Annotated in this window: 43 protein-coding genes; 18 read left to right on the forward strand and 25 right to left on the reverse strand. The window is 50.8% G+C overall.

Annotated elements, in window-relative coordinates:
- Positions 1–221 precede the first annotated feature (221 nt).
- The 5 genes from B0F88_RS17005 (at position 222) to B0F88_RS17025 (ending at position 2,979) form a co-directional block, all read left to right on the forward strand.
- Complete coding sequence (locus tag B0F88_RS17005) at positions 222–683, forward strand: hypothetical protein (RefSeq protein ID WP_104425141.1); 462 nt, start codon at positions 222–224, stop codon at positions 681–683.
- 134 nt (positions 684–817) lie between these two features.
- Complete coding sequence (locus tag B0F88_RS17010; RefSeq protein WP_104425142.1) at positions 818–1,888, forward strand: DUF3800 domain-containing protein; 1,071 nt, start codon at positions 818–820, stop codon at positions 1,886–1,888.
- Between the two features lie 63 nt (positions 1,889–1,951).
- A complete protein-coding gene (locus tag B0F88_RS17015) occupies positions 1,952–2,161 on the forward strand; it encodes a type II toxin-antitoxin system HicB family antitoxin (protein ID WP_104425143.1) in 210 nt (69 codons plus the stop codon).
- A 2-nt stretch (positions 2,162–2,163) separates the two neighbouring features.
- Entirely contained in the window at positions 2,164–2,391 is a 228-nt protein-coding gene (locus tag B0F88_RS17020) for a type II toxin-antitoxin system HicA family toxin (RefSeq protein WP_104425144.1), read from the forward strand.
- 45 nt (positions 2,392–2,436) lie between these two features.
- A complete protein-coding gene (locus tag B0F88_RS17025; protein WP_104425145.1) occupies positions 2,437–2,979 on the forward strand; it encodes a hypothetical protein in 543 nt (180 codons plus the stop codon).
- Positions 2,980–3,121: 142 nt separating this feature from the next.
- Here the strand turns inward: B0F88_RS17025 and B0F88_RS17030 are convergent, their stop codons facing one another.
- The 7 genes from B0F88_RS17030 to B0F88_RS17060 all read right to left on the reverse strand — a co-directional run bounded on the left by B0F88_RS17030 (position 3,122) and on the right by B0F88_RS17060 (position 13,519).
- Positions 3,122–4,300 carry a BaiN/RdsA family NAD(P)/FAD-dependent oxidoreductase gene (locus B0F88_RS17030; RefSeq protein ID WP_104425146.1) on the reverse strand — a complete coding sequence of 393 codons (1,179 nt, stop codon included), beginning with the start codon at positions 4,298–4,300 and terminating at the stop codon, positions 3,122–3,124.
- Between the two features lie 109 nt (positions 4,301–4,409).
- On the reverse strand, positions 4,410–7,352 hold the full coding sequence (locus B0F88_RS17035; RefSeq protein WP_104425147.1) for a DUF748 domain-containing protein: 2,943 nt from the start codon (positions 7,350–7,352) through the stop codon (positions 4,410–4,412).
- Between the two features lie 372 nt (positions 7,353–7,724).
- Positions 7,725–9,020 carry an ammonium transporter gene (locus B0F88_RS17040; RefSeq protein WP_104425148.1) on the reverse strand — a complete coding sequence of 432 codons (1,296 nt, stop codon included), beginning with the start codon at positions 9,018–9,020 and terminating at the stop codon, positions 7,725–7,727.
- A 29-nt stretch (positions 9,021–9,049) separates the two neighbouring features.
- Positions 9,050–9,388 (reverse strand): P-II family nitrogen regulator, encoded by a 339-nt coding sequence (locus B0F88_RS17045; RefSeq protein ID WP_104425149.1) that lies wholly within the window; start codon positions 9,386–9,388, stop codon positions 9,050–9,052.
- A 208-nt stretch (positions 9,389–9,596) separates the two neighbouring features.
- Entirely contained in the window at positions 9,597–10,994 is a 1,398-nt protein-coding gene (locus tag B0F88_RS17050) for an ammonium transporter (protein WP_104425150.1), read from the reverse strand.
- Between the two features lie 14 nt (positions 10,995–11,008).
- Positions 11,009–11,347, reverse strand: a complete 339-nt coding sequence (gene glnK / locus B0F88_RS17055) for a P-II family nitrogen regulator (RefSeq protein WP_104425151.1) — start codon at positions 11,345–11,347, stop codon at positions 11,009–11,011.
- A gap of 810 nt (positions 11,348–12,157) precedes the next feature.
- Positions 12,158–13,519, reverse strand: a complete 1,362-nt coding sequence (locus B0F88_RS17060) for a porin (RefSeq protein WP_104425152.1) — start codon at positions 13,517–13,519, stop codon at positions 12,158–12,160.
- A 321-nt stretch (positions 13,520–13,840) separates the two neighbouring features.
- Here B0F88_RS17060 and glnA point away from each other — a divergent pair, with 321 nt between their 5' ends.
- Positions 13,841–15,250, forward strand: coding sequence for a glutamate--ammonia ligase (gene glnA, locus B0F88_RS17065; RefSeq protein ID WP_104425153.1), 1,410 nt, complete (start codon positions 13,841–13,843; stop codon positions 15,248–15,250).
- Between the two features lie 304 nt (positions 15,251–15,554).
- Positions 15,555–18,650: a bifunctional proline dehydrogenase/L-glutamate gamma-semialdehyde dehydrogenase PutA gene (putA, locus tag B0F88_RS17070; RefSeq protein WP_104425154.1), complete on the forward strand. Its 3,096-nt coding sequence runs from the start codon at positions 15,555–15,557 to the stop codon at positions 18,648–18,650.
- A 13-nt stretch (positions 18,651–18,663) separates the two neighbouring features.
- Here the strand turns inward: putA and B0F88_RS17075 are convergent, their stop codons facing one another.
- Genes B0F88_RS17075 through B0F88_RS17085 form a run of 3 tightly spaced genes read right to left on the reverse strand, consistent with a single transcriptional unit; the run spans position 18,664 to position 21,186 of the window.
- Positions 18,664–19,902: a (Fe-S)-binding protein gene (locus tag B0F88_RS17075; RefSeq protein ID WP_104425155.1), complete on the reverse strand. Its 1,239-nt coding sequence runs from the start codon at positions 19,900–19,902 to the stop codon at positions 18,664–18,666.
- Positions 19,903–19,909: 7 nt separating this feature from the next.
- On the reverse strand, positions 19,910–20,347 hold the full coding sequence (locus tag B0F88_RS17080) for a hypothetical protein (RefSeq protein WP_104425156.1): 438 nt from the start codon (positions 20,345–20,347) through the stop codon (positions 19,910–19,912).
- Positions 20,347–21,186 carry an SIR2 family protein gene (locus tag B0F88_RS17085; RefSeq protein ID WP_104425157.1) on the reverse strand — a complete coding sequence of 280 codons (840 nt, stop codon included), beginning with the start codon at positions 21,184–21,186 and terminating at the stop codon, positions 20,347–20,349. The genes B0F88_RS17080 and B0F88_RS17085 overlap by 1 nt, the downstream gene beginning before the upstream one ends.
- 547 nt (positions 21,187–21,733) lie before the next feature.
- Between B0F88_RS17085 and nifH the strand changes: the two genes are divergently transcribed.
- The 10 genes from nifH (at position 21,734) to B0F88_RS17135 (ending at position 29,697) form a co-directional block, all read left to right on the forward strand.
- Positions 21,734–22,615, forward strand: a complete 882-nt coding sequence (nifH, locus tag B0F88_RS17090; RefSeq protein ID WP_104425158.1) for a nitrogenase iron protein — start codon at positions 21,734–21,736, stop codon at positions 22,613–22,615.
- 101 nt (positions 22,616–22,716) lie between these two features.
- Positions 22,717–24,198 (forward strand): nitrogenase molybdenum-iron protein alpha chain, encoded by a 1,482-nt coding sequence (nifD, locus tag B0F88_RS17095; RefSeq protein WP_104425159.1) that lies wholly within the window; start codon positions 22,717–22,719, stop codon positions 24,196–24,198.
- Between the two features lie 211 nt (positions 24,199–24,409).
- Positions 24,410–25,981: a nitrogenase molybdenum-iron protein subunit beta gene (nifK, locus tag B0F88_RS17100; protein ID WP_104425160.1), complete on the forward strand. Its 1,572-nt coding sequence runs from the start codon at positions 24,410–24,412 to the stop codon at positions 25,979–25,981.
- Between the two features lie 291 nt (positions 25,982–26,272).
- Positions 26,273–26,497 (forward strand): putative nitrogen fixation protein NifT, encoded by a 225-nt coding sequence (nifT, locus tag B0F88_RS17105; protein ID WP_104425161.1) that lies wholly within the window; start codon positions 26,273–26,275, stop codon positions 26,495–26,497.
- 2 nt (positions 26,498–26,499) lie between these two features.
- Entirely contained in the window at positions 26,500–26,700 is a 201-nt protein-coding gene (locus B0F88_RS17110; RefSeq protein WP_104425162.1) for a 4Fe-4S dicluster domain-containing protein, read from the forward strand.
- A gap of 4 nt (positions 26,701–26,704) precedes the next feature.
- Positions 26,705–27,400 carry a nitrogen fixation protein NifX gene (gene nifX, locus B0F88_RS17115; RefSeq protein WP_104425163.1) on the forward strand — a complete coding sequence of 232 codons (696 nt, stop codon included), beginning with the start codon at positions 26,705–26,707 and terminating at the stop codon, positions 27,398–27,400.
- A complete protein-coding gene (locus B0F88_RS17120) occupies positions 27,397–27,663 on the forward strand; it encodes a DUF6129 family protein (protein WP_104425164.1) in 267 nt (88 codons plus the stop codon). Before nifX ends, B0F88_RS17120 begins: the two co-directional genes overlap by 4 nt.
- Before the next feature lie 14 nt (positions 27,664–27,677).
- Positions 27,678–28,445 carry a 4Fe4S-binding leucine-rich repeat protein gene (locus B0F88_RS17125; protein ID WP_104425165.1) on the forward strand — a complete coding sequence of 256 codons (768 nt, stop codon included), beginning with the start codon at positions 27,678–27,680 and terminating at the stop codon, positions 28,443–28,445.
- 10 nt (positions 28,446–28,455) lie between these two features.
- On the forward strand, positions 28,456–29,418 hold the full coding sequence (locus B0F88_RS17130) for a hypothetical protein (protein ID WP_104425166.1): 963 nt from the start codon (positions 28,456–28,458) through the stop codon (positions 29,416–29,418).
- A 60-nt stretch (positions 29,419–29,478) separates the two neighbouring features.
- Positions 29,479–29,697, forward strand: coding sequence for a Nif11-like leader peptide family natural product precursor (locus B0F88_RS17135; RefSeq protein ID WP_104425167.1), 219 nt, complete (start codon positions 29,479–29,481; stop codon positions 29,695–29,697).
- A gap of 368 nt (positions 29,698–30,065) precedes the next feature.
- Here the strand turns inward: B0F88_RS17135 and B0F88_RS17140 are convergent, their stop codons facing one another.
- From B0F88_RS17140 to B0F88_RS17185, 10 genes are all read right to left on the reverse strand, one after another.
- Positions 30,066–30,539, reverse strand: a complete 474-nt coding sequence (locus B0F88_RS17140; protein ID WP_104425168.1) for a VOC family protein — start codon at positions 30,537–30,539, stop codon at positions 30,066–30,068.
- A 41-nt stretch (positions 30,540–30,580) separates the two neighbouring features.
- The gene (locus B0F88_RS17145; RefSeq protein WP_104425169.1) at positions 30,581–30,964 is read right to left on the reverse strand and encodes a YciI family protein; all 384 of its coding nucleotides are present in this window, start codon (positions 30,962–30,964) and stop codon (positions 30,581–30,583) included.
- Positions 30,965–30,997: 33 nt separating this feature from the next.
- Positions 30,998–31,525 carry an SRPBCC family protein gene (locus B0F88_RS17150; protein WP_104425170.1) on the reverse strand — a complete coding sequence of 176 codons (528 nt, stop codon included), beginning with the start codon at positions 31,523–31,525 and terminating at the stop codon, positions 30,998–31,000.
- A gap of 19 nt (positions 31,526–31,544) precedes the next feature.
- Positions 31,545–31,898, reverse strand: coding sequence for a YciI family protein (locus tag B0F88_RS17155; protein WP_104425171.1), 354 nt, complete (start codon positions 31,896–31,898; stop codon positions 31,545–31,547).
- A gap of 22 nt (positions 31,899–31,920) precedes the next feature.
- On the reverse strand, positions 31,921–32,409 hold the full coding sequence (locus B0F88_RS17160) for a VOC family protein (protein ID WP_258076709.1): 489 nt from the start codon (positions 32,407–32,409) through the stop codon (positions 31,921–31,923).
- Positions 32,390–32,866 (reverse strand): VOC family protein, encoded by a 477-nt coding sequence (locus B0F88_RS17165; protein WP_104425173.1) that lies wholly within the window; start codon positions 32,864–32,866, stop codon positions 32,390–32,392. Before B0F88_RS17165 ends, B0F88_RS17160 begins: the two co-directional genes overlap by 20 nt.
- A 130-nt stretch (positions 32,867–32,996) precedes the next feature.
- Positions 32,997–33,383, reverse strand: a complete 387-nt coding sequence (locus tag B0F88_RS17170) for a YciI family protein (RefSeq protein ID WP_104425174.1) — start codon at positions 33,381–33,383, stop codon at positions 32,997–32,999.
- 138 nt (positions 33,384–33,521) lie between these two features.
- Entirely contained in the window at positions 33,522–33,875 is a 354-nt protein-coding gene (locus B0F88_RS17175; protein ID WP_104425175.1) for a TfoX/Sxy family protein, read from the reverse strand.
- 90 nt (positions 33,876–33,965) lie between these two features.
- Complete coding sequence (locus B0F88_RS17180) at positions 33,966–34,454, reverse strand: nuclear transport factor 2 family protein (protein ID WP_104425176.1); 489 nt, start codon at positions 34,452–34,454, stop codon at positions 33,966–33,968.
- A 127-nt stretch (positions 34,455–34,581) separates the two neighbouring features.
- Positions 34,582–35,496 (reverse strand): haloalkane dehalogenase, encoded by a 915-nt coding sequence (locus B0F88_RS17185; protein WP_104425177.1) that lies wholly within the window; start codon positions 35,494–35,496, stop codon positions 34,582–34,584.
- Positions 35,497–35,681: 185 nt separating this feature from the next.
- Between B0F88_RS17185 and pdxR the strand changes: the two genes are divergently transcribed.
- Positions 35,682–37,139, forward strand: coding sequence for a MocR-like pyridoxine biosynthesis transcription factor PdxR (gene pdxR / locus B0F88_RS17190; RefSeq protein ID WP_104425178.1), 1,458 nt, complete (start codon positions 35,682–35,684; stop codon positions 37,137–37,139).
- Between the two features lie 46 nt (positions 37,140–37,185).
- Here the strand turns inward: pdxR and B0F88_RS17195 are convergent, their stop codons facing one another.
- The 5 genes from B0F88_RS17195 to B0F88_RS17215 all read right to left on the reverse strand — a co-directional run bounded on the left by B0F88_RS17195 (position 37,186) and on the right by B0F88_RS17215 (position 40,616).
- Entirely contained in the window at positions 37,186–38,463 is a 1,278-nt protein-coding gene (locus tag B0F88_RS17195) for an RNA polymerase sigma factor (RefSeq protein WP_258076710.1), read from the reverse strand.
- 122 nt (positions 38,464–38,585) lie between these two features.
- Positions 38,586–39,236, reverse strand: coding sequence for a uracil-DNA glycosylase family protein (locus B0F88_RS17200; RefSeq protein ID WP_258076711.1), 651 nt, complete (start codon positions 39,234–39,236; stop codon positions 38,586–38,588).
- Between the two features lie 3 nt (positions 39,237–39,239).
- On the reverse strand, positions 39,240–40,004 hold the full coding sequence (locus tag B0F88_RS17205; RefSeq protein WP_104425179.1) for an exodeoxyribonuclease III: 765 nt from the start codon (positions 40,002–40,004) through the stop codon (positions 39,240–39,242).
- Between the two features lie 127 nt (positions 40,005–40,131).
- Positions 40,132–40,335 (reverse strand): hypothetical protein, encoded by a 204-nt coding sequence (locus tag B0F88_RS17210; protein WP_104425180.1) that lies wholly within the window; start codon positions 40,333–40,335, stop codon positions 40,132–40,134.
- Positions 40,332–40,616, reverse strand: a complete 285-nt coding sequence (locus B0F88_RS17215; RefSeq protein ID WP_104425181.1) for a BrnT family toxin — start codon at positions 40,614–40,616, stop codon at positions 40,332–40,334. The genes B0F88_RS17210 and B0F88_RS17215 overlap by 4 nt, the downstream gene beginning before the upstream one ends.
- Between the last annotated feature and the right edge of the window lie 120 nt (positions 40,617–40,736).

Raw genomic sequence — 40,736 nt, forward strand, 5'->3', positions numbered from 1 at the left:
AACGATCCCTCTGATGAGGGCTTGAGGTTAAATTTTAATTGTTTTATCGGGGGCTGTTCAGCGGGGTGTTCTCCGCGGTAGCGGCTTCGTCCAACACAGCGGTCAAAGGGACGCGCCGCCCGTTGGCGGTTTTGAAGTTCAGTTTTTTATCAAGGTTCGGCGGCTTCGTTTCGCGTTCGTTAGCGGCGCGCCCCTTACCGTCACGTTAGGATGCACTTCTTATGCTGAAAGATGATGGTGACATTGTGAGAGGGTTGGGCTTCGTATCTATGTATTCGGCGTGGGTAGAAGAAGACATTGATGACATCCTTAGACTCCTTGATCCAGTCGAGCCTTTCGAGGTAAAACAGCAACGCTGGCCAATTAGCCGAAAGTTAGACCATGCAGCGAAGATTGTGCACAGCCTTGAAAGTAATGAATTAAAGAACTTACCAGATGCGTTGAAAAATGCGGTAACGTTATTTGATAGAAGAAATGAAGTTATTCATGGACGAATTTATGCGAGTTTTGAAAAAGTAGACTATGTGCAATCGGGCCGCCCTAACGTACCTACTCGCCAAATCACCTCAGCGGAGTTATATGAACTCGCCAATGATTTTTGGAATTACCGAGGAAATTTTATTGGGCCACAGATTTTCCGTTTGCCGCGTGCTATTCAGAAGTATGTAGTCAAATGCTCCTAACATGGCGGTCAAAGGGACGCGCCGCCCTGATGCGGTTATGAAGTTTTGTAATAAATTCGGGTTCGTCAGCTTCGTTTAACGTCCGTGAGCGGCGCCCCCTTACCTTTACGTTAGACGACAAGGCGTAATTCTTCATGACAATATCAACCATTTTCTTCGATGAGTCAGATAATACGGGAGCGTATTTATTAGACGCTAATCAACCGATCTTTACGCTTGCCTCAGTAGATTACAATCCAGATGAATGCTCGGGGCTTTTATTCTTGGTTTCATCCCATCAAGCTTCCGAAGCTAAATTCCGTAGCCTCCAAGGCAGTGAAGCAGGACGTAGAAAAATATTGGATTTTGTTAGCTCGCCAATACACTCTGAAAAACGTGTCAAAACGATGATTGTGCATAAGCGTTTTAATGCAGTCACTCAGCTTGTTGACATCATAAAAGAAACGCTTATGCGTAGGGATGGAATCGATATTTATAAGAATGGCGGCAATATTGTATTAGCGAATTTGCATTGGTATTTAACGCCGCATTTTTGTGGAGAACAGCAATTTAATGATTTTCTGGGCTGTTTTGTTGAAATGGTCAGAAGCCAGTCCAATGAATCTAAAAGCAAGTTTTTCACTAGCGCCAAAGTGCTATACGATAATTGCACAGATGAGGACCATAAATCTATGCTTGCTCCTTACATTTATGCGGAGCATTTTATAGATGACATTCTCAATGGTATTGACAAAACATATCATATCGATCCTGCTATCAGTTCGTTCTTTTGCCATCTAACTGAATGGGGAAAACAGTTAAATGAACCGCCTATCGTTATCTATGACGAATCAAAACCTATTACTGCGTCGCAACCTATTTTTATGAAAATGATGGATAGTTCGATTCCACCTGAGATAATTGGTTACGGTCAAAGAAAATTTGAATTTCCTTTAAAGATTAAAGAAATCCGACCAGGGATCTCAAAACAATATCCAGCCCTCCAAGTTGCCGACCTAATAGCAGGGGCAACAAGATATTATTATTCGGCATTCTTTCGTAATGAAGACGATCCGTTTGCGATTAAGCTTAAAGATGCCGGAATTGAGCGCTTCGTATTTGGAGCTATTGGTCCGCGAGATTTAGAACATTTTGTACCAGACGATTTGAAAACCAGTGATAATGATATAAATCCGGCTGACTATATGACCAAATTCTGTTCATAAAAAATCGCAGCAAGGAGAAATATGATTTAGTTTCTAATAACCAGTTGAAGAGGTTAGGTTAATATGAAAGTTTACACGGCGATTATTGAAAAATGTCACGACACTGGTTTATATGTGGGTTTCATTCCTGGATTTACTGGAGCACATAGCCAAGCGGAATCATTGGATGAGCTTAATCAAAATCTTCGGGAAGTCATTGAAATGTTGCTTGAGGATGGTGAGCCGATACTGGAAGCCGAGTTTGTTGGCACTCAAAATGTAGTCGTCGCTTAAGCATGGGAAACATACCTGTTCTTAAACCTCGCGAAATTGTCGCTTTGCTTGAAATACTAGGATTTACAGAAATCCGGCAACGCGGTTCACATAAACAATTTCGTCATCCTGATGGTAGATGCACAACAGTGCCATTTCATGCAGGGCGTGATATTTCACCAATTTTGCTTCGGCAAATCGCTAAAGATATTGGCTTGACAGTTGGAGAGTTACTTAAATTTCAAGCCTAACGCTACTCGGCTGAGCTTTACGTTAACCCATAAGCGGAGATAAAAATGTCCGATGCAAATTCATTGATATATCAGAACGCCAATACTTATCGTCTGCACGCAGATAATCTGCGCTGGGTGCTGTTAGGCGGATACGCTACATTTTTAGTAGGTATGTTATCCACTCAAAACAATATATTAGAGTCCCCAGTTGTGGCTATTGGACTCGCGGCAATTTCTTTTTTATACCTGCTAATACTTGCCGTTCAAAACTGGTTCTATAATTTATTTGCTCGTTTCGTTGATGAATGCGAGTCACGCCTTGCGAGCAAAGAAAATCTTAGACCGCTGCAAGAGTTTGCAAAAGAAAAGGGCAAGGATATAACGCCGTTTCATCCCGCATTCTATTTTGCGTTGGTGATACAGCCCCTTGGCATTACAATCTTTCTTTACAAGGGATTTGCAGCCATTTGCAAAACCGAAATGCCATTATTGTTATGGTCAGCAGTATTCTTTGCAATTTTATTGGTAATGCATTTTTTATTTAAAGGATGGAATAAATTTATTTACAAAGGTTTGATAGTAAAATTATCAAATCTTTATGCTTAACTCCTGCCGGACGAGGCATGTTGCCCGTCCGAAACGTTTGGCGTTGGTTAAGTATCGCCATGTAGCCCGGACATCGCAGAAACATTATGACCGGGGTTGCAAACCCCGTCCCGCTTGGAGGCATACCCTATACGAGACTAAATTAACAATATTGCCCCGCACACCAAGCCGATGACCATGCCCATTGAAAATTATAGCCGCCCAGCCAACCGGTCACATCCAGCACCTCTCCGATAAAATAAAGCCCCGGCACCTGCTTGCTTTCCATGGTTTTGGACGAAACCGCATCGCAGTCAATCCCACCGACAGTCACTTCGGCGGTGCGGTAGCCTTCCGTGCCGTTGGGCTTGATCGTCCAGTTATTAAGCTGACTTGCAACCTGCATGATCTGCTTGTCCGACACATCCTGAATCGACAAATCCAGCAAATTTTCATCCAGAAAAGCGCTGATCAGGCGCTTGGGCAAATAGCCTTCCAAAATCGTTTTTAACTTGTTTTTGATTTTTTGCTGGCGTTTTGCTTTCAGCTCCGCGTCCAGATTGACTTGCGGCAGCAAGTTAATCGAAATCTCTTCCCCGGCGCGCCAATAGGATGAAATCTGCAAAATCGCGGGACCGCTCAGGCCGCGATGCGTAAACAACACATTCCCGCTAAAACTCTGCCTTTTGTTGCTGACCGCTGAAGGCACGGCGATACCCGATAATGCCGAGAATTTTTCTTTATCTTCCGGCTGCAAGGTAAACGGAACCAGCCCGGCGCCGGTAGGCAATACATTAATGCCGAATTTCCCGGCAATTTTGTAGCCCAATGGCGTCGCGCCCATTTTGGGTATCGACAAGCCGCCTGTCGCAACCACTAAGGACCGGCAACTAAAATTGCCCTTGCTGGTTTTAAGATGGAACCGGTCGGCCGGCCGTTCGACTGAATCAATCCGGGTATTAAGCTGCACAACTACGTCGGCCTTGTCGCATTCCGCCAGCAACATATCGAGAATATCCCTTGCGCTTTCGTTGCAAAACAACTGCCCGTGATCTCTTTCATGAAAAGGTATCCGGTATTGGCCGATTAACGCCAGAAAATCCCACTGGGTATAGCGGCTCAGCGCCGACTTGCAAAAATGCGGATTACTGGAAATATAGTTGCTCGGTTCAATCGAATAATTGGTGAAATTGCAGCGCCCGCCGCCGGACATCAGGATTTTTTTTCCGGCCTTGTTGGCATGATCCAGAACCAGCACTTTGCGGCCGCGCTTGCCCGCCTCAATCGCGCACATCAACCCCGATGCGCCTGCGCCTATGATGATGACATCGGTTTCAATCATGGTTTTCGATTAGAATGAAGTTATCGGCGATGCGAAAAATAAAAGGAAAAACAAGATCATTTTTAACTGGTGGTTGATGATTGGCGTATTGCGCCGTATGTTTGAGGAATCAATCCGCTCTCAAAGACAACAAGCTGACAATCCCGTTGCCCTCCCTTTGAGGATCGATCGCCGTATCCAGTATAAATATCCGTTCGTTGGCGATGCCGCCTTTTTGCACGATATAGTTGGCAATCGCCTGCGCCCTTTCTGCGGCCAAGCTTTTCAGCCGTTGCTCTTCCGGTTTAATGATGGCCGACAGCTTCTGCTTGGCGACCGCATAAAACTCGTCTGTACTGGTGTCGGCCTTGCTGCCGACCAGACGCGTTGCGCCCAGCAAGGATTTTTCCACCATCAGCGGAAATTTTTCCACAAACAGCTGCTCCATCAATCGCCTGTAATCCTGGTCGGAAATCACAACATGTTCCGCGCGTATTTTTCTGCCGCCCTGTTTGTTAATCTCGGCGGCTTTTATTCTTTTCAGCTGGTCATATAATGCGTCGTCGCTGACCTCGGGCCAATCCTGCTCCTGAAAAGCAGCGCCTTTAATTTCCAAGTCTAGGACAGAACGCGTTTTTAACGCCTTGGCTAAATCATCCAGCTTGCCGATTTGTTGCTTGGATAATACCGCATCGCCCGCAGCAAAGCTGATCGTGCTTAAATCCTGCTCGCTGCCTATCAGCGAAGCCAGCGCACGAAAGGGCGAGCTAATCACTTTGCCGATTGAATTAACCAACGCATCGACAACGATATGGCTCACGCTGAACTTGGGGTCGTCCAGGCTGCCGGTAATGGGGACGTGCAGTTTTATTTTACCGTCGGCATCTTTCATCAACGCCACCGCCAGCTCCAGCGGCAATGACACGGCGTTGGGGTTTTCAACTTTTTCGCCCAACTCGAACTTGTCAATCAATATATTATTGGATGCCGTCAGTTCTCTGTTGGCAACCTTGTAATTCAGCTCCAGCGTCATTTTGCCTTTTTCGACTTTGTAACCGGCAAATTGCACCATATACGATGAAATCAACGGCATCGGCATGCCGGTAAATTTCACCGTCACATCGTAATCGCCAAGATAGGGACTGATTTCGCCTTTGACGTCGACCGGCGCCAGATCATAGGCAGTCCCCTTCAAATCGACTTTGACCGTTGATTTTTGATCCGAGGAAATGTGGCTTGCGCCGCCGTCCAGGCTTTTGATTTGCGCGGAGAACGGCAAGATCAGCGACAGGTCGGAAAAATCGGAAGAGCCGTCTACGATTTGAATCTTGCCCAGTTTAAATTCGGGCTTGCTGATTTTTGCCTGAGCGCTTTTAGCGGCTTGAACGTTAGCGTTATGCTTGCCTTTCCGAACGCTTTTATCGGCTATCAGAATGTCGCCGAAATTAACCGTCTTATCCTGTTTAATGATGACTCTGGCATATGGTTTATTAATCGTCAGCGTTTCGGCGCTGTATTGATTGGCCGTCAAATCAACATCAATGCCGCTCAGCGTCAAGTTCTCCCATTTTACAAAATCCTTGTTCTTTAACTGATCGCGGGTTAATAACCTGGCAATTTGGCTATTGCCGGTAAACTTAATATCCAGTTTATCCTCGGCTGATTTGGCGACAGCGACCTTGCCGTCAACGGCCAGCGTCCCGTCGATCACATCCAGTCTGGCGAATTTATCGACATAAGCCTGGAAATTTTCCAGCGCAATGTCTTTGACATCAACGGCCAGCTGCGCGGACAAGGGTTCGATAACGGCGTTGCCGTCCAGCTTTATAGATCCGGTTTCATTAACCTGGGCGTTGAGCTGAAAAGGCAGACTTGCACCGGCTGTATTGCTGAAATTTTCCAGTTTAAGATTGATCGGCTTGGCGGTCAGGGTAACCGGTTTTTTTAGCGTCCGGTCCTCAAAGCTAAGCCCGAAATTATCCAGCACAATGTTGCCGACCTTGATATTCCACGGCGTCTGTTCCGGTTCGGTAGGTGTTGCGCCTGCTTTAGCAACCGGCAATAAAGCCTGATAATTTAAAACACCTTCAGCATTCAGCCACGCCTTAACATCGGCATCATTGGCCGAAACGGATTCGATCGTCAGCTCGTGCTTTTCCAGATTGAAACCGATTCCGGTTACAGCGAACTTAAGCATTTTAACCAGTGCTTTATCCTGGGCCGTTTCTGAAACCTGAAAATCGCGCAGTTCAAATTTGCCCTGATTGACGCTAACGTTAAATTTATCATCAACATAATCGGCCTTGTAATCGGCTTCGAGCAGCTCATAACCCTGTAAATCCTGTTGCACCACATCCTGCAAGGCCAGCGCCCGGATTCTCGGCAACGGCACGTTATCCAGCTTGATACGCCCTGATGAAGACAGCGGATTAAGGCCGATAACACCTTGCCAATCGAGCTTGCCGCCTGAATTCAATTCCAGTGTTAAGCCGAAATTGGATGAGTTGTCCGCCGCCTGGGTCGTGAAATTTTCAATATTGAGATTGATAGGATAGACAGTCTCCTTTTCGGGACTGTTAAAATGGACATCTTCCCAGTCCAGTTTGCCTTCGGTTATCGACAGTTTTGCGATGTTTAGCGGGAAAACCGCAGTATCCTCCCGCTCGGCTTCGTTGTTGCTCTTAAACAGGTCTTTAAAATTGAACGCCCCACCCTTGTCTCTGGCGATACGGACAACCGGCTTGTTCAGGGACACTTTATCAATAACCAGAGCCGACTGGCTGATCGATTGCAGCGCATCGATGTCGATATAAAAATCATCGAAGAGGGTAAACGGCTGCCCGTCCGGCTCTTGGAGCTCAAATCCCTGTAAACTTAATTGCAGCGAAAAAGGATCGAAACTAACCGCTGCCAGCGATGCTTTTCTGCCGGTTTCCTGCTCGACAAATGCCGGTAGTTTCGATTTGACCAGCATCGGCAACACATAAAAGCCCAGCGCCGCATAAATCCCCAGAAGACCGGCGACTATAAAAACAGCTATTTTGATTTTAGATACTGTATGTCGAATTTTCATAAAACCCGGTGGCCCGCTTTAACTGAGCACCATTATATACGGGTGCTGACTCCAAAAAATGTCATTTATTTTTACCATGAAGAGCATGAAGGACTTGAAGATATGACTGTATTGGCTTCATGTGTGATATTGAGACGGTTCATAAAACACTCGGCCAATTCCAGCAATCCAAAACCAAGTGTATTCCGCACTTCAATTACGCAGGCAATCACCTTAGTCGACAAACCACTCAATTCTCCTCCCTTCATTATCTTCATGTCCTTCATGGTAATAAAAATAAGTTATAAGCATTATGTAGCATCAACCCTCTTATAAACAGAAAAGGCGGCTCTCAGATACTGAGGAGCCGCCTTTGGATGCTATTGACCAAACTTATAAATCGAGATACCCGGTCTCTTCGTGCAGAACGGTATCCAGACCCTGCACTTCCTCATCGGAAGTTACCCGCAGGCCTATCAATTTATCCAGGCATTTCAAAATCAGGTAACTGAATAATCCGCTCCAGGCCGCAGTAACGACTATTGCCAAGGCCTGAACGCCGACCTGGTCCATGATTGAAACGCCCTCGGCCAGACCAAGACCGCCCAAGCCGCTTGCCGCAAAAACGCCGGTCAATAATGAGCCGGTCACGCCGCCTACGCCGTGGACGGAAAACACGTCCAGCGAATCATCGATTTTCAAGACGCGTTTTACATACTGGGTCGCGTAAAAACATACGGCGCCGGCGGTAATGCCGATCACCAAGGCTCCTGCGGGACCGACAAAGCCGGAAGCGGGCGTGATGGTGCCCAGTCCTGCGACCATGCCGGTCACAATGCCCAATACGCTGGGTTTGCTGAACCGTTTCCATTCGATAAACATCCAGGTCAAAGCGCCGGAAGCCGCACCGATATGCGTCACCAGCATCGCCATCCCGGCGCGGCCGTCTGCGGTCAACGCGCTGCCCGCATTAAATCCGAACCAACCGACCCACAACATGCCCGCGCCGGTAACCACCATGGTCATGTTATGCGGCGGCATGGCCGTGTTGGGGAAACCTCTTCTTTTGCCCAATACCAGCGCGGATACCAAAGCCGCAACACCGGCATTAACGTGAATGACGATACCGCCGGCAAAATCCATTGCACCCAAATCGGCCAACCAGCCGCCGCCCCACATCCAGTGACAGATCGGCAGATAAACCATGATTAACCATAAGCCGCTAAACCACAGCATCGCCGAGAACTTCATCCGCTCGGCGAAACCGCCAACGATCAGCGCTGGGGTGATAATCGCAAAGGTCATCTGAAACATGAAGAAAACTGTTTCGGGAATATCGCCTTTCAATGAGGCTACGGCTATGTCCGGCAGAAACGCTTTTGAAGCGCCGCCGATCAGCTTTTGCCAGTCTCCGCCGTCGGCGAATATAAAACTGTAAACCCCGGCCAGCCAAAGCATCGAAACCAGACAGGCAATCGCAAAGCACTGCATTAATACCGACAGCACGTTTTTACTTCTAACCAATCCGGCATAAAACAGCGACAATCCCGGTAGGGTCATAAACAAAACCAGAGCTGTCGATGTTAAAACCCAAGCCGTATTGGCCTGGTTTAATTGATCCGCAAAAGCCAGATCGGGTAACAGCATGAGGCCTAAAAACAGCCTTCTATTTATTATTCTCAACAACATTTTTTTCCCTTGCGCCTTTTATAAGGCGTCTATATGGCATCTTCTCCGGTTTCACCCGTTCTGATGCGAATGACTTGTTCCAAATTAGATACAAATATTTTTCCGTCACCGATTTTTCCGGTATTGGCTGCGTTAACGATGGTCTCGACGGCTTTATCAACCACATCGTCGGCGACAGCAATTTCCAGCTTAACTTTGGGCAAAAAATCGACCACATATTCGGCACCCCGGTACAACTCGGTGTGGCCTTTCTGGCGGCCGAAACCTTTTACTTCGGTTGCAGTAACGCCGGCAACGCCAATTTCAGATAATGCTTCTCGGACATCATCCATTTTGAACGGTTTAATGATCGCTGTTATTAATTTCATGTTCTCTCTCAATTAGATAGCAAAAAGTATGGTAATCGGCTGCAATCATAGTGAATTATCAATCAACATACAATTGATAGACCGGATAAAAACGCCAACCTAACGTGTTTTTTCTATCCTACCGGCGTTTTTTAAACGCAAAAACGGGCGCATTAAGCGCCCGTCTTTTCTCGAAAGACTTATTTTTTAAGTACAGCTCATCATTAAACTAAAGGTGATACGCTGTTTCTCCATGCTCGGAAATATCAAGCCCTTCACGCTCAACTTCTTCGCTAACGCGAAGCCCGATCGACATATCCACGATCTTGTAAGCGATAAAGGATACTACCGCGGACCAGACGATACAGACGCCCACGCCCCAAGCCTGGCTCGTGATTTGACCGATCATGCTGTATTCGGCCACGCCGTTGGCAACATAATCCCAAACGCCGGTGCCGCCCAGTGCCGGACTGGCGACAATGCCGGTACCCAACGCACCGATAATGCCGCCGATACCGTGAACACCGAAAGCGTCCAGAGAGTCGTCATAACCCAGCGCGCTTTTCAGGCTGGTTACCGCCCAGAAACAAATTGCGCCGGCGACTAAGCCTAACAAAATAGCACCCATCGGGCCTGACCAGCCGCAAGCCGGCGTAATGGCGACAAGACCTGCAACCGCGCCGGAAGCTCCGCCCAACATGCTGGGTTTGCCGCGCAACAGCCATTCCGCCCCTACCCAGGCAAGAGTCGCGGCCGCGCTGGCCAGTAGCGTGTTTATGAAAACCAAGCCGGCAAGACCGTTGGCTTCCAGACCGGAACCAACGTTAAAGCCAAACCAGCCGATCCACAATAAAGAAGCGCCAATCATGGTCATGGTTACACTGTGCGGCGCCAACGATTCCTTTTTGTAACCGATGCGTTTGCCTATCATCAAACAACCTATCAATCCGGCGATACCGGCGTTGATATGCACGACCGTGCCGCCGGCGAAATCCAGCGCACCTTTTTGGAACAAAAATCCCGCCGTTGCGCCGGCCGCTTCAGCAGCCGCAGCGTCAGTATAAGCATCGGGACCGGTCCAATACCAAACCATATGCGCCATCGGCAGGTAGGAGAACGTGAACCAGATGAACATAAACAACAACACCGCCGAAAACTTAACCCGCTCGGCAAAAGCGCCAACGATCAGCGCCGGCGTAATGGCCGAGAACGTCAACTGGAACGCAACGTAAATATACTCAGGGACATAGACGCCTTTACTGAAAGTCGCCGCAAGCGAATCCGGCGTTATGCCTTTAAGAAACATCTTGCTAAAGCCGCCAAAGAAGGCGGTACCTTCGGTAAATGCGATGCTGTAACCGTAAATCGCCCACAAGATGGCCATCATCGAGAAGATTACAAACACTTGCATCAACATGGACAGCATGTTCTTGGCCCGCACCATGCCGCCGTAGAACAGTGCCAAGCCAGGTATGACCATCAGAGTAACCAGCACGGTCGCGACGATCATCCACGCCGTATCGCCTTTATTGGCGGCAGGTGGAACCGGAACAGCAGCATCGGCAAAAGAAAATCCTGCATAACCGAGCAAAGCAAACAGGATGAAGGTAGTTAAAAGTTGTTTCATAGTTCCCCCTAATATTAAAGCGCTTCTTCGCCTGTTTCCCCGGTACGAATCCGGACAACCTGCTCTAAATCGGTTACAAAAATTTTACCGTCACCTATTTTGCTGGTATTGGCCGCTTTGGTGATAGCCTCTACGGCCTGCTCAAGCATATTGTCAGCCACAGCCACTTCAATTTTGGCTTTGGGTAGAAAATCAACTACATACTCTGCACCCCGATACAACTCAGTATGTCCTTTTTGGCGACCAAATCCCTTTACTTCAGTTACAGTGACACCTGAAACCCCTATATCTGAAAGCGCCTCGCGGACATCGTCCAGCTTAAAAGGTTTAACAACTGCGGTTATCAGTTTCATATACAACACCTCTAGTTAAGTTACTTGTCGATTTTTATAAAGCATAGACTGTGCCAAGCCTGAGCTGCCGGAAATAGCCTTGCCTGCATGGCCCACACTCGCGTTATTCAAGCCAAATACGCACCATAATGGCTCTTGGAATAATTTCTTGAACCGAAGTAGTGCGCGCAGATTTAATTTTTAATCGATACTATATATAAGGTATGACCGCCTCTCTCTTCGGCCGCCGCTTTAGTCCTCCGACAGGCTCAGCACGAAACGTTAAAGTATTGATTACGCTCGCGGCGAGCTCTTCGGCTTCGCCTCCCGGTGATCCTTGCCGAACCCATCAACGAAAGCGATTTGTTCCGCGCCCCGTTGACCTGAGAACGCCCTCTTTAGAGAAACCGCGTCAATAAAAAACAACACCTTCAAATTGCCCAAATATGAGCAGCTGAAATCAATCCGGCAAACATGGCTTTTTAAATTCTACTTTGTCATATTTAATGAACACACATATCCAGGATCGTCATTCCGGCAGGGATTCATGTCAGGCTATCCTGCCTGACACCCTTCGGGTTAATGCAAATCCGTTCCAGACGGATTTGTGCCGGAATCCAGGCTCCATGGATGAATTCAAGCTTCCCATCCATACCATTGGATACCCATTGCCCGGCGGGCATGACGAGCTTGCGTATAATCTAACAACGTAGAATTAAGCCGGCTTTAATAGCGTTACCGTAGCTTATCGTCGCCTGTGCGGACAAAAAAAATGCGCCCTAATGGCGCATTTTTATCGTTTCGAGCAACATCCCTGTTGCGCGGATTGATTTAAAAGTTGACTACAAAATCGCTGGAGAACAGGAACTGATCTTCTTTGTTATTACCGAATGGGCGGTAGCCACCTGTGGCTGTCGTACCATCGACCCAGTCATAGCGGACGTTCGGCCGAACATTCAGCCATTTCACCGGCTTCCAGTTGATACCCGCAGTAATCGCGTAATAGCTGGCGGCGTTACAGGTGCTGTTATTCGCAGCCCCTCCAATCGCATGACTATTGCCGGAATTATCGGTCGCAGCGGCTACACGTCCCGGAGAACAAACCCTGAAACCGTTTTGATCGCGGAACCACTCACCACGCAAACCCGCTGTCAGATTATCCTTAACGTCATAGGTCAAATGCGTGTTAAGGCCATACCATTCGGTATCCGTAGAAACGCCACCCAATAAGATGCCATTGGCGAAACCGTGGTCATGTTGCATCATCAAATGTGTTTTGTCGGTAATGTTGTGTTTCAACACCACGCTGTATAAAGCCCAGGCCTGACTGCTGTGTTCAGAGGTACCGCTGAACGTGCTGCTGACATTGGCCGACGTACCTTTGTCATCGCTGGTCCAGGTGACGCCGCCGAGGCCGCCCCAGTTACCGAGTTGTTTGTCCCAGCCGCCATCCCAGCCGCCGGTCGCGCTGCCGGTGACGGCGCCGCCCATGACAGCCCAGTTTTTATCGACTGTGTAATTGCCCATCACGCCGGTATGGGTAAACGGTTCGCCATACTGCATGGTGTAGGCATGGGTGTAGAAAAAGTTATCGGGCGCAGGAACCGTCTCGTAACCGATCGGCGTATAAAAATGACCGGCCTTGATGTTCAAGCCGTTACCGATAGGCGCATAAGCTTCGGCATAAGCTTGCGGAAGCGCAATATCGTAAAAACGATTGTCATTGCTACCGAGAAAGTTAAGATCCCATGTGCTTCTATTCATAGGTACCCCGGAATTCACATCAAATGAAGGCACACCGTAGGCTTGAGTGAAAATAGAATCCGTTCCGAACATCGCATCGAAACGTCCGCCGAAATCCCAAGCATCGCCTTCTGTAGCCACAGCCCGTTGCACGAACAAATTCAACTGATTCAACTGCACTTCGCCGGCACGGTCGCCAAATGTCACCGGGCCGTTGAAATTATTGTCAGGATTCGCCGCATTATAAGTAATACCGGCATTGGCCCAACCGCCGACTTTCAGCCCCCATTTTTTCATGAACTGGCTTTCATTGGGATCGCCTACGGTTTCCAATAGAGTAGTTGCTTCTGTCAGACTCTTCGCCTCTGCCGCCCCCATCGCGGAAATTAACGCCAAACCCAGCGCTAACGGCTTCAGCCCAAAACAATCAGGGGTAAAATGGTTCTTCATAAATAACTCCTCGTTGATTACATTCAATGCACAATATTCGATACTCGACAAAATATTAGCAAAGATGATGCCAGTTGTATTTATGCCAATATTATTGGCTTTAACGCAACAAGCCGTGAATGAATTGCACGATTACCGGTCAAACCCGCCCAATCATGCACCATAAAAGAGCAAAAAATTGCACCCAGTATACTAATAAGATCGCCGCGTCTTGTCGGCTATTTTTTTAGTGGCTAATCCAACAAAAAAAATGGTATCGTTACTCCCGCTTGGTATAAAACCCAGATTCCATATAACCTATATCTCCAGGAGACAACATAAATGTCTGCAGCAAAAGTACTTAAATTGATCAAAGAAAACGACGTCAAATTCGTCGATTTTCGTTTTTGTGACACCCGTGGAAAAGAACAACATGTAACATTCCCTGCTCATACTATCGATGAAGATACCTTTGAAGAAGGCAACATGTTTGACGGCTCTTCAGTTGCAGGCTGGAAACACATCAACGAATCGGACATGATCTTAATGCCTGATCCATCCACAGCGGTTATGGATCCATTCTTTGATGACAACACATTGATCTTGCGTTGCGACATCATTGAACCCAAAAACATGCAAGGTTACGAACGCGACCCACGCTCTATCGCCAAACGCGCAGAAGCTTACCTGAAATCAACCGGCATTGCAGACACAGCGTTTTTCGGCCCTGAAAACGAATTTTTTATCTTTGACGATGTCCGTTGGGGCACCGATATGAGCGGCTCTTTCTACAAAGTCGATTCAGAAGAAGCGGGCTGGAACTCAGAAAAAGTTTATCCAGACGGCAACACCGGCCACCGTCCCGGCGTTAAAGGCGGCTATTTCCCCGTGCCTCCTGTCGATTCTTTCCAAGACATGCGTTCTGCAATGTGCTTGACGCTGGAAGAAATGGGCCAAACGACCGAAGTTCACCATCACGAAGTAGCGACCGCCGGTCAGTGCGAAATCGGCGTGAAGTTCAACACACTGGTCAAAAAAGCCGACGAAGTTCTGGAATTGAAATATGTCGTCGCCAACATTGCACACGCCTACGGCAAAACAGCCACTTTCATGCCTAAACCACTGGTTGGCGACAACGGCAGCGGCATGCACGTACACCAATCTTTAGCTAAAGACGGCGTTAACCTGTTCACTGGCGATTTGTACGGCGGCCTGTCTGAAACCGCTCTGTTCTACATCGGCGGCATCATCAAACACGCTAAGGCATTGAACGCTTTCACCAACTCATCAACCAACAGCTACAAACGTCTGGTTCCCGGTTTTGAAGCGCCTGTTATGCTGGCTTACTCCGCACGCAACCGTTCGGCTTCCATCCGTATTCCTTTTGTCAACAACCCAAAAGGCCGTCGTATCGAAGTTCGTTTCCCTGACTCGACTGCAAACCCTTATCTGGCGTTCTCAGCCATGATGATGGCCGGCTTGGACGGTATTCAAAACAAAATCCATCCTGGCGATGCAATGGATAAAGATTTGTACGACTTGCCTGCCGAAGAAGCGAACAACATCCCGCAAGTTTGCCACTCGTTCGACCAAGCATTGGACGCTCTGGACAAAGACCGTGAATTCTTGACTCGCGGCGGTGTTTTCACTGACGACGCTATTGACGGCTTTATTGCGCTGAAAATGGAAGAAGTGACCCGTGTTCGCATGAGCACACATCCTGCTGAATACGATATGTACTACAGCTTGTAAAAAGAGACGGGACGATACACGTCGTCCGCCCCTGCTGCAATACAGAACGCCCCTTAATGGGGCGTTTTTTATGCCTGAAATTGACCGCTGAAGCCGCATTAGACGGCAAAATTTCCGTCATTAGCCGGCTCTCATCCGTTTCGATCACAAACAGCGGACCAACCAGCCCCACGATTGCGCAATTACAAAAGAAATTGACTTGAGCGCCTGCTATGGAACAATGAAATCACCTTCCTTGATCCAATTCCGGTTTCACAAGCTACCCGCCAAGAGACTGGAGATACTTGCTATCGGTCTAGTCTCTATGACTCAACAATCTTTAGCCGAATTACGAAAAGCCGTTAACCGGGCTTATCTGGCCGATCAGAAACAGCTCATCCCTGAGTTATCAGCTGCACTGGACGGTTACGATCCAACGCCTATCGGCGACTGCGCAGAAACGCTGGTCACCGCAGTCAGGAAAAACCAACATCGGCAGACCGCGATTGAAGCCTTCCTTCAGGAATACCGGCTTAATTCTGATGAGGGCGTTGTTTTAATGGGGATTGCCGAAGCCTTGCTGCGCATTCCCGACAGCCGCACCCAAGACCTGTTTTTACAGGAAAAACTGACCGCCGCAGACTGGCAAAGCCACATACAGCATAGCTGCTCCCCGCTGGTCAATTTAGCCACCAAAGCGCTGCTGTTTGCCGGGGACCTGGAGGCTGCGCATCATGGGCCGCAAGTCTTCGAACAACTGTTGTCCCGCATCGGAGCGCCATTGATACGCACCGCAATAAAGCAGGCCACGCAGCATCTGGCGTTGCAGTTCGTGTTTGCGGAATCCGTACAGAATGCCATTCGCCGCAGCGGACAGGACCCCGTGTTTCGCTACTCTTTCGATAGGCTCGGGGAAGCGGCGTTGACGCAGGCCGATGCCGAACATTATCTCAAGGCGTATCGCTCGGCTATTAATGCGCTGGCTGGACATGCAATCTCTGCCGATATTCACGCCAATCCGGGCATATCGATTAAATTATCGGCGCTATGCCCCCGTTACGAACCCTTGCAGCATATCCGTGCGGTCAAGGAATTGAGCGACAGACTGCTGGCGCTGGCGCAGACAGCCCGCGAGGCCAATATTGCGATCACGGTCGATGCGGAAGAGTCCGAACGCCTGGACATGTCGCTCGATATTTTTGCCGCGGTTTTTAACCATCCCGATTTAAATGGTTGGCCGGGACTGGGTTTGGCCGTGCAGGCCTATCAAAAAAGAGCGCTGCCGGTGCTCCTCTGGCTGGCCGGATTAGCCGAATACCGACATAAGAAGATCCCGTTGCGCCTGGTCAAAGGCGCTTACTGGGACAGCGAAATAAAACGGGCGCAGGAAAACGGCCTGAGCGATTACCCGGTATTCACCCATAAGTCGGCGACCGACTTGTCTTATCTGGCTTGTGCTCAGTTTATTCTATCCAAACCGGATGCATTTTATCCCCAGTTCGCCAGCCATAATGCGCATACCGTCGCAGCTGTCCATCAATTCGGCCGGCAACATCCGGGTTATGAATTCCAGCGTTTGCACGGCATGGGCGAGCCGCTGTACCGGGAAATCATCGAAATCCAAAACTGGCGAATTCCGTGCCGCGTTTATGCGCCGATCGGCGATTATCATCAGCTGCTGCCTTATCTGGTCAGGCGCTTGCTGGAAAACGGCGCCAATACATCGTTCATCAATCAGATCAGTCATCCCGATATAAGCGTCGCCGACCTGGTTCGCGATCCGGTGGCGGCGGCAACATCGTCTACGCAATCGTCAATCGCATTGCCCCGCAATTTGTTCGGCGAGCGGCTTAATTCTTCCGGCTTAAATTTGGCCGACCCCGAGCAGCTGGAATCGTTGCAGCAAGATCTGGATGCATTGGCGGCCAAACACTGGACCGCAATGCCGCTAATAAACGGCAGTCCGTGTTCCGGTAAGGAGCGCCTGATCGTTAATCCCTACGATAACCGATTAATTGTCGGATCTGTGATTTTCGCGGAACCGGAAGTTATTGAAGAGGCGCTAAGCGGCGCGTCCGAGGCATTTGCCGACTGGCGGCTTTGCCCTGTTGCAAAACGCGCCGGGTGTTTGAAGCAGGCCGCCGACCTTCTGGAAGAACATCGTCTGGAACTGGTGTCTTTGTGTGTACGGGAAGGAGGACGCACGATTAAAGACGCGTTGGCGGAAGTCAGGGAGGCCGTCGATTTTTGCCGCTATTACGCCCAGTCCGCGTTGGACTTGTTCGGCGAACCGATCCGACTGCCCGGCCCTACCGGCGAGGAAAACCTGCTCTATCATTACGGCCGCGGCGTCTATGTCTGCATCAGCCCGTGGAATTTCCCGATCGCGATTTTTATCGGCCAGATAGCCGCGGCGCTTGCCGCCGGTAATACCGTTATCGCCAAACCGGCCAGCCAAACCGCATTGACCGCGATGCGCTGTATCCGGTTATTGCATCAGGCCGGTATACCCGAATCGGTGTTGCAGTTTATGCCGGTGAGCGGCAGCGTATTTGGACAGCACCTGCTTCCCGATCCCCGAGTTGCCGGTGTTGTGTTCACCGGCTCCACCGCGACGGCGCAGTCCATTAACCTGCAATTGGCCCGGCACCATCAGACTATTGTGCCGCTGATTGCCGAAACCGGCGGACAGAATGCGATGATTGCCGACAGCTCGGCGTTGCTTGAGCAGCTTGTGCAGGATGCCGTCACCTCGGCTTTCAACAGCGCCGGACAGCGTTGTTCGGCGTTGCGGGTTTTATTCGTGCAGGAGGACATAGCCGATAAAACCATCGCGATGCTGATCGGCGCGATGCAGGAATTAAATGTCGGCAACCCCGGCGTCTATCAAACCGACATCGGCCCGATCATCGACCATGCCGCACTATCGCCATTGGCCGCGCATCTGGAAGCCATGCAAAACCAGGCGCAACCGCTTTACCAGCTGCCGCTGTCGGATGGTTTGGAACATGGCGGCTTTTTCCCGCCCAGCCTGATAGAACTTCGGTCGTTATCGCAATTAAACCGGGAAGTATTCGGGCCGGTGTTGCACCTGATCCGCTACCGCGAATCGGAACTCGACCAAGTCATCAGCGCAATCAATGCGACCGGCTACGGATTGACGCTGGGCATACACAGCAGGATAGGCACCTTCGTCAATACCATCCGGCAGAACGTAAAAGTCGGCAATATCTATGTCAACCGGAATATGATCGGCGCGGTGGTCGGCGTACAGCCTTTCGGCGGTATGGGGCTTTCCGGCACCGGCCCGAAAGCCGGCGGCCCCGATTATTTGCGTCGTTTCGTTATCGAGCAGACCGTCACAACCAATACCGCTGCGATAGGCGGCAATGCCGGTTTGCTCGCCCAGAATTTACGCTGATTTGTAAGCATCACTACGTGACCGGCAACTGCCGGGCCAACAGCTGTAAAGGATGCTCTACCCTGCCCTGATTGGTGCTGAGAAAAACCGCGCAACCAAAATTACCGCTGACGACAACATCCGCCGAGGCAGCGGTGATGGCTTGCTGTTTTAAAGCCCGCAGCTGTACGGCATTGCCCGGATGAGTCAGCATGTAGCTGCCGCCCGCCCCGCAGCAGATGGAGTTATCGGGCAACGGGGCTATGCTGAGGCCGGGGATTTTTTGCAGCAGCGCATAAACGGCTTGCTGGTTTTTAAGGACGTTGCGCTGGCTGCATGGCTCGTGTACTACGACTTTCAGCTCGGATGTGGTCAGTTGCAGATCGTCCGGCCAGTGTTTCAGCAAAAAATCGCTGATGTCGTACAGGCGCTGCCGGAACAGCTGTCCCGCTTCATCATCAGTTTGATACTCGCTTAACATTGCCCCGCAACCGGTAGCCGTGTGCAGCACGGCGTCGACGTCCAGCGCGTTGAAAACACGGATATTGTTGTCCATCAACCCGGCGGCGGACTGGCCGTTGTGCTGGTGTATCGCCCCGCAGCAGCCTTGCTTCGGCGGCACCAGCACCTCGTAGCCTATCGCGTTAAGCAGCTTGATCGCCGCCTGCAAGGTCTCGCGGTCGAAATGTTCGGCGATACAACCGGTGAACAGTGCGACCCTGCCGCGTTTCGCGCCGTCGGCAGGATAAGAAACAGCCAATGCCTGCAATGCCGGTTTAGCCATCAAGGCTTCGGCATCCGCCAAATGCAGTTTCTTCAGCAAGCCGGTGCTTCGCAACGGTTTTTGCAGGCCCGATTTCAGATAGACCGCAAGCAACGGCATTAGCCGCGTCCGCCAACGCTTACGTTCAATCAAGCCGAACGCCAGTTTCGCCAACCAACCCGGATTAATCTTTAGCCCGGCCTGAGCCTGATCGAATAACTGTCCGTAAGCCATCCGGCTTGGGCAAACGGTTTCGCAGGCCCGGCATTGTACGCAGTTATCCAGATGCATGCGCTCCTCGGCGCTGATCGGCAGGTTTTCAACCAGAATTTTGCTGATCGTGCGGATGCGTCGGCGTGGGGTTTCTTGATCGATCTTGAACAATCGAAAGGTCGGGCAACTGCTTACGCAAACGCCGCAACGCATGCACTCCCCGCCATCCGGTATATACGGCCCCGATGCTATTGGCTCGCCGGGCTCATCGTAGCCCATGTCCATGAAGTCAAACATCTAAAACCTACATTACCTTGGTATAGGCGCGGCGCAACAGCTCCATTTCCGCAGGCGGCCTGCCGCGCAGTTCCGGCAAGGTTCTCATCCGGCAATCCCGGCTTTGCATCAGTTTGTGCGGCGGGTCGAGCAGCATGAAGCGCGCCATGTGGACGGTGATAATGCCGCCGGGAGCGTCGATTTGTTCGCTAAATTCCGGTTCGACGCGCAGCAGGTCGTTGTCCAGTTGCAGCAGCCGGTTGATCGCGTTGACCAGCACGGCCGGATGCGTACTGACTTTGCTAGGCTTAAACTCTTCAGGCTCCAGTGCGCTGGACAACGCAGGCAGCGGCTCTGGAAAGCAGACGCTGCCGTTGCCGTGCTGGGCGAACAGAATCAAGGCGCTGATGTCGCCTTTGTAGTAAAGCAGCAGACGGTGATTGGCGAATGTGTCGGACTGGTTCATTAGACAAGCACGGTAGCCAGTAGTTCTTCAACATCCACATCCAGGATTTCCAGACCTATTTTTTTACAATAGCGTATTTCTTTATCGGTCGGGTTCTTGTTTAAGACCCACCCTTTTTTCTCTGCCGCACCATAAACGATGTCGCTCATCACCATGCGTTCCGAGTCCCTGTTCAGCGGCACGCCTATAAACAGGTATTGTTTGCCCTTGCGGTACTCTTTAAGGAAATCGGGGATCGCAAAGCCTCCCATTAACTCGGTGATGTAATCGACATAATCGGCATCGGAAGCGATATAGTTGGCTTCCGGCCTGGGCGTACCCATCGGTTTAAATAAAATGGGAAATCTATGATCGACCTGTTCCTGGGGTATTTCGAAATAATCGCTGCCGTCGAAGTGATAGATTTTAAAGCGGAACTGGCTGGCGCTGATTCTTGCGACCCCGACAATCAGCGTATGCTCTTCATCGGAATAGGTATCCTGCAATTGGGTGTCCCTGTTTATGTCGATGACATACGCAGGCCGCCATTCCGCCAGCCAATCATGTACGGCTGCACGCGTATATTCGGTCTCGCCATAAAGCTTGGTCAGAAACTGGCCCAGAAAATTCCTGCCTCTTTTTAGCTCCTGATTCATCGCCGCCCTGGGAAACTCATACATCAGCTTGGGCGCCATCGGATTGCCGTTATTCATAGCCAAAATCAGGCTGTTGCTGTCGGCAGGCATCGGTGCTCCGGTTTGCTTATTGGTTGCATCGAAAAGTGCGCCCGGCCCCAAGTAAGGTACGACTTTGTTATCGTACAACCCATCCAGTATTTCAGAAAAATCAGTAGAAGACATTGCAAACTCCATTATTAAGTACATGTATCCTTGTACTTAAGCAATATTTAATCCAGTTTCCAACGGTTTCTTATAAACAATATAAGTAATTGATTTAAATAAACTTGAAAGACATATTCATTAAAGAGGCACTGCTGGTATTTTGTAGTGTTTGTAACAACCCTCTATTAATTAACCCCCTCTACAAGCACAAAATCTTCATTACACTTGCCTATCTATAGAATAGCCGCTGCAACTTTAAACGACATCGGCCCGCGCTCTGTCACTGCCGAGTCCAACGCAGGAACCTCATAAACTGCAATGATAAAACTTCGTGTCCTTCGCGTCTTCGTGGTGAACGAATATTTTCGAGCAACGTCGAATAACCGCACTGTTACTAAGCCTACAGAACATAACAAAATGTTTGAAACACAACGCTGTCTACGCTAACAAACAATAAAAATAACCAATATAATTCAATAGGATAATCTATATTTTAGCTTATGGCACACCCCTTGCTTTATCCCTAATGTCATCAACAACAACGTCCTAATAAGAGGAGAAGATCATGGCATTACGTCAATGTGCAATATACGGTAAAGGTGGAATCGGCAAGTCCACTACAACTCAAAACCTGGTTTCTGCGCTGGCAGAATTAGGCAACAAAGTAATGATCGTCGGTTGCGATCCAAAAGCCGACTCTACCCGTTTAATCCTTCATGCAAAAGCCCAAACCACCATTATGAGTTTGGCTGCCGAAGCGGGTAGCGTTGAAGATTTAGAACTCGAAGATGTATTGAAAGTCGGATACGGCGGCATCAAATGCGTCGAATCAGGCGGTCCAGAGCCCGGCGTCGGTTGTGCGGGTCGCGGTGTAATTACAGCGATTAACTTCCTTGAAGAAGAAGGTGCTTATGACGATGAACTTGACTTCGTTTTTTATGATGTACTTGGGGATGTTGTGTGTGGTGGTTTTGCCATGCCAATCCGTGAAAACAAGGCGCAAGAAATTTACATCGTCTGCTCGGGCGAAATGATGGCGATGTATGCCGCCAATAACATTGCCAAGGGTATTGTGAAATACGCCAACTCAGGCAGTGTGCGTTTGGCCGGTTTGATTTGTAACTCACGCGAAACTGCGCGTGAAGATGAATTGATCTCAGCCTTGGCTGCAAAAATCGGCACCACAATGATTCACTTTGTACCGCGCGACAACGTTGTACAACGCGCTGAAATTCGTCGTATGACCGTTATCGAATACGAACCACAAGCCAAACAAGCCGACGAATACCGTCAATTGGCTATGAAAATTCGCGATAACAAGAACTTTATCATCCCTACGCCCATCACGATGGACGAGCTGGAAGAATTGATGATGGAATTCGGCATTATCGACCAGGAAGACGAATCGATTATCGGTGTAACTGCGGCCGCTGAAGCAACCGCTTAATAAATGACCAACGTAGAGACGCGATAAATCGCGTCTCTACGGATTCCCATCCTAAAACCTGTCTGTTGGGGGATTACCCACGGCACAAGTAGGAGATACTCATGGCTGCTCTAACAAAAGAAGAGACCGAAGCGCTTATTCAAGAAGTGCTGGAAGTCTATCCCGAACAAGCAAGGAAAGATCGCGCTAAGCATTTGGCAGTTAACGATCAGTCTTTGGAAAAATCGAATAAATGTATTACTTCAAACCGTAAATCCCAGCCCGGCGTAATGACCATTCGCGGTTGCGCTTACGCGGGTTCCAAGGGCGTGGTTTGGGGTCCGATTAAAGATATGATTCATATCTCGCACGGCCCGGTCGGTTGCGGACAGTACTCGCGCGCCGGTCGCCGCAACTATTATGTCGGCACCACCGGCATCAATACCTTCGGCACGATGAACTTTACTTCCGACTTTCAGGAGAAAGACATTGTTTTCGGCGGCGATAAAAAGCTGGCCAAAATCATGACTGAAATCGAAGAATTGTTTCCATTGAACAAAGGCATCAGTATTCAATCGGAATGCCCGATCGGTTTGATTGGGGACGATATTGAAGCGGTCGCCAAAAAAGCCAACAAGGAAATCAACAAACCTGTGGTGCCGGTTCGTTGCGAAGGTTTTCGCGGCGTTTCCCAATCGCTGGGCCATCACATCGCTAACGATGCGATTCGCGACTGGGTATTGGAAAACCGTGACGGCGACGAAAGCTTTGCCACAACACCTTATGATGTCGCGGTGATCGGCGATTACAACATCGGCGGCGATGCCTGGGCTTCGCGTACTTTGCTCGAAGAAATGGGCTTGCGTGTCGTTGCTCAATGGTCCGGCGACGGTACCATTGCGGAAATGGAAAAAACGCCCAAGGTGAAATTGAATTTGATCCATTGCTACCGCTCGATGAACTACATTGCGCGGCACATGGAAGAAAAATACAAAATCCCCTGGATCGAGTACAACTTCTTCGGCCCCACCAAAATTGCCGAATCGCTACGCAAGATTGCCGCATTATTCGATGAAACGATTCAAGCGGGCGCTGAAAAAGTTATCGCCAAATATCAGGCTGAGTACGATGCGGTTATCGCCAAATACAAACCGCGTCTGCAAGGCAAACGCGTGATGTTGTATGTCGGCGGCTTGCGTCCGCGTCATGTGATCGGTGCGTATGAGGATTTGGGCATGGAAGTGGTCGGTACCGGTTATGAATTCGGTCACAACGACGACTACGACCGCACAATCAAAGAAATGGGCAATGCGACGTTGATTTATGACGACGTGACCGGCTATGAATTTGAAGAGTTCGTCAAGAAAGTCCAGCCTGACCTGATCGGTTCCGGCATCAAGGAAAAGTACATTTTCCAAAAAATGGGCATTCCGTTCCGGCAAATGCATTCCTGGGATTATTCCGGCCCTTATCACGGTTATGACGGCTTTGCCATCTTCGCCCGCGATATGGACATGACACTGAATAATCCTTGCTGGAAACAGGTGAAAGCACCTTGGAAAACAGCTGAGAGTTCAGACGTAGCAGTCGCTGCAAGCGCTTAATTTTGTGTAGGGGGCAAAAAGCCCTCTCCAGAGGGAGAGGGTTGGGTGAGGGGAAATTAAATGAGGAAAAAATTATTTATATCCCCTCATCCCAACCTTCTCCCTGAGGGAGAAGGGGCTTTTACTCTTAGTAATTATGTAAATGCCCACCCAAATACAATATTTTTCCTTCAACCGTCGTCCACAGATTAGTGGCGCGTAGGAGATTATCATGAGTCAAGAAGTCGAAAACATACAACCGAGTTATCCTTTATTCCGTAACGATGAATACAAGGAAAGCCTGGCAAACAAACGTGAAGCTTATGAAGAGCGTCACCCCCAGGAAAAAATTGACGAAGTATTTCAGTGGACCACCACTAAGGAATACCAAGAACTCAATTTTAACCGTGAAGCGTTAACCGTAAACCCGGCTAAAGCCTGCCAACCCTTAGGCGCCGTGCTTTGTGCGCTGGGTTTCGAAAAAACCATGCCTTATGTCCATGGCTCGCAAGGCTGCGTCGCTTATTTCCGTACCTATTTCAACCGTCATTTCAAAGAACCTGTTGCCTGCGTTTCAGACTCGATGACCGAAGATGCGGCGGTATTTGGTGGTCAGAAAAACATGATGGCGGGCCTTGAAAACGCCAAAGCCTTGTATAAGCCTGACATCATTGCCGTATCGACAACCTGTATGGCCGAGGTTATCGGTGACGACTTAAACGCCTTCATCAATAACGCCAAAAAAGCCGGACATATCGAACAGGAGTTTCCAACGCCTTTCGCCCATACGCCAAGCTTTGTCGGTAGCCACACCACCGGCTGGGACAATATGTTCGAAGGCATGTTGCGTTATTTCACCCTGAATCACATGGCCGACAAGAAAGTCGGTTCAAACGGCAAGATCAACCTGGTTCCGGGCTTTGAAACCTATCTGGGCAACTTCCGCGTCATGCACCGCATGATGAAGGAAATGGGTGTTGATTACACATTACTGAGCGATCCTTCCGAAGTTTTGGATACGCCTGCCGACGGCACTTTCCGCATGTATGCAGGCGGCACTACCCAGGCTGAAGTTAAAGACGCGCCCAATGCGATAGATACTCTGTTGCTGCAACCCTGGCAGTTGGAGAAAACCAAAAAGTTTGTCGATACGATCTGGCATCAACCCGCTACAGCCATCAATATCCCGATGGGCCTGGAATGGACCGATGCATTCCTGATGAAAATCTCCGAACTGACCGGCAAACCGATCCCTGCTTCGTTGGAACTGGAACGCGGCCGTTTGGTTGATATGATGACCGACTCGCACGCATGGCTGCACGGCAAGAAGTTCTCCTTATACGGCGATGCGGATTTCGTGATGGGCATGACCAAGTTCCTGCTCGAAGTAGGTGCAGAACCGACTGACGTGTTGTGCAACCATGCCAACAAGCGTTGGAAAAAAGCCATGGACAAAATGCTCAAAGATTCGCCTTACGGACAAAAAACCGAAGTTCATATCGGCAGGGATTTGTGGCATTTCCGTTCATTGGTCTTCACCAACAAACCGGACTTCATGATCGGCAACTCTTACGGCAAGTTCATCCAGCGCGATACTTTCTATAAGGGCGAAGAGTTTGAAGTGCCGTTGATACGCATCGGTTTCCCGATCTTTGACAGGCATCACCTGCACAGAATGACGACTATGGGTTATGAAGGCGCTATTTATATGCTGACAACCCTGGTTAATGCGGTGCTGGAGCAACTGGATAAAGAAACCAAAGGTATGGGTACAACTGACTATAACTACGATTTAATTCGTTAAGTTAGAAAAGACTTCACCACGAAGGCACGAAGGACACGAAGGTTTTACTTTTGGTTCTTCGTGAACTTCGTGTTTTCGTGGTGGTGCATCAATGTATATAAATTTCCCACGTAGCGCGTGGTAACGAGAAGGAAATATTTCGAGCAGGGCAACCGCTGGAAACGCACAAAGACCTACTTTGGTTTCTTCGTGTCCTTCGTGCCTTCGTGGTGAATTAATATCCTTAAATTGATGTGTATGAGGGCGACCATAATCGCCCGCACCCTTAAATGCGTGTAACCGGAGAACTCAATGCCTAGTGTCATGTTGAAAAAAAATGCAGAAGACAAATTGGTCTTCTACGTTCCCAAGAAAGATTTGGAAGAAGTGGCCGAATCCATTGAATTCGACAGCCCCGATAAATGGGGCGGCGAAGTCCTGCTCAGCGACGGTTCAAGATATTATTTCGAACCGATGGACGAACAGCCGGATTTCCCCATTACCTTGCGCGCAAAACGTTTAGATTCAGGAGAATAATCATGGCCTTATATATTGTTGAAGCGGATTGCATTTCATGCGGCGACTGCGAACCCGTGTGTCCGACCAACTCGATCACCGAGGGTAAAATTGTCTTTAAAATCGATGCAAAAACCTGCACCGAGTGCGAAGGTGATTTTGACGTACCGCAGTGCGTCAAGGTTTGCCCGGTCGATAATTGCATTTTGCCTTTAGAGGCATAAACAGATGAACAGCCAGGCTATCTCACGAGAACTGGCTTTACGTATCGGGCTGGCGGCTCGCGCTCTGCCCGATACCGACGCCAAACGCCTGCTTTCAGTGTTGACTGATTGCATCGGCCTTCCCCTCACCGAACAAAAGATTGCCGGCATTGATCTTAATGCTCTCAAGAGCGCAAAAGCGGGAGAGTTTGCCGATGTCGACGAGCCTTTATTGACCCATGCCTTAAGCATTCTTAAATCCGGTCTTAATGCTCCCGAACGACAAGCCTATACCGACGGCGATATGCCCGGCTCCGTTCGTATCGCCTGTGCCAGTAATGACGGCATTAACGTTGACGGCCATTTCGGTTCTTGCAGTCAATTCCTGATCTATCAGGTTTCAGCCGATGAAGCCCGGTTAATCGACATCCGCAACCCTGATATACCGGATGGTTTGGAAGTGGATGATAAAAACGCCTTCAGGGCTGAACTGATTCAGGATTGCCAAGTACTTTATATTGCCTCGGTAGGAGGCCCTGCGGCGGCAAAGATCGTCAAACTGGGTATCCATCCGATGAAGCTGCCCGGCATTGAAACCATTGCCGACATCATCAAGCAACTGCAAACCGTTATTGCCGGCACACCGCCGCCCTGGCTGGCTAAAGTCATGGGTGTTGAAGCCAGTGACCGGTTTCATTTTGAAAGGGAAGCGACAGGATGATTACTACCGAGCAAGTCAACGCGATCGCGGCGAAAATCGAAACAATGGGTGTCGATGAAGCCACGGTTTCGGTGCTAAGACAGCAATATCAGCCGATCCATTTCACCTACTGCATGGACGACGATCTGCCCAATAATACGCCGATCATCGAGCATAAAGACTTCAATCTTTATTTAATCGACGGCCGGGAACACTGTCTGTGCCTGACCAATGATTATGAGGTTGCAACGGGCATTGTCGTTGCAGAAATCATCCCTGACTGAACGGAATTGATTGCATGTCCGATCATGAAAACCCTGTCAGCGTTCCTATTGCCGATTGCAGCCTGTGTCCATTTCGCGGCAAAACCCTGCTGATGGGCCGCTGCATGCCCGGCGATACCTGCGTATTCGTAGAAAGCGGGCGGCAGATCGACCGCTTTTTTCGCGTTAACCCAGGCTTTGCCGAGCACTATCTGCACGACAGGTTTTGGGAAAGACGCGCCATTGCGGCCCGCTACGCGCCGCAAAAGGCGCTGACTGAGATGATCGCTGATGAAGATGAAGTGGTCAGGCGCGCCGTCGCTTATCGCATACCTCAGTCCCAGCTGCACCTGTTAATCGACGACGCCGACAGGGAGGTGCGCATGACCGTAGCGGACCGCCTTGCGCCCGAAGACCTGGAAAAGATGGCCGGCGATAAAGACTATATCGTCAGGCTGACGATAGCCAAAAGGCTGCCGGAAGGACGCCTGTTCCGGTTTATTCGCGACGAGGACCTGCAAGTGCGCAAGATTGTTGCCGAGCGTTTGCCCGAAGTCAGCTTAGGTCTGATGGCCCATGACAATGCGCCGGAAGTCAGACGCATTGTTGCCGAACGCATGAACCCGGATGACGCCGTTATCATGCTGAACGATTCCGACTGGGTCGTGCGTTATACCGCGGCCCAGCGCGTTGCGCCCGACGCATTAGTCAGTCTGCTTGACGATCCCGAGCCGGATGTCAGGGCGGCGGCTCAGGATCGATTAACAAGCATTGCCCATGCGACACATGGGAACGAGAAATAGGAAACAGCGTATGACTGATCAACCTTTTCAACTCGATGGGCAACAGCTTGCCAAAATCTGTAAGCACACCCTGCCCGACCCGGACGATGAATTATTATTATCGAAGCTCCAATCACTGAATCCCGGCTATCCGATCCGATTAGCCAAAACAGGCGAAGAATGGTACCGGCTGGGCGGCATTGTCGATATGGACGGCAACCGTATCGCCAATAATTTAGTCGAATGGACCGAGCGGACCTATATCGAATGCGGCAAGAACCTGCAAACCCTGATTGAGCATGCACGGGAACACAAGCTGATCGCCACGCGGCAAACCGGTAACACCCTGCATTTTGTCGTTCAAACCGGCAGTAAAGCGGAACAGTTCGTCCAGATCGACATCGATAAAACCCATGAGTCCTCGGACCGGTTGCTGGTCGGCGAACACAATCCGCCGGAAGATTTAGAAGAATTTATTGATCCACTGGAGCCGGAATGCGTAGAAACATTCTGCATTGGAACGTCGCGTTATTCTTATCGACGTAAAACTGACGTGCCGGTTTTCATGGACGAAATCAATAAATACCACATCACAGAGCATCCGGTGCAACGATTCATGGATGACTGGAACCGGAGCAGCGCCCAGCAAAAAGCCGCGCTTTCCAACGACTGGATTGTCCGGCCGTTCAGGCATACCGGGCGCTTCGGAGAACAAATAATCAACGTTGAACTGATCAACACCCAACAAAAAAACCTGCCGCAACTGGAAGACATTAGCGGTAAAAAAGGCACCCCGCTGCATAACCTGCTGACCCGTTTCGATCGTCAGGCCGGTTATCCGTTTGCCTGGTTCTTTTATATGGTTAAAGGCAAGCTGGTTTCCCCGCACAGCGGCGTAGCGGTTTTTAAGGATGTCAGCGGGGATTTTTCTTACTTGCCCGAACGCGATGTCGCAGTCCTTAAAGACTGGATTGATACGCCTTACAGCGTATAGCGAACACTGGATTTTTCATCAACTGCATTGCAGTCATTTTCAACAAAAGGAGTAAACACAATGTCAATTGCACAAATTAAAGCTTTCTCTGAACAGGCTAAATCCGATCCTGAATTAAAGGAAAAGCTGTTAGCGGTACAAAAAATCAGAGAACTGATTGCATTAGGCAAAGAATACAATTTCGAGCTGGATGAAGTGGAACTCTATCCACCCAACGAACCGCAATTCGTCGAAGAGCAACTTTCTGAAAAAATGGCTAAGGCTTTATTGAGGGTTTGAGTCTTTGTAGGTTGGCGGTGAGGTACGAACCCCAACATTTGCTATTCCGAATTGTTGAGCTTCCTTTCGTCAGCACCAACGCGCTGGAGTGCAGGCTTCGCCTGCAAGCGCAAGCAAAGCTTGCACTCCCGCTGCTTGCGTATAAAGATACGTAGAGCGTGGAAACGAACAATCGTTCAGTTGGAGCGAAGAAAACCAGCCGGCGGTACGAATTCAATCCCGTATGCCGCGCCGAGTACCGGAGCTCTCGGCGGGAATAGCCCGTAAGGAGTGCGGCAGGGATGCCGCACGTTGCCGAAGGTGCAGGAGCCTCTTTCTTCAACCCCCGTCGAAAGCTAGGAACGCAGAGTAGCGTATGCCTTCCTGTTTTATCGTTGCTCATAAGCCTGCTTTAGCTTTTCGATGTCGATTTTCTTCATTTGCAGCATGGCCTGCATTACCCTTCCCGATTTGATTGGATCAGGGTCGCTCAATAATTCAATGAGGACGTTGGGAACAATCTGCCAGGACACGCCAAATTTGTCGTCCAGCCAAGCGCATTGGTTTTCTTTCCCGCCTTCGGAAAGCTTCTCCCAATATTCGTCCACCTCTGCTTGCGTTTCGCAGTGTACGACAAACGAAATGGCGGGCGAGAACCTGTACACCGGGCCACCATTAAGCGCCGTGAATACTTGCCCATCAAGTTCGAAACTCGCCGTCATCACCGAGCCCTTCGGTCCCGGCCCGGCATCGCCATAACGATTGACGCTCAAGACCTTCGAGTTCTTAAAAATAGAAACATAAAAATTCATCGCCTCTTCGGCTTGGTTATCGAACCACAGGAACGGGGTGATTTTTTGCATAAGGGTTTACTCCTGAATTTAATTTAAATAAGCAACTAGAACTAGATCTTCGGTTCACTCATCTCGAAGTAGTGGATAGGGCGGATTTCAATGCCCCAGCCAAACTGCTCACCCCCACTCACTTGCGTGGTCGGATGCAGGGAAGCCACCCGGATCGCTTCCTCCATGTCCTGTGCTTCTATGAGGAATGCGCTGCCTATCATCTCCCTGGTTTCAATAAAAGGGCCGTCGGTGATCCTCACTTTCCCGTCCACGCGCCGCAAACATTTGGTCTCCAAGGTGAGACCGGCATCAACGATCACTTGGCCGCTCCTGTAGAGTTCCTCCAGGTGGGGCTGACATTCGCGCATGACAGCATCGGTTTCGGCCTTGGGACGGGCATCCATTTTCTCTGGATCGAAGTAACCCAAACATAAGTATTTCACAGCTTCCTCACGGTTTGTTCCGGCTCGGAACCGTCACTGCTTTTCGGCAACAGCCTTCAACCCGGCCAGGCTTTCCTCGAACTTCCCGCCGATCATCTTGTCCATGCTGCACACAAGTCCCATCAATTTCGAGAGGTAGGGGCTAGGGCCGAAAATCGTCTGCGTGACCCGTGTCGATCCGCCGTCGGCTTGCAGCGTGAACTCCAAAGTGTTCTGGGCTGCGAAAGGTTTGATGAAATCCATCTTGATCATAATCCTGGACGGCGCTGACTCGATAATCGCCATGCGCCCCTGACCGATCTCCTTGTTGCCCTCCCATTCATACACTGCGCCCGGGCCGCTGGCCGCGCCGCTGTATGCTCTCTTCATATCGGGGTCTACTTTTTCCCAGGCCGACCAGGTCTGCATGATGTGCAGATCGTTGATCAGCGGAAAAATCGTTTCCGGCGACGCCTCGACGCTGATCGAGCGCTGGACACGGAAAGTATCGGGTTGGGTCGCGGCATAGATCAGCACTGCGACAAGTAGCACGGCCAATACGATGATTATGGTCTTGATCATTGGTTTCTCCTGTAAAGTATTAAATCGGCAAGCCGGCAATCTCGATCACCGGCCTAACTTCGACGGTGCCTTTGCGCGCCATCGGAATCCGCTCGGCTATGGCTATCGCCTCGTCAAGATCCTTGGCGTCGACAAGAAAGTAGCCGCCCAGTTGTTCGCGGGTTTCCGCGAACGGGCCGTCGGTCACAAAGCGTTTGCCCTCGCGCACCCGGACGCTGGTCGCCATTGCGGCGGGTTGCAACGGGCTGGCGGCCAGAAACTGGCCGTTAGCTTTGAGCTGATGCGCAAGCTGGGTGGACTCGACGTAACATTCTTCACGCTCGGCCTCGTCCAGCACATGTTCCTCATGGTAAATCAACAGCATATATTTCATTAGTATCTCCGCGGTTGCATTGTTAGCCCTGGCATGTTGCGCCCGGCTCCATGTAGACCAATTCCCATATATGACCATCCAGATCCTGAAACCCATGCCCATACATGGAGCCATGGTCTTGCGGCTCGTTATAAGTGGTTCCACCGGCGGCGACGGCCTTGCGCACCATTTCATCGACTGTTTCACGGCTCTCGGAAGACAGGCACACCAGCACCTCTGTGCTTTTCGTGGCATCACAAATTGCTTTGGGCGTGAAAGTCTTGAACTTGTCCTCGGTCAACAGCATGACGAAAATGTCATCGCTGACAATCATGCAAGCGGCAGTCTCGTCGGTAAATTGCGGATTGAATACATAGCCGAGTTTGATAAAAAACGCCACAGACTGGTTGAGGTTTTTTACCGGCAGATTTACGAAAATTTGAGCAGCCATATTGGCTCCTGTTAAAAATTGATTGAAAGATGAAATATCGGCAAGTGGGACGCCAGTAGCCTCAAACCCGATGCGCTGCAAAGAAAGCCTCCATTCTGCCTTGCAGTTCATTCGGCTCGACATCTTCGACATGCGTGGCAATCAGCCAGTGATGGCCGAATGGATCGGTCACCGCACCCATGCGATCGCCCCAGAATTGGTTGGCGGGTTGCATGGTTTCCGTAGCACCCGCCTTGATCGCAGCGTCAAAGACAGCGTCGGTATCGGTGACATAAAGATGCAGTTTGACCGGCGTTCCGCCCAGTGTTTTAGGCGAAACATCGGTGCACTGCGGATTTTCGTCCGAGAGCATGAAGATTGAATCGCCGATTTTGAATTCGGCGTGGGCTATTTTTCCGCCGGGGGCATTAAGACGGAACAGCTCGGTAGCGCCGAAGGCTTTTTGGTAGAAGTCAAGCGCATCGGCCGCACCCTGGACGACCAGGTAGGCGGTTAACGTGTGGCAACCGTCGGGTATGGGTTTGATTTTCGTGGTCATGATTATTCTCCTGTTTTAGGGTTGAGTGATTAAAAAATATTGCCCCGCACCGTTAGTCGAATGGCAGATGCCGTAATCGACATTCCCGCCAATTTTTTTTACCAAGACTCTCGCTGCCAATATTTTCGCGCTAACACGAGGCATCGGCAAATCCGAGCGCCTGCAGCGTTTGTTCATCCTCCGCAACCGGCCTCACTTCGACGCAGCCGTGCTTAGCCCCAGGGATTCGCGAAGCCACTTGTATTGCCTCGTTCAGGTCCCGGGCCTCGATCAGGTAGTAGCCGCCGAACTGTTCCTTGGTTTCCGCGAAAGGGCCGTCGGTCATCGAGACCTTGCCGTTTCGCACCCGCAGCGTAATCGCGGCACTGGAGGGCAGCAGCCGGTTACAGCCGAGGTAGTGGCCGCTATCCCTGATGGCTTGGGTAAATTCCGAGTATTCTTCGAAGTGCTTCTTTGCAACGGCTTCTGTCATCTGCTCCATTACGGTTTCGGCACAAATCAGGCATAGGTATTTCATGGTCAACTCCTCCAGTTAGTAAAAAACTGTTCGCATCGGATAGTCGTTCGGGAATGGGCGATTTCGACATGCCCGGCACCGGGCGAGCTAAAATTCTATCCGGAAGGTGCCGAAAGCGGTTCTCTGGAATGAATTACCTCATACATATTTACCCGGTTTTTTCTTCTTCGCGCTTTGTGTACGACATGCAGCTTCATATGAACGACGCGCCCAAATTGCGGCCTGTTCGCGGTCTTCCATGATCTCAGCTGGCGCCAGGTAGTAGGACATCTTCATGACCTTATCACCCTTCTTGTACTCAAACTTGCCAAACCCATTTTTCTCAAAGTGGTTGGCGTTCTCAGCATCCGCCTTCAGGTAGAGCGTGTCGCCGGACACAAGGCCGAACATCAATCCATTGTGATAGATACCATACCCGCCGAACATCTTTCGGGCGGTGATAGGCCCGAAGAAATCGAAAACTTCATGGAGATATTCAACAAACTCAGTCATATGTGGCAGGGCCTCCGGGTATAAATGCTGACAAGTTCAGCGGAATTACCAATCCGAGGAATAGTGTTCATCGATATTCAATTCTAGCGCTCAAAAATATGCGGCCTGCCGGTTTGTGCAGATCCAGTAATTGATGGGTTCGGCGCGCCTATGGCGACGCCAACATGTTCTCCCATCGGCTATTTTTGCGGTTTCAGCAAATTGGTAAGTATCCGTATAGTGTTGGAATTTCGCCACTTTGCCTGCTGCGATGGTCCAAATATGGGCGAACTGAGCCAGAAAGGGTTTTCCAGTCGATTTGCGGCTGCCGATGTACGCTCCTAGTGCGACGACTTTATCGCCGGCATCGAGCAGTTCGTCCAGTCTCATTTCGAGGCCGGGGAACTCATTGCCGATAAGCATGAATACCCCTTCGCGCACCTCGTCCAGACCGTGGTAAGGGCTACCCTTTGCCGCTGGCGAGTTTTCTGCAGCCTGCCATTCAATTTCAGGAGCAAACGAAGCGAACACCGTTTGAACGTCTCCCATTGCGAATGCAGCATAAATCTTCCCGACCATAATTATGTTTTCTTGCGACATTTTAACTCCTTTGTTGAAATGCTGGCTGCATCCGCCTGCGATGGATGAGTCGGCGGACACTGTTTGTACAAGTTGCCCCTTATCAAGTGTTCTTGGTTTGGAGTGGTCAGTCTTTAGACATTTAACGCTACAGTTTAGTTGGGTGGCAAATATTTTCACTGCTAGCAAGCCCAAGCACGAACTTTTGTAGCGCCGTACCGATTTCGACTGGCGAATCTTCCTGAATATAATGAATCCCCTTGACGGAAACTTCCTGCTGGTTCGGCCAGGTACGGCAAAACTCAAGAGCGCGGTCGGTCAGCAATGCGCCCGGTTCGGCGGAGACAAGCAATTTTGGGATCGAACTCTTGGACAGCCACTGACCATAGCTCTCGACGATTTCGGCGACATCAGCAGGCGCTCCGTCAATCGGCAATTCTCGCGGCCAGATCAGCGTCGGCAGCCGCGCCGCAGGCGATTTGAACGGCGCGCGATAGGCTTCCATTTCCTGGTCGGATAGCGTTCGAAGAATACTCTTCGGCAGCACGGTTTCCACGAAAAAGTTGTCAGCCAGCACCATTTTATCGCCCTTTTCGGAACGAAATGCGCGAAACAGGGTGTCGCGGCCAGGGGGAAAATCCTCCCATTTTCTGGGTTGAACCAGAGCCTCCATGTAAGCGATGGCTCGAATTTGCCCCGGATGACGGTATGCCCAGTAAAAGCCCAAAGCCGAGCCCCAGTCGTGCAGTACCAATACGACATTTTCCGTCAGACCCAAAGCCGCAAACCAGGCATCGAGATAGCGCGCATGATCCGTGAACCGATAGGCCTCATTGGGCGACGCGCCGGATTGGCCCATCCCCACTAAATCCGGCGCAAGGCAGCGGCCGTGCCTGGCGAGAAACGGAATGATATTACGCCAGAGATAAGAGGATGTGGGATTACCGTGCAGGAAAACGATAGGCTCGCCGACGCCGACATCGACGTAGCTGATCTCGGTATCGAGTACCGGTATGCGTTTGCGTGGATGATTGTCTGTACTGGAAAATTGCGATTCGGACATTTCAAAGCTCCTTTGTGTGTTTTCTGAATAAATCGTTTAATTCGGGTTGCCATTTACCGCAACAGTCAGCGCTGACCCGCAATCCTATTCCACATCCGTCCTAACCTCATCCCAAATGCCCCAGCATATGCTGGAAGAATACGGAAGATAGTGATACATTAAAAGATCCACAATTCTTAAAAACCATGGAACCACTTTTCGATTTGGCAATCACCCTGCCGCCGCAAGGAACTGGCGATCTGCTTCGTAGCCTGCATCGTCAACTGAGAGAAGCCATCCTCGACGGCCGCTTGCAGGCGGAGTTACGCCTACCCTCGACGCGCACGTTGGCGGCGACGTTGGGAATATCGCGCAATACCGTATTGGCAGCCTACGACCTATTATTGAGCGAGGGTTACCTGCTGGTTCGCCCGGGCTCTGGAACCTATGTGGCAAACATTTCCTCGCTGCAATCACGGTTAAGGTCGCCCGTTAATGACGCATTGCCCGATACGCGTCTGAACGAATTCTGGCGCGATCCGCGGCCGCTTTTTTCTACGAGCAGGCTTGATTCGTGCCGTTACGATTTGAGGGAGGGGCTTCCCGACAAGACAGCATTCCCGTTCCATGTCTGGCGGCGATTATCGGCCAGAGCCTTGCGGTCGCTGTCGAAAGCGCCCGCCTCTTATGCAGAGCCGGAAGGACGGGAAGCGTTACGTGCGGCGATCACCAAGCATATTTCCTACTCCCGGGCGGTTTCCTGTCTGGCGGAGAATGTGGTGGTGACGGCCGGAGCGCAACAGGCCGTCGACTTACTGGCCCGGATACTGGTAACACCGGGCCAAACGCTATTCGCCGTCGAGGAGCCCGGCTATCCGCCGGTACGGGCAGCGTTTGCCGCGGCCCGCGCCAGAATTGTTTCCATCCCGGTTGATAGCGAGGGGATGATGGTCGAACGCTTGCCGGACGATACCCGGGTGATCTACGTCACGCCTTCGCACCAGAGTCCGCTTGGCGTTACGCTATCGGCGAGGCGCCGGGCCGCCTTGCTGGACTTTGCCCAGAGCCGTGGCGCTGTGGTGATTGAGGATGACTATGATGGCGAATTCCGCTTCAACGGTCGGCCTCTCGATGCCTTGCAAACCCTGGATCGTAACGAATCGGTGTTTTATGTCGGTACTTTTTCCAAAAGCCTGTTTCCCGCTTTGCGTCTCGGCTTTGTGGTCGCGCCGCCTTGGGCGCGCCGCGCGCTGATTGCGGCCAAAACTTACACCGACTGGCATTGCGCGGTGCTCACGCAAGATACCCTGACAGCTTTTATCGAGGAAGGACATCTGGCCCGCCACGTCCGCAAGATGCACAAAATCTATGCCGAGCGCCGCACGATCCTGCTACAGGCCTTGTCCCGACATTGCGGCGACAGATTACGTCCGATAGGCGCCGATGTTGGCCTACACCTTGCTGCGGAACTGGCACTCCCGCTGCAGGCAAACGATCTGGTTGCACGCGCGGCCGTTGATGGTGTCCGGTTACATTCTCTGGATCGTTATGCTAACGAGAATCCAGCACCAAACGGCTTAATGCTGGGGTATGGCATGATCCGAGCAGCCCAGATTGATGCGGCCATTTGCCAGTTGGCTCAAACGATGAATGGTATCGGATGAGGGGTAGAATTTCCGCGATTCACCGCCCATAACGGCAATCCCTATCTCAATCCCGCAGTTCGCGCAGTCTGCGCTCGAGAAAGCGCCGCTCCGGCTCCTGGCGAGCCAAGACGAGAGCCTGTTCGTAAGCGGCCCGGGCTTCCGTCGTTTTCCCCAGACGCCGGCACAGATCCGCCCGCACCGCGTGCGCCAAGTGGTAATCCGCGAGATTGCCGCGCCCGAGAATCGCGTCGACGAGATCAAGCCCGGCGGCTGGCCCGTCCCGCATCGCCACCGCCACGGCTCGGTTCAGTTCGATCACCGGCGACGAATCGGCTCGCATCAGTATCTCGTAGAGGGCGGCGATTTGCGCCCAGTCCGTGGCGGCGGCATCCATCGCATTGGCATGCACAGCCGCGATTGCGGCTTGCAAGGTGTAGAGGCCGAACCGCTGCGACAACAACGCCCGTTCCACCAGCGCCGACCCTTCCGCGATCTGTTCCCTGTTCCACAGTGCGCGATCCTGGTCATCCAGCAGGATCAGCTCACCGCTCGGAGAACTGCGTGCAGCGCGGCGGGATTCCTGGAGCAGCATCAGCGCCAGCAAACCCTGCGCTTCGGGCTCCGGCAGCAGTTCGACCAGCAGCCTTCCCAAGCGGATAGCCTCTTCCGACAGGTCGTGCCGGGTCAACAACGGACCGGATGAGGCGGAGTATCCTTCGTTGAACACCAGATAAATTACCCGCAGTACCGCTTCCAGCCGGTCCGGCAACTCGGCGTGCCCAGGTACCTGATAGGGAATGCGCGCGTCGCGTATCTTCGCCTTGGCTCGCACGATACGCTGGGCCAGCGTCGCAGCGGGCGTGAGGAATGCACGCGCAATCTCTTCCGTCGCGAGGCCGCACACCTCGCGCAACGTCAGCGCCACCTGCGCGTCAGGCGGCAGGGCCGGGTGGCAGCAGGTGAAAATCAGCCGCAGGCTGTCATCCTCGAGGCATTCATCATCCCAGGCTTCTGCATCTTCGCTTGAAGGATCGGCCAGCGCATCTGCGTCTTCCAGAACATCAAACCGGGCGCGTCGGCGGATGCCGTCGACTGCCTTGAAGCGGCCGGTCGATACCAGCCAGGCCTTGGGATTGGCCGGCACGCCGTCACGAGGCCATTGCTCCAGCGCAATCCTGAAAGCCTCGTGCAGCGCTTCCTCGGCGATATCAAAATCGCCAAGCAGGCGGATCAGCGTGGCAAAGATGTGGCGCGAGTCGAAGCTGTAGAGAGCATTCAGCGTCTCGCGCACGGCATTCTCGCTCAGTGGAGACGATTTCGGTTGCTGCTGATTGGTCTTCACGTCCGTTCTCCAAGATAAGCGGGTAAGGTCATATTCAATTCATGATAGCGCATGCCGGCCGCAAGTCGAGCGATAGCCCGTTCGCGCCAATATCCGGTTGCGGGCGGCGAAGACGCCGGCTTCTACGGACGGCTGCTCGACAATCCGGCGGCGTTTGCGGAGATTTGGCAAATGTGTTGCCAGGACGGATGCTGTTGCAGGATAGTCAATGCCGATTCAAGCAGAGCGAGGCCCGCTTCGGTCCGGTGCCAAGTCGACGCACCGGACGGATGCGGCAACGGGATCGCTTCTGTACGGTGGCCGTGGAAAGTGACGGGATGAAGCTTACCGATCACATCGTTTAGCTTTTTGACCGGCATCAATTGGCTGATCGCCAGTTTGCCGACCGGCAGGATCAGCTCGGGCTTAAGCAAATCGACTTCCGCTTGCAGCCAGCCCGCGCAGTTACCGATCTCGGCCGGACTCGGCACACGATCTCCGCCCTTGGGGTTCTTGCCCGGAAAGCAGCGGCACACGGCGGCCATGTAGACGCGCTGCCGGAAAGTCTCCTCATCAAGCCCGATGCGCTCAAACCATTTGAACATCGTTTTACCGGCCGTCCAGGCAAACGGTTTACCGAAACCGCCTTCTTTGTCGCCGGGAGCTTGGCCGATCAGTAAAATCTTCGATAGTACAGGGCTCCCGCTGACGACCGGGCCGATCATCTCGGGGCATTTTTTGCAATCCGACAATGCGGCGCGGTGGGCGCGCATCAGTTGTTCGCGTATAGGCATCGCTTAAAGATCAATCTCGATGCCGACCGGGCAATGATCCGATCCGTGAATCTCAGGAAGAATAAATGCCTGCTTAACTTTGCCGACCAGTGCTTCACTGGTCAACACATAATCGATCCGCCAGCCGACGTTTCTTGCCCTGGCGCCGGCGCGGAAACTCCACCAACTGTACGCGACGGTGTCGGGATGGAAATGCCGGAAAGTATCGACCAGTCCGGCGTCGAGAAACCGGCTGAAACCGTCGATTTCGACCTGGGTGTAACCGGCCGATTTATTGTAATTCGGCTTAGGGCGCGCAATATCGATTTCCCGGTGCGCGACATTAAAATCGCCGCAAGCGATTAGCGGCTTCTTGCTTTGCAGCTGTTGACAATAGGCCAGGAATTCGAGGTCCCAAGTTTGCCGGTAATCCAGCCGGGCCAAGGCATCGCCCGAATTCGGCACATACACATTCAACAGAAAAAAATTCTCGAATTCGGCGACGATCACGCGGCCTTCCCGGTCATGTTCGACAATGCCTATGTCGCTGATAACTTGCAGCGGCTCTTTCCGGGATAAGATCGTCACGCCGGAATAACCCTTGCGTTCGGCGCAGTTGGAATAAATCCGGTAGCCGTCGATACCCTCAAGCGCCTTGTCGATCTGGTCGGCCTGGGCCTTGGTTTCCTGCAATAGAATGCAGTCGGCATCGAGCAGCGCCAGCGTTTCGGCAAAGCCCTTGCTTTGCACAGCGCGAACGCCGTTGACATTCCAGGAAATGATTTTCATGCGGTGGTTCCTTCAGATGGGTTAGAAGTTGAGGCTTTAATAGTGAATCTGGGAGTTGTGACTTAGAAAGTTTAAGTCACTGAGCTGGATAACAAGTGCAATTCCATTACACCATTCCCGACTATTTTTACGAAGCCACTCGTTTGGCGATTTCAATGTCTTTACGCAATAAATCATTGACTAATAATTGCAAACTTCCCTGTGTAGTCAGGCATTTTTCATTAAGGTACTGAACAACATCCTTATCTAAATAAATAGGTAATTGAATGTCCTCAACAGGCACATAAAATTTACCTTGCTCGGCATTAGAAAAATCATATTCGTCTTTCATTTTGTAAGCCTCTTCATATAAGTAGCTGTCTCGGTAGACGTTGCTTTTCTGGCGGAAATTATTCTAATAACGTCATCATATCGAAAGGTATGAACAACTAACAGCATTTGTTCATTCAAACTTTTGCCCAATAACAGCCAACGGTCTTCCGTTTCCGAATGTTCATCGTCCGGTATGCTTAAAGCAAAAGGATCGGCAAACACATAAGCGGCATCGGCAAAATCAATGCCGTGCTTACGAATATTCAGCTGGTTTTTGTTTTCATCCCATGTGAATTTCATTGCTGACCTGAGTTTGATTTAAAAGCTTAGATTCAACTCATAAGTGCAATCGGCACTAATCGGAAAAGAAAAAGGTTAGCTGATATAGTTTCACGCTTTTTTCAATCCGACCAAAGACGA

The sequence above is a fragment of the Methylobacter tundripaludum genome, assembly GCF_002934365.1.
In the GTDB taxonomy this organism is placed as follows: domain Bacteria; phylum Pseudomonadota; class Gammaproteobacteria; order Methylococcales; family Methylomonadaceae; genus Methylobacter_A; species Methylobacter_A tundripaludum_A.

Bases quoted from the DNA above. Each gene is read 5' to 3' on its own strand.
- B0F88_RS17005 (WP_104425141.1), top strand. From the start codon at position 222: ATGCTGAAAGATGATGGTGACATTGTGAGAGGGTTGGGCTTCGTATCT.
- B0F88_RS17010 (WP_104425142.1), top strand. From the start codon at position 818: ATGACAATATCAACCATTTTCTTCGATGAGTCAGATAATACGGGAGCG.
- B0F88_RS17015 (WP_104425143.1), top strand. From the start codon at position 1,952: ATGAAAGTTTACACGGCGATTATTGAAAAATGTCACGACACTGGTTTA.
- B0F88_RS17020 (WP_104425144.1), top strand. From the start codon at position 2,164: ATGGGAAACATACCTGTTCTTAAACCTCGCGAAATTGTCGCTTTGCTT.
- B0F88_RS17025 (WP_104425145.1), top strand. From the start codon at position 2,437: ATGTCCGATGCAAATTCATTGATATATCAGAACGCCAATACTTATCGT.
- B0F88_RS17030 (WP_104425146.1), bottom strand. From the start codon at position 4,300: ATGATTGAAACCGATGTCATCATCATAGGCGCAGGCGCATCGGGGTTG.
- B0F88_RS17035 (WP_104425147.1), bottom strand. From the start codon at position 7,352: ATGAAAATTCGACATACAGTATCTAAAATCAAAATAGCTGTTTTTATA.
- B0F88_RS17040 (WP_104425148.1), bottom strand. From the start codon at position 9,020: ATGTTGTTGAGAATAATAAATAGAAGGCTGTTTTTAGGCCTCATGCTG.
- B0F88_RS17045 (WP_104425149.1), bottom strand. From the start codon at position 9,388: ATGAAATTAATAACAGCGATCATTAAACCGTTCAAAATGGATGATGTC.
- B0F88_RS17050 (WP_104425150.1), bottom strand. From the start codon at position 10,994: ATGAAACAACTTTTAACTACCTTCATCCTGTTTGCTTTGCTCGGTTAT.
- glnK (WP_104425151.1), bottom strand. From the start codon at position 11,347: ATGAAACTGATAACCGCAGTTGTTAAACCTTTTAAGCTGGACGATGTC.
- B0F88_RS17060 (WP_104425152.1), bottom strand. From the start codon at position 13,519: ATGAAGAACCATTTTACCCCTGATTGTTTTGGGCTGAAGCCGTTAGCG.
- glnA (WP_104425153.1), top strand. From the start codon at position 13,841: ATGTCTGCAGCAAAAGTACTTAAATTGATCAAAGAAAACGACGTCAAA.
- putA (WP_104425154.1), top strand. From the start codon at position 15,555: ATGACTCAACAATCTTTAGCCGAATTACGAAAAGCCGTTAACCGGGCT.
- B0F88_RS17075 (WP_104425155.1), bottom strand. From the start codon at position 19,902: ATGTTTGACTTCATGGACATGGGCTACGATGAGCCCGGCGAGCCAATA.
- B0F88_RS17080 (WP_104425156.1), bottom strand. From the start codon at position 20,347: ATGAACCAGTCCGACACATTCGCCAATCACCGTCTGCTGCTTTACTAC.
- B0F88_RS17085 (WP_104425157.1), bottom strand. From the start codon at position 21,186: ATGTCTTCTACTGATTTTTCTGAAATACTGGATGGGTTGTACGATAAC.
- nifH (WP_104425158.1), top strand. From the start codon at position 21,734: ATGGCATTACGTCAATGTGCAATATACGGTAAAGGTGGAATCGGCAAG.
- nifD (WP_104425159.1), top strand. From the start codon at position 22,717: ATGGCTGCTCTAACAAAAGAAGAGACCGAAGCGCTTATTCAAGAAGTG.
- nifK (WP_104425160.1), top strand. From the start codon at position 24,410: ATGAGTCAAGAAGTCGAAAACATACAACCGAGTTATCCTTTATTCCGT.
- nifT (WP_104425161.1), top strand. From the start codon at position 26,273: ATGCCTAGTGTCATGTTGAAAAAAAATGCAGAAGACAAATTGGTCTTC.
- B0F88_RS17110 (WP_104425162.1), top strand. From the start codon at position 26,500: ATGGCCTTATATATTGTTGAAGCGGATTGCATTTCATGCGGCGACTGC.
- nifX (WP_104425163.1), top strand. From the start codon at position 26,705: ATGAACAGCCAGGCTATCTCACGAGAACTGGCTTTACGTATCGGGCTG.
- B0F88_RS17120 (WP_104425164.1), top strand. From the start codon at position 27,397: ATGATTACTACCGAGCAAGTCAACGCGATCGCGGCGAAAATCGAAACA.
- B0F88_RS17125 (WP_104425165.1), top strand. From the start codon at position 27,678: ATGTCCGATCATGAAAACCCTGTCAGCGTTCCTATTGCCGATTGCAGC.
- B0F88_RS17130 (WP_104425166.1), top strand. From the start codon at position 28,456: ATGACTGATCAACCTTTTCAACTCGATGGGCAACAGCTTGCCAAAATC.
- B0F88_RS17135 (WP_104425167.1), top strand. From the start codon at position 29,479: ATGTCAATTGCACAAATTAAAGCTTTCTCTGAACAGGCTAAATCCGAT.
- B0F88_RS17140 (WP_104425168.1), bottom strand. From the start codon at position 30,539: ATGCAAAAAATCACCCCGTTCCTGTGGTTCGATAACCAAGCCGAAGAG.
- B0F88_RS17150 (WP_104425170.1), bottom strand. From the start codon at position 31,525: ATGATCAAGACCATAATCATCGTATTGGCCGTGCTACTTGTCGCAGTG.
- B0F88_RS17155 (WP_104425171.1), bottom strand. From the start codon at position 31,898: ATGAAATATATGCTGTTGATTTACCATGAGGAACATGTGCTGGACGAG.
- B0F88_RS17165 (WP_104425173.1), bottom strand. From the start codon at position 32,866: ATGACCACGAAAATCAAACCCATACCCGACGGTTGCCACACGTTAACC.
- B0F88_RS17170 (WP_104425174.1), bottom strand. From the start codon at position 33,383: ATGAAATACCTATGCCTGATTTGTGCCGAAACCGTAATGGAGCAGATG.
- B0F88_RS17175 (WP_104425175.1), bottom strand. From the start codon at position 33,875: ATGACTGAGTTTGTTGAATATCTCCATGAAGTTTTCGATTTCTTCGGG.
- B0F88_RS17180 (WP_104425176.1), bottom strand. From the start codon at position 34,454: ATGTCGCAAGAAAACATAATTATGGTCGGGAAGATTTATGCTGCATTC.
- B0F88_RS17185 (WP_104425177.1), bottom strand. From the start codon at position 35,496: ATGTCCGAATCGCAATTTTCCAGTACAGACAATCATCCACGCAAACGC.
- pdxR (WP_104425178.1), top strand. From the start codon at position 35,682: ATGGAACCACTTTTCGATTTGGCAATCACCCTGCCGCCGCAAGGAACT.
- B0F88_RS17200 (WP_258076711.1), bottom strand. From the start codon at position 39,236: ATGCCTATACGCGAACAACTGATGCGCGCCCACCGCGCCGCATTGTCG.
- B0F88_RS17205 (WP_104425179.1), bottom strand. From the start codon at position 40,004: ATGAAAATCATTTCCTGGAATGTCAACGGCGTTCGCGCTGTGCAAAGC.
- B0F88_RS17210 (WP_104425180.1), bottom strand. From the start codon at position 40,335: ATGAAAGACGAATATGATTTTTCTAATGCCGAGCAAGGTAAATTTTAT.
- B0F88_RS17215 (WP_104425181.1), bottom strand. From the start codon at position 40,616: ATGAAATTCACATGGGATGAAAACAAAAACCAGCTGAATATTCGTAAG.